Source organism: Novosphingobium sp. FKTRR1 (assembly GCF_020404405.1).
Classification (GTDB): Bacteria; Pseudomonadota; Alphaproteobacteria; order Sphingomonadales; family Sphingomonadaceae; genus Novosphingobium.
In genome coordinates, this window is sequence record NZ_JAIZDA010000019.1 from 1 (window position 1) to 57,079 (window position 57,079).

Here is a 57,079-nt window from a genome sequence, read left to right on the forward strand (position 1 = left end):
CCTCGCCAAAGACTGGGAACGCTCCATCGAGAGCTCGACCGCGTGGGCGAATATCGCTTCTATCCGGATGCTAACCCGCAGAATTGCGCGACTTTCAGCCGCATGACAGACTTTTGAATCGGGCTCTAAGTGGCAGGTGATAACGTGACGATCAAACCAATAGCGCCCGAGGAATCGGAGTCTTCGAGGTCGGCTTTCGTTCACATGCTAATCCTAAATCAGTTGGGGCAAGAGGTCGGAGACGGAGATTCGCGTGACGACCGAGGCAACAATGCGATCCCAAGGAAGATCCTCCAATACTGGCACGACCCGTCCGATCTGCCCGATGACGTGCGCGAATGCATGGCGAGCTGGGAAAAGCTAGCAGCCGAAGGGTTCGAGGTCTTCCTCCATGATGACGCCAGTGCCGCTGAATACATAGCAGAAAGGTATGGTCAGAGGGAGCAAACCGCGTTCGCCCGCTGTGCACATCCCGCAATGAGAAGCGATTATTTGCGACTGTGTTTCATCGTTGCAGAAGGAGGTCTCTACGTCGACGCCGACGACGTTTTGGTCGGCGAGGATTGGCCCAGCCTATTCAACGGAGACCGACTGAAACTGCAGCCCCTGTGCTACGACATCACCGCAGGCGGGATGATGCGTGCTTCAGACATCTGGAACCCGGACATGGCCAGCGAAGGCCACAACTTCTACGTGAACAACGATCCTCTTATCGCTCCGGCCCGGCACCCGGTGCTCATACAGGCACTGGCTCGCGCCACCGAAAAGTTACTCGATGACGATCCCTTTCCCGAGATCCAGGCGACTACCGGACCGGGAAACCTAACCATCGCGCTCGTCGCTCACACTAAGCAACTGCAGTCGCGCGGCCTGCCATTAGACTTCGAGTTCCTCAAGGATTGGGGCTCTATCGCCGAGATGCGATGGCACCTCTCTTATAGGGGAGACGAACGGAACTGGCGGAACGTCTACGGATGCTGAACACGTCGTACTCGCAGGAGGCTCCGTGAACCTGCAGGGCACATTTGACTGGCTTCGAGCTGGTGTCTTCCGAGTTTTGAATGCGGCCTCGAGCCACATTCCCGGTGGAAGCATCAAGGCCTTCGGCCCCAATCCGGGACAGATCGGGGCGATCATGGTCATAAACCTAGAACGACAGCCCTCTAGGTTGCGTCGAACGCTGCGCGAATTGAACCGGTTCAGGACGGCATCAGGAGCACCACTGACCTCGATCACGACTAGGCTGGCCGCGGTCGATGCGCGAGACGGACGCGGCGTCGCTTCGACTGCGGACGTCGATCCCGCGTATGTCCTCGGCGATCAGCTCTACGTCCAGCCCGATGAACGTCTGGAGCAGTGCTTCGGCGTCCATCAGCCCATAGCAATGACACGACAGGAGGTAGCAGTAGCTAGGTCTCATATAGAGGCTTGGAAGGCGGTCGCGGCCGGAAACGAGGAATACACTCTAATCCTCGAAGACGATATATGGTTCAGGCCGGGTGCGCGCTCAGCGATCGACCGGGGCTGGATGGCCGCAAGGAACAGGTTTCCGGGTGCCGAGGGGCCAGATCTTCTGTATCTATCCTATCTGGATGCCGAGGGAACAGCCGACCGCAGAGCTGTCTGTCGAGACCTCTTCCGACCGGCGCGCGGTCTTTGGTTCCTTTCGGGATACGTCCTTTCGCAAAGCGCGGCGCGTAAGCTCCTCCTGGCGATGCCGGTGAAGGGGCCAGTCGACATGTGGATGAACCGACGCTTCGGTGAACTCCGGACCTTGGCATTGTCCACGCCCGCCATCTTGCAACGACGCGACGGCGGATCAGACAACAGCTACTCCGTTTTGCCGTATCTCGCACGAGCCGGCGTGATCGACGCAGATGCGGTCGCCCCGCCATCCAAGGTCGCAGTCGGCCCGCTGTTCGTTTGGTGTGATGAAGTCGCGAAGGAAAGCGTGGCGATGGCACTCTCGATGCTGGGGCTGCGCGTCAGGGTATTCGATACGTATGAATCGATGATCGGTGCCGAAAATATTCCGACTTTACTCTCGGACTTCGACGCACTCGTCGAGCCCCAGATCGAGGCGAATGTCCTGGTGAAGCTCGCCACTGATACAAAACTCAAATTTCTGCTCGACAGGAGCGAACGATGTCCGCTCGATCTCAGCAGCGTACCCCAAACGACCGTCGCCACCTTCTCTAGTTGTAATACGGATCCTGAGCGTTGGGCCGTCCTGTGCGATTTTCTCGGCCTCGCCAAGCCAGTCGACCCTTATCCGGTTGGGACACCGTCGGAATGGAGACTTTTCCGCGACGATCGCAAGAACGCGAACCGTTCGCGAGAAGGAGCGGGACCGCTCGTACCACGCTCGGATGATTCCGCGTGGGCCTTGACACCAGCATCCGGATGGCCAGCTGAACCCGATCCCGAATCGAGCGCCCTGACCGAGACCGGTATCCTGCTCTTTTCCCCCCCTGGGCATGATCCGGCGGACTTCGAACCTTTGGAGGAAACTTTCCCCGGAAACCTCGCCTCGTTCGAGCGCCAGAGCATCGTACATGACCGGGAGGCATCCACCCTAATCCTACGAGTCGCACCCGAACCGAAGCTCGCCAGGCCCTACCGTTCCGGTGCGCTCGCGAGCTGCGCCAGTTATCAACACGGCCGTTTCGAAGCGGACATCAAGGCAGCGTCGGGGGGCGGGCTCGTGACCGGATTCTTTCTGCACCGAGCCGATCCCAGACAGGAAATTGACTTCGAGATCACGGGGGACGACCCCATGAGTATCCTACTTAATGTCTACTTCAATCCTGGTGATACGGGAACCAGCGCGGCTTACGGCTACCGGGGTTCGCCTTGCCGCATCCCTCTGGGATTCGACGCTTCCAGCGATTTTCACCGATATTCGATCGAGTGGAGGCCCGACAGCATCACGTGGGCGGTGGATGGACGCGTGATACACAGGCGCGGCAGTTGGGACCCGACTCCAATTCCCCACCTTCCAATGAAGCTTCACTTCAATCTGTGGGCGCCTCGCTCTCGGGAACTCGCGGGACAAGTTGAACCGGCGCGTCTACCCGCCACGGCGACGTTCAGGAACGTCCGGATAACCTGAAGTCAAACCTACCTTCGCTCCAATCTCGTCCCAAAGGGTCTGTTCCGGATTGTCCGAAACCCCGAGTATTGGAGAGATAGGGACGCCTCCGGTAGCGGCCGCCTTGCGAGGAATGGTCTGAGCGTCGACTATCAGTCGTATGGCCGGCCATACTCACAGTGAGATAGTGTCGCTAAGTCGGATGGAGGTGGTCGAGACCGGCCGCCGCCGGCGGTGGAGCGACGAGGAGAAGCTTCGCATTGTCCAGGAGGCGAGCGTTCCTGGCGCTCAGAGATAGCTAACTCGGCTCCACTTATGACGGGTTTCGGCGTAGCCGGACCTTACTGCAAGCGACGGTGCCCGGCCGCTTTGTCCCACGAGGCGGCGTGTCGCTAAAGGTAGAAGGCGACCAACATATGTCGTTCCGATAGGGCAGCAGGAATGTCGCTTTACGTCGGAGCCGGCACTCGAAGAGGCGGAGTCCTGACTAAGCTCACATTGTCGGTGGGCTTGAATCTGTACTCGCTTGGCCGATCAGGCGCTTCTAAGTTACATTCTTTGGAGGCTGATCTTGCGGACTACTCCAGCGGGGCTGGCGATGGGGAGATTGAAGCAGGATGAAACCTTCTGATCAGCTTGAACTTGGGGGCGAGCAGATTCGCGTGACGACGGTCGCCGGCGCGGTCTTGTCTACCTTCTTCGACGAACTCGCGAAGGTCGAAGATTTCAGCGAGTGTGCGGAGCAGCTCAGAATGCTCGTGCTGGTCGATGGCGTGTTCGCCGAGCCGGCTGTGCGAAACGCCCTCTTCCCGGACTCGCAATGATCCGCATCCAGCAGATCTCAATCCGCGAGTTCCGCGGTATCCGCGACCTGACGCTGACGCTCAACGGCGACAACTTCGCCGCCTGCGGGCCGAATGGGACAGGCAAGAGCGGGATCGTCGATGCGATAGAGTTCGGACTCACCGGGAATATTTCCCGTCTATCGGGTCGTGGCACCGGCAATCTCTCGGTCAAGCAGCACGGTCCGCACGTCGATTCGCAGAACAAGCCCGACCTCGCGACGGTCACGATCGACGTCACCATCCCTTCGCTCAACGGCAAGAAGGCATCGATCCACCGATCGGTGAAGGGCCTCAATGCACCGACGATCACGCCGGCTGATCCGGACGTGCTCGCGGTCTTCGAGCAGGTGAGAACGCATCCCGAGTTCGTGCTGTCGAGGCGCGAACTCATACGGTTCGTGCTATCCGAGCCGGGCGACCGCGCCAAGGAGGTCCAGGCCCTTCTCCAGCTCGGCGACGTCGAGAAGCTGCGCGTGGTGCTGCAGAAGATCGCGAATGCCTATGAAAGGGAGCTGAAGCCGCTCGAACGGTCGGAGGCTGAGGCGACCCGGCTTCTCAGAACCGCGCTCGGGCTGACCCAGGTCGGTAAGGCCGCGATACTCGATGCGGTCAACCCCAGGCGGGCGATACTGGGGCTCGGTCCGCTCAACGACCTGCTCGCCACCATGTCGCTCGTCGACGGGCTCGCGACCACCGGGTCGGTTGGCGTGCGGTCGCGCGTAATCAAGGCCCACGCCGTCGAGAACATTGCCGCGCTGCAGGCGGCGCTCGCGGCCCTGACCGCCTCGACAGTTGCCGCGGAGTGCGCGGCGATCGCGGCATCGCTGACGGAGTTGGCCGCCAATCCGTCCTCGGTGAGCGGCGTGAAAGAGGAGGGTCTGCTCACGACGGCGCTCGACCTCTATGACGGCGAGCACTGCCCGGTGTGCGACAAGGCGTTTGACGAGGAGGGCTTCGTCGCCCACCTTCGGGGCAAGCTGTCCCATCTCGCGGACATCTCCGCGCGGAAGCGCGCGATCCAAGAGCGCATGACGCCCATCCTGGACCTGATCCGGGAGGCCGGGACGGCGATCGCCGCCACGATCACGGACTCACAGGGGCTCACGCCGCCATTGGACGTGAAGGCGCTGGGCGACTGCAAGCAGGTGCTACTGGGTCGCTACCGGCAGTTGGAGGCGTTCCTCCCGATCGAGGACACAGTGGCGGTGCTGGCCGTCGCAGGCACCATGCCTGATCTGGAAGCGGTGATCGGGACGGTGTCCGCGGCGGTGGCGGCCCTGCCGGAACCGAGCGTGCAGGATGCGGCGCGCGACTTCCTTACGGTCGGGCAGGAGCGGCTCGATCAGTTCCGCAGGGCCCGTCAGGCGCTCGCAGTCGGCAGGGCGAGGGCGGAGCGCTCCGCCAAGGCGTTCGAGATTTTCGGCGACACGACTACGAAGGCGCTGGAGAGAATCTACGAGGAGGTTCAGGAAGAGTTCGCAGAGTGCTACCGCGTCATCAACAGAGACGACGAGTCCGGGTTCACCGCCGCCCTGCTCCCCTCCATCGGTAAGTTGGCGTTCGACGTCGACTTCTACGGACGGGGCAAGTTCCCGCCCGGCGCCTACCATAGCGAGGGTCATCAGGATGGGATGGGGCTGTGCCTGTACTTGTCGTTGATGAAGCACCTGCTGGGTACCGGATTCACGTTCGCGGTGCTCGACGATGTGCTCATGTCGGTCGACAAGGGCCACCGGCGAGAGGTCTGCACGCTGCTTAAGGACCGGTTCCCGGACACACAGTTCATCTTCACGACGCACGACGACGTGTGGCTGCGCCACATGCGGGCCGAAGGCATCATCAAGTCGAGGGGGCTGGCACACTTCCGGACCTGGACAGTCGAGACTGGACCCACGGAATGGACGAACGCGTCGGTATGGGAGGAGATCGACGCCCATCTCACCCTGAACGAGGTCAGCAAGGCCGCTGGTATGTTGCGGCGTTTCCTAGAATACTACGCGGCGGAGGTCTGCCATCGGCTGCGCGCGCCGGTTGAGTTCAGGGGTGACGCCCAGTTCATGCTCGGCGACACGATGCCCGCGGCGATCGGCGAGTTCGGGAAGCTGCTCAGGAAGGCAAAGGACGTCGCAAACTCGTGGGGGCAAAGCGACGTCGTCGCGGCCATCGTCGCGCGCGAGGCAGATTTCACGGCGGCCAAGCAGGCGACGAACGTCGGTCAGTGGCAGGTGAATGCCGGCGTGCATTACAACGCCTGGGCGGACCTTGGGAAAGGCGACTTCGCTCCGGTCGTCACGTCCTTCCGTGCGCTCGTCTCCTCCTTCGAGTGCCCAACTTGCGAGCAGATGTATTCGGTCACGCCCGAGCGAGGTCCCAGAGGAGGCGTCCGGTGCCAGTGCGGGGCGCTCAACCTAAATCTGATCGCGAAGTGATTTGTGCGGGTTCGAAGCGGAGCCTCGCTCGTCTAACGAAGCCGATGCGGCCAGACGGTAAATGTCGGCTCTTGGCGGAAGCCGACATTCGGCGACGCCGAGGGGAACTACTGCATCGTCCCAGAGCACGAACCCGCTGCGCGGGAGAGTCGCTTGGGGTAATGTAGCGTAGTATTGTTCAGGCTTTGCGAGCGGCGATGTGGCCTGGCGAGCGTGGAGTTCCTTCAACGGAAAGGGACTCACCATGGATACTATCACGACCGCAATCCCAACTCATTCGCTGCGAGAGCGGATGTTGCAGGACATGACGATGCGTGGCTTCGGGGCGCACACGCAGAATGACTATATCCGACATGTCCGTAACTTCGCCGCGTTTCTCGGCCGCCCCCCGGACACGGCTACGGTGGAAGACCTCCGGCGTTATCAGGTCGACCAGCACGAGCGCGCCGTGGGGCCGGCCACGATCAATGGGGCCGTGTCGGCACTGCGGTTCCTCTTCGGGATAACCCTCAGGCGGCCGGAGATGGCGCTAGGGCTGGTCGTCGTTCGCTTCACACCCAAGCTGCGGGTGGTTTTGAGCGTCGAGGAGACAGCGCGGCTGCTCGAGGCAGCGCCAGGCATAAAGTACAAGGCAGCCCTCAGCGTTGCCTATGGCGCGGGCCTGCGGGTCTCGGAGGTCGCCCACCTCAAGGTCGATGACATCGACAGCGCACGGATGTTGATCCGCGTCGAGCAGGGCAAGGGGCGCAAGGATCGTAACGCCATGCTCTCAACGCACCTGCTGGACTTGCTTCGACAGTGGTGGCGCGAAGGCAAGCGGCGCGGGGTTATGTTGCCGCATGGTTGGTTATTCCCTGGCCGTAGCGGCACGGATCCAGTCTCGGCTCGCCAGTTGCACCGGGTCGTGCAGGAATCGGCCGAGCGCGCAGAGATCCACAAGCGGGTAAGCCCGCACACATTGCGCCACTCGTTCGCTACTCACCTGCTCGAGCAGGGTGTCGATATCCGCGTAATCCAAGTCTTGCTCGGACACGTGAACATCAACACGACTGGGATCTATACTCAGGTTTCCAGCAAGACCATGCGGGCGGTGGCCAGCCCGCTCGACCAGATCGTTGCCGTGATGGAAGGCAGGGCACCTCCCGGTTGAACCGTGCGCGCCTCACTCGAGGTCGCCGACATCTTCCACAGCGCCGGGCCCGCCTATCGTGCAGCCCATGCCGGGCATCTCAGCCTCGGCCAGCTCAAGGTCATGACGGCGATCGAGAACTGCCGCACCGCCGCACTGGGCGGTCACGTTGAAGCCTGCGATGATTGCGGGCACTGGCGGATCGCCTACAACTCCTGCCGCAACCGGCATTGTCCCAAGTGCCAGGGCGCTGCCGCGCGCACCTGGCTGGCCGCGCGTGAGGCCGATCTGTTGCCGGTCGGCTACTTCCACGTCGTCTTCACGGTGCCTGCCGAGATCGCCGAGATCGCCTGGCAGAACAAGGCGGTGGTCTATGACCTGCTGTTCCGCGCCGCTGCGGACACGATGCTGACCATCGCGGCCGATCCCAAGCACCTCGGCGCGCGGGTTGGGATCACTGCTGTCTTGCACACGTGGGGATCGGCGCTGACCCACCACCCGCATGTGCACATGATCGTACCTGGCGGCGGCATCGCGCTCGACGGCACGCGGTGGATCTCGTCACGCCCCGCCTTCCTGTTACCGGTGCGCGTGCTGGGCGCGTTATTCCGCCGCCTGTTCCTCACTCGCCTGTTGGCATTGTTCGATGCCGGCAAGCTCGTCTTCTTCAGCACCTTGGCGGGCCTAGCGATACGCAAGGCCTTCCTGCGGCATCTGTCCCCGATCCGGAAGAAGCGCTGGGTGGTCTATGCCAAGCCGCCCTTCGCCGGGCCGCAGGCGGTGCTGGCCTATCTCTCGCGCTACACCCACCGCGTCGCCATCTCGAACCGGCGGCTCATCGGCTTCGACGAGACCGGCGTGACGTTCCGCTACAAGGACTATCGCCGCGATGGCGCCGAGCGCCAGCAGGTCATGACGCTGGCGACCGACGAGTTCATCCGTCGCTTCCTGATCCACGTCCTGCCGCGCGGCTTCCACCGCATCCGGCATTATGGCCTGCTTGCCAGTTCAGCGCACAAGGACACCATGGCGCTTGCACGCAGGCTGCTGGGCGTCGCTGCACCTGCCGAGGAGCCCGAACCCGGCGAGCAGCCCGATCATCGCCCGCCATGCCCATGTTGCGGCGGGCACATGACCATTATCGAAACCTTCGCTCGCTGGTGCCAACCACGCGCACCACCAACGGCAGCATTCCCAGCCCAGAGACACGCGCCATGATCTGGCATGGCCCATCCTGCATGACGGTCACGCTCATGGCGCATTGGCCGATGACCCAGCGCGTACCCATCCCGGAATTACGTCGGGCCCAGGGCACAGCGAACTTCATAACAGCCGTCGCTCGCGGTCTGACGCTGCACGAAATCACGCTGATCCGGCCGGCGGGTGCACTTCCGCAGCGGCAGCGCTTACCCTCCAGAACCATCCCAATGCAGCTTTACCCATAGACCAGCGCGTGGGGCCCGCGGGTTCCTGCACTGGAGGCTTTCGTACGCAAGCGCCCGAAACCCTTCACAGACTACGCCATTCCGGTTTGCTGTGAACAAAGTGATTTGACTACCGGTTGGGACGCTCCGATTTGGTGCCGTGAAAGATGGCCTTGTTCGCGGATTAGGACTCCAGTTGGTTGGGGCTTCGAGCCGTGCCTTTAGATAACGGTACTAGTCTGTCGTCACCTGACCTGAGGGCTGTTTGTACAGCAAACGGACGCAGTCTTCGTGTCGCTTGAATATGCTGTCTATCCAGAAATTTTGATGGAAAATTTTGGCTATCAGCTCGAGTTTGTTTATGTTATGTTCCGATTGGGAAGGCGATAGGTGCATCGTGGCTGAAGTATATGATCCGAAAAAGTCTACGCAGCCAAGCCAGGATTGGGCTGGCCTACGAGAGCTTGACGAGGCGCTGGCCGAAAACCGGTTGACCGAGTACCGGATCAAGAAGGCTTGGGCTGATCCGATCAATCGGATTGTGACCATTGCGGTTTGCCTGATCCTGGCTGTCTACGTCGGGTACGTGATGCTTGCAGACTTCATTCTTTGAAGGCCTTATTCGGGCCATTCCTTCACGTGCTTGGCTCGGTCCGCACTTACTCCTGTAGCATCTTTGGTCAGGGCTTGGAGCGAACTGCGTTGAGTCGCAATTGTGCGTCGACCCCGCATCTGCGCCTGTTCCACGCTCGAATGGATCCCCTCGACATTTGGTAGACGCGATTGCTTGCCGCTGACCTTGCTCGCCGAGACCTGACGGACGCCAAGTGTGTCCGGCTGTGCCAGTGGCGAAGCTGAAGGGAGGGCTAGGTCGCCGGATATATCGTCGCGCAGCTTATCGGCATAGTTCTCGATGAACTTCGACTGCAATGCCTGCCCCGCTGGGCTGAGCTGAAAGGCCGTGTCGTCGAAGCGGGCATTGCCATAAAAGTCGCGATTGCGATCCAGCTCTGCAATGCCCCACTCGCGATATGCCTGGCTCAGGTTCAGACTGCCCGCGGCACTATGGCCGGCGAAGTACGAAGCCTGGCGCTCTAGCCGGTGCGCTGTCTCTTCTGCCCGCCGAGCCTCTCGGGAGTTGGCACGGCTTTCCGTGATACTGGAATTCAGTCCACTGGCACTCGAAGAGACCGACGAGTTTCCGGATGTGCTGATAGTGCGGAGGAAGCCATCGCGGGTGCTAGACCAGTTCTTGCTGTCGGACATCTGCTTGAGGCTACCGAGGATGCGAGAGCGATCTTCGGATGCAATCGCGGTGTCGCTGGTCGTCCAGGACTGATTTCGGCCACCCCGCGCTCCGACCCCTACTTTCGCGGTTCCGAAGTTACCGCCGAGGCCAGCAGATGCTTCGCCGTTCAAAAACCAGGCAATCGACATGTCATCAGCCGCCCGCCGCGACAGCCCGAACTGCCGCTGCAGACTGGCTGAGGCCTGATCCACCTCGCTGTAGGCGGTCTGAATGCTGTCCGATGTCGTGTTGCCCTGCGCGGTCTCGCTGCCACGAGACGAGTTGAACTGGCTGCGCAGCTCCCTGAACCGACTGATGGCATTGGAGGTCGACTGACTTGCGACATTGGCAAGGGTCTCGCTGCGGCTCTTAGCTTCGGATGCCATCGTCGCAAGGCGCGAGGAGAACTCGGCACCCAATGTCGGTGTGAAAGGGTAGCTCGAACTGGGCACCTGGTCGTAGGCCGCGTCGGGGAACGAAGATGTGACCGTACCGCTGTCACTGATCGTGCGGGTTTGCGGGGCGCCATAGGCAAAGCTCGGCGCCACGGTCCCTTGCGCGAACTGGCGCGTGAACACGTTCGAGTTGTCGATACTGGAGTTGCCGAGCGACACATTGCCGGTGCTGGCCTCGCGTGCGGCTTCCTCCGCGGCGTTCTGGCTGGGGTTGAGGTAGGATGTCGCCTGCGATGAGATTGCCATCGCGCCTTTGGCGACACCGCCAGCCAGAAACGGCACCGAGGCGATCAGATAGCCTGCCAGCAAGCTGATATCGGCATTGACGTCGGCCATGCCGGTGAGTGTCGCGAGGCTGAGCCCGGACCCATTCGCGACAGCGGCCATATCGGAAGCGCCCTTGGTCATCAGGATCATATGGAGGATGACGAAGAGCGGACCCCAAGCTGCGAGATAGAAGAAGCCGGTCAGATAGCCTTTGAGTGCCGTGGGGCCGGTGCGGGGCAGCAGAAACAGCGGAAAAAGCACCGGGAACAGCGCGTAGAACAGCACGGTCAGGACGATATTGAGGAGCGGCACCCACTTCATCGCGTTGCTCGCAATCGAGCCGTAGGTGCGCTCGGTCTGGATATCGGCGCGGGTCTGGGCATAGACATCGATGCTCGCAGCCCCGCTGCTGCCTGCAAAGCCGTGCATCGCCTGCGCCATGGCGTTGATTGTCAGCGTCTGCTTGAAGATCTGCGAGGCATTGGCCGAGACGCCCGACAAGTACTGGAAGGCGACCGGAAGATCAGCCAGCAGCTTGGCCCTGGCGAGCGCAGCGGTCTGGTTCGGATAGAGCTGCCGCCCAAACGCCGTCGTCATGGCTGTGAAAAGGCCGGCCCACTGACCGTTCAGCGCGGTGTAGGCCTCGCGGCAGGTGAGAATGGTCGCTGTGACTTTGCCGCTGGCTGCGTCGCGGGTGAGGAACCGCTGCGCGCGCGCCGGGCTGCCGGGGCCGATCGTGGTCCAGATGTCGGTGCTGTTCGCGAGGGTCTGCATCGATACCCGGCCCAGCAGCACATCGTAGAACACGCATTGCCGAAAATGCTCGTCGAGATTGGCAGCGAATTCGGGATCGGAGATGCGCAGGCCCCGCGTCGCCTCAAACAGGCGCGCGCCGTAGACCATGCCGTTCTTCGAATAGTTGAGCTGCGGCGGCAGCGCGAAAACCACCTCAGCCGAGCCAGTCAGATAGTCGCCCACCTGGCTCGTGAAACTCGCCATGAGCGCAAGGCCGAGCGGCACATTGCTCACATTGGCGGGCGCAAGGCTGGGATTGATGCGGTCGGTGACGTGGACGTCGAGCCGGGGCACCATAAGGCACGAGTACATGAGCGTCGCGCCAAGGAACCAGTTGATCCACGCACGCCAGTCCTGGCCGAACGCCAGCGTCAGCGCCGAGAGCCCGAGACCCATGACCATCACGACCTGCAGCAAACCCTTGTAGCCGCCGTTGCCGGTCCAGGCAGCGACCGCCCGGAACACCGCGACGAGGTAATCACCGCCACCAATCGTGAAGACTTCGACCATCTCGCTGGTCCCTTGCTGGCTTTATGAACTGACGTGTCAGTGGGTGAGTGCGCGGGTTTCGACGGCACGCGACCAGTCGAGTGCGGCCGCCATGCCGGGCGACATCTGGCTGGCGAGCAGGTTCTCGATGAAGGCGGTCTTCTCGATGATCTGCATGATCGCCCCGACTTTGGCCTGGGTATTGGCCTGCCGGTCGGCGAGCGCCTGACGGACCACGTTCACCTGGCCCTGCCACAGCGCGATCTTGGCCTCGTCGGCACCGATGAAGCTTGCCATCGAGCGGCTGGATTCGCTGACGATTCGGTCGAGCACCGCAAAGAGCAGGTCGACGCTGGCAATCTCGGCGAGGGTCTGGCGGTCATCGGTTGGCATGCCGCGTCCATAAGCGGCCTGGACGGTCAGGATCTTGTAGAGCGGGATCGAAGAAACCTGCAGCAGTTCCTTCTGCGCCGCCGTGATCGCGGTGTCGTCGCGGATCGCCTGGACCATGCCGTCGATCAGCGCAGCGATCCGCGGGCGCAGCGCCTTGGACGTTGGCACCGAGAGCGCTGCGAGGCCGGGGTTGAGGCACTGGTCGGGTTCGTCGCAGTGGAAGATCTTGACCGACCCGCCCGAACTGCCGTCGAGGAGTGCTGAGACTAGGGTCGACGAGGCATCACCAGCTACGGGAACAAACTTGCCCGGCGTGTCGTCCTTGGGCGGCTGGTAGATCACGGTGCCGACCAGGGTCATCGCGTACTCGGCGAGTTCCTGGTCGAACGTGCCGCCGGGCGAGAAGAAGGCGGACTTCTTGAGCACGGTCCAGGTGTAGTTGCGAGGGATCCCCGGATTGACGTCCTTGAAGCTCGCATCTGCACTCGCCGTCGTGCTGGCCCGTTCGCCGCGGGTGCCGCAGCCGTGCTTGGCGGCGGCGTAGTCGGTGAAGATGCCTTGGCTGTTACCAATAGCCTCGCAGACCGCCTTGTCGGCCAGGTCGCCCTTGGGCCAGACACCGCCGACGAGACCCTGCGCCATCTCGCAAGAATTGATGCTCAAGTTGTTCATGAGCTGCGCCTTCTGCGCAAACTCCTGCATGATTTTCGAGCATTCAGGGCAGACGGTGTCGATGGCGAGGCTAAAGGCAAAGCCGACCGCGTTGTTGGCGACGGCTTTGAGCATCGCGACGATCTCGCTGGCATTGATGAAGCTGAACGAGCCCGCAAACAGGTCGATCCCGCCGCAGCCGGCGCGGGCCTTGGGCAATTGCAGGTTGGCGATCGTGGTCGTCTTCTGCGGGAAGCGCGTCCAGACATTGCCGAGGCTGTAGTAGCCCGCCGACTGGCCCTGAAACGCGGTCGGGCCGTTGACGTTGGCCGCGCCGCCCACATCGTTAAGGAACGCATCCATCGAGCTGCCGACATTGGCGCCGGCTGGCGCCGGGATCGAGACGAGGGGGAGGGCGAGCGCCATGATCGCGGCGGTCAGGCGCTGGGAGCTAGTAGTCATGGCCGGCTTCCTTGGAGGTGAGGAGGTAGATGCGGTCCTGGAGCTCGTCGGCCGACATCACGCCGTAGCCGATCGGGATCGCGCGGTGCGCGGCGGCATCCCAGAGGACGACGGCGGGCGTGATCCCGGGTTCGAGGCCCATGCGGGCGCGCTGGTTGGTCTCGGCGGTGTAGCGCGGGAAATCGGGCGAGGGCCCGCCGTCGGTGGAGATCGCGCGTACCTCGATCGCCCAGGTTGCCGCGACTGAGCGCACGATTGGCGACATCACCGAACAGGCACTGCAGCTTTGCGCGAAGAAGTAGAAGAGACCGTAGCGCTCGGAGAGGTGCGCCATGACAGAATCGCGCTCCGCCTTGCGCGCGTCCTGCCATTGCCGTTTTCCGAGCGTCGAGACGGGGCGCTGCAGCGTGTAGTCGAGGTCCGGATCTTGCCAGATCGAACGCTGCCAGACATCGCTGAAGAGCGAAGCGCGGTCGAGCTGCGCGCGCTGAAAGCGGATATAGGCGGTCACATTGGCAGGGGTGGGCTCTAGGATCGCGCGGGCCTTCAGCTCGCGCAGCTCGGCGGTGATCGTATCGAGTTGCTGGGTTGCGGATGCCGCGGGTGCAGGGATGGCCTGGGCCAGTTCTGCTGGCTTCGGCTTCGTGCAGTAGAACCAGTATCCGAGCTGGCGTTCGGTGCAGTAGAAGGGATCATCGGCCGCCTGCGCTGTAGCCGGCGGCTGATCAGCGGCGCAGACCGGGGCGGCAAGTTCGGCCAGCAGGGTGGCGGCGAGCACGGCGGCGCGGGCCGCGCGGTCAATGCGAAGCTTGGGCATAGTAGGCCTCGATTTTCTGCTGGAGGTCGCTCGCGGCCTGGAGTTCGTCGGGCAGGCGCGCAGCGTTGGTGAAGTCGGCGTAGACTTCGCTGAAATCCATCTTCGAGAGGTCGAGCTTCGCGAACTCCTCGACGGTGAACCCCGAGCAGCTTTCTTCCTTGGGCGGGGCCCAAGGCTTGTTCAGCTGCACCCGGCCTTGCTCCTGAAGCACGCGCGAGAGCTTCGATTCAAAGCAGCAGTAGACCTTGCGCTTGGTGAAGCAGACGCCGAGGAAACTCGAAGCGCAGTAGGTCCCGACATAGCTGCACAGGCCCTTGGCGTCGCGCTCGTGGAGGAGCCGTTCCTCGCGGCTGCAGCCAAGCGCTACAAGAAGCTGGATGCCCGGGATCAGCGGGAAACCCTTGCCCTTGCAGCAGTTCAATATGCCGAAGACTTTGGACGCGCAGCTCGCGCGCTCGCCTTCGAAGAGCTTGAGGTTGGCTTGATCGAACTCGCGGCGCGCCTGGTTCATGGCGCCAAGCGCGACGGCGGCATCCTTGAACTCGGTGTTGGGCTGACGGTCGATGGTCTCGCAGGAGCCGTCGATGCAGTAGACATCGCCGTCGCAGATGAACTGGTCGGGATCGGTTGGCTCATCCGGAACGGGGCAATCGTAGACCCGCTCCCAGGTCCGGCAGGGCTCATCGGTCAGGCAATCGGCGCGGACAAAATGGCAGCCGGGATTGGCGTCCAGTGCCGAGCAGTCCTGCTTCGCCGCGTATGCTGCACAAGTATAACTGCGCTCCCAGCCCCAGCAGGGCCGGGTTATGGACAAGCCGCCGACCGTGCGGGTGACGGGATCGCTGTCGGTGCAGGTCTCGCTGTCCTGCGTGCAGTCGCTGTCAGCGGCAAGGCCTGCGCAGGCGCTCTCGTCGCGCACGGTGTCAACCGTTGTACCCGGCCTGACAGCCACTGGAGTGAAACCCGCCACCTGCTCGGTGCAGGTGAACTCATCGACCGGATCACCGGGCTCGGTGCAGCCCCCGCCGGCAAATGTCTTGTCACGTTGCAGACACGGGCCGGGATGCGTGCCGGTCTTGCGGCATTTTGGGCCGATGAAAGCCGAGCAGTCACCACCGGTCGAGCAGAAGTAGAGGTAGGTGGATGCATCGCGCAGCTGCGGGGTCAGGCGAACCGTGCAGCTGCGGTTCTCGGCAGTGGCCGTGAAACCGGTGTTGCAGGTCGCGTTGTAGCGTGCCGCCGCGCTGGTGGATGGGGGGAGCGGGACGCAGCGCCCGGCAGTGCCGTTTCCGCCCATGCCGCTCGCATACGTCATCGGATCGCCGCTGATCGTGCGGCTGCGGGCGATTGTGGCATCGAGATCCACCGGCGTGAACCTTGCGCGGTGTTGCAGGGAATCGCGCACTGTCCGGTAACCCGCATGATTATTGCTCTGCCTTGCAGCTTCGTGCGCCATGCGATCGGGATCGGCAAAGTAGCCCGATTGCGCAGGCGTCCCGTTGTACCCCGGAATGCGTGTCGCATCGGGCGCAGTGGTCGCAGCGGTCTTGGCAGCAGCGGCCTTGGCGGCGCCGAAGGCCTTGCCATCGGCGCGAGCCGCGTCGGGGCTGCTCTGGGCCAGTACCGGCAGTGCGGTCATGAGCAGCAGGAGGGTGGATAGGCGGCGGATCATCGCGCTCGCTCCTCGAGCCGCGCGCGATATTGGGCCGCGAGTTTTGCGCCGGGACCACCACCACCCGCTATCGTGTCGAGCGCATAGGCCGCGGTGACATTGCCGCTGATCTGGTCGAACGGCGGGACATTGGTCGTGCAATCGAAGCCGTCGCAGAGATCGAAGTCGCTGCTGGCGACCACATAGGTCGGCACCGTCTCGATCCCGAAGGCGCGGAACAGGCGCGGATCGATCCCGACCCCGTCACGGCGCTCGCCGGGCGCAAGCACGCGCGACAGCGCGGCAGTCATGGCCTGGGCGCTGCCGCGCGTCAGCCCGCGAAACACCACCACGCCGCCCGCGCGCGGGACATCGACCATCATCGCCTTGAGCGCGGCCGGCGGCATTGAGGTACTGGCAAAGGCAATAAAGCGCGGCGCCTCGCCGAGATCCGCCTTTGCCATGGTTCCCGCATCGGCGACCATGCCGTCGAAATCGAACACATCGCCGGTCTTGCCGGTCTGAAGTCGCGGACTTGCCGCCAAACGCGCACCATTGGCCTGGCCTTGCTCCGCAGTGCCGGTGGCCGAGGCGCTGACCGCTTTGGCGCGGGCCCGCGCGGTCGTAGCGAGAGCCTCGGCTTCGCTAGCCTGTTCGCCTGCACGCGCGCGAATAGCCGCGACATCGATATCCGCCGGTACGCTCTGCGCGAGCGCGCCGCCGAGGGCGGATGTCATGACAAGACCCGTGAGCGCCCAGGTGCGAAGGGAGAGGGAGGGCCGGCGGCTCATAGGGCGCAGCAATTGCGTTTGCGCCAGACGAGGTAGCCCATGTCCTCGCCGATCGCGGGATAGACCTGTCCTGCCGACATGAAGGTCGTCGAGGCGCCAATCGGCGCGCAGGCATAGCGGCCGCTGGTCTGGGGATTGGGGTTGGTCGCCTGGAAGCGATACTGCTGCTTGCGCATGACCGGCATGAGGTATTTGCCGCAGAGACCCTTGCCGCCCATCGTGCCCCAGGCGACGAGCTCGCGGTGGAGCTTGTAGGCAAAGCGCGCGAGCGTGAGGCGCGAGGCCTGGACATGGCCGATCGTCGCCGAGACGTTGCCGTTCAGCGGGTACATCGTCCCCTGGCAGCCCGCGCACCAGAACAGGTCGTCGCTGGGAAGTTTGGTGGTGGCCGCAACGCAATCGGCTGCGCAGGCAGCAAGCGCGAGCGGATTGGCGAAGAGCACTGCCTCGGGGTTGATGATCGCTGTGAGCTCGCTGTCTTGCCACAGCGGATCGAGCTCGGTGATGTAGAGAATGTCGACCGAGCCCTGCTCAAGGCAGAGGAAGTCGGCCACCAGTTCCATCCAGTAGATCAGCGGGTAGGCGTACCAGTGGATATGCCACTGCGAGGCATACTGGGCCGCGCCGCCTACCGCCGAAGGTCCGGCCATGGTCTTGAAGCCGATGTCGAAGCCCGGATCGAGCTTGAGCCCGCCCAGGTTGACGAAGCACCATGGCTTCATGCTGACGTCGGCGAGCCGCACCGGTTCCCAGAAGCCCATGGCGATGCCGGGGCGCAGGCCGCAGAGACACACCGGGAGCGCAGGGTTGCTGGTGTCAGGCCGGCCCGATGGCCAGATCTTGAGCCCGCCGATCGAAATCGGAAACAGGCAGGACCAGCAGATATCGGTGATCGGGTTCACGAAATGCCCGGTGCAGCGCCCCGGACCCGATGCGGCTGCTGCGGGCGAAGGCGCGGCGGTGACGGCAAGCGCTAGGCCTGCGGCGGCCGCGAACGCGTGACGGACAAGCGAGCCGAGCCGCGTCATGACGCCCTCCCTGGCGCTGGCTTGAGCGCCTGTTCGGTGATCTGAAGGACGCGGCCTTTCTGCTCGACGACAGCAGGCACCGCGCGGATCCCGAAATGCCGGACCAGCGTGCCGCCTTGGTCGAAGTAGAAGCGCATCTGCCGCGCTTTCATGAGCGCCAGCGGCGCACCGGAGACGAGGATCACCTTGGGCCGGCGCTTGCCGAAAGTAGTGGCCGCCCAGTCGAGCGCGGCCGGGTCGTCGCCATCGAGGAATACGAGAGGGCTGCGCAGCGGAACGGTGTCGAGTGGATTGACCCGGGTGCCGCGCGCGATGATCACCTGGCCCTTCGCGTCCCGGATATCGGCGCTCACCGTGATGGTGGGATCGAAAGTCCAGCTCCGCGTGGTTGCGGCAGGGGCAAGTCCGGGGACCGGATCGGGGCGTTCGACTTTGGCGACGGTTCGGCGTTGAAGTGCGGCATTGAGCCGCGCGGTCTCCCCGCTCGCTTCAAGATGGGTCAGGCGGGCATGGATCTGTTCGAGGAGATCGGGCTCGGCGATCGCCCAGACTGTGCCGTGCTGACCGTAGTCGCGGGCAGCGGTCGGGACGGTGCTTGCGCACAGCGCGAATGCCAGCACCGGGGCAAGGCGGTGGATAGGGTGCTGCCTCACAGGATTGCCCTCCCGGTCCCGAGGATACGCGGACGGCAGATCCACCCGATCGCGGCATAGCGGCTGTCGAAACCGTCCTTGTGCGGGCTGCCTACAAAGTAGCAGCCCTTTGGGATCGTGCCGGTGGGGCCGAGTGCGAGCGGCTCGCCGGTGCGCGTCATCGGCTTGGCGAGCGCGACGGGCACGCCGTCGACGAAGAACTGCCGCCCCTCGCGTGTAACGTGCTGCCCGGGTATCCCCAGCACCCGCTTGCCGAAGAGCCCCGGTTCCTTGCCGAAATGCCGCTGGAGCAGGTCCGAGCGCGGGGGCACGAAGAGCACGAGGTCGCCTTTGCCGGGCTCGGCCCCGCGCGTCAGCCAGATTGCCCAGCATGGAAGCGAGGGACTGGCGTTGACGAGCAAGGCGTGGGCGCGCGCAAAGTCGCTCAGCCCGGCAGCACCGAGGAGTGCGAGGGTGGCACCGCCGGTCAGCAGCAGGTTGCGCCAGTGCCCGCTCTTGAGGTGGAGCAAGTCAGCGCGCAGCACGGGCCAGGTCCCCCATACGCCGCGCGACATCGGCGCGGACCGTGTCGGTCATGTCGGGCACACCGCCAGCGACGACGGCTTCGGCGACGAGCACCGTGCGGCCGTCGCGGCCGAGCCGCTCGACCGAGGCTTGCACAGCCTGCAGATAGGCCTCGACCTCGCCGCGGGTCTGTTCGGGCGGCCGGCCCGAGCGGGCCTCGGCTTCGACAAAGTCGCCCATGATCCGCGAGAGCTGGACCGTGACGACCTGGCGCTTCTCAAGCGCCAGCAGGCTGCGGGTCGCCCAAATACCCCAGAGCGTGGAGAGCGTGAGGCTCACCCCGAGTGCTGCCGTGCCGAGCGTCCTGCGCCAGGACAGGGATGGCGCCGACAATGTTGCCATAATGTTCCTCACTTTTCACTCTCCGAAAGGCCTGCCTGCACGGCATCGAGGAAGGAGGGCAGCCGCCAGATCGCAATCAGGGTGGCGAGGCCGAAGAGCCCGAGCGCAGTGCCCTGGTCGAACGCGGCGCGCGCGTTGTGGTCAGCGGCGAGATAGTGCGCGGCGAGGTTGTCGAGGTGGAGGAACAGCCGCTCGGGATCGCCGCCCGCCAGCATCAGGAAGGCGAGCAAAGGCAGCCCGAGCACCATCAGATAGATCGCGCCGAGAAAGGCACCGGCCTTGACGAGGATGTACCAGAGGTCGGCCAAGTACCGCCGCGCGGGCGGCGGGTTATCGCCCGCCGAAGTTGCGGGAACCGGAAGGCCAGGCGGCGCCATGTCAGCGGCTACCGGGGTTGCGAGATGGTCGAAGGGCGTGACGAGGTAGAGAGGCATGGGTGTGTCCTTGCTTTGGGAAGTGATGGGATGCGGCCGGCCTAGGGCTGGTCCGGAAAGGCAATGCGCGCGATGGCGTCCGCGAGTTGGTGACCCCGCGCGATCTCGGCATCGATATCGGCCACGGTCTGGGGCGAACTCGAGAACAGTGTCGCGGAGTAGGGATCGAGCACGAGCCGGCCGATCGCCTCGACTTCGGGGCCCTTGATGAAGACCTCGGAATAGGCCGAGCCCTCGCGCTTGAGGCTGCGGATCAGCGTCTCGGTGCGGTCGTCCATGTCGAGCCGCTTGGAATTGCGGAAATCGGCAATCGTCTCGGGCTTTTGCTGGAGGATCAGCATCCAGTCGCTGTTTTCGAGCGCAGCGGTCGCACCGTCCGACTTGTAGTAGTCGTTAAGCGACTGGGTCGCGGTCGCCAGCGCGCCGCCATACTTGCGACAGGTGCGGGCATACGTCTCGACGAAGGTGCCCATCGAGCCGCCCTTGAGCAGCGCCCAGGCCTCGTCGATCAGCAGCAGCTTCCTCACCGAGCGCGGGCTCCGCGTCATGGCCTGGCTGGTCATGAACATGATGGCGCTGAGGACCACACTCCTGAGGTCTTCGCGGGCGGCGAGGTCCGACATCTCGAACACCGTGAAATCGCTCGACAGGTCGAGCGTCGCCGCACCCTCGAAGAAAGCGCCGTAGGTCCCGCCCGCCATGTAGGGCGCGAGCGCCGTCGCAAGATCGCGGGCCAGCGGGTGGTCGAGCCCCTCAAGCGCGGCGCCGACCTGTGTCACGCTGGCGGCGGAGCCCTGCGCGGTCCAGACCTCGTTGACCGCGCGGTCGATGAGCCCGCGCTCGGTATCGCTGAGCGCCGTGCTATGCCGCGCCATCTGGCCGATGATCGCCTTGACCATGCCGAAGCAATCGAGGCGGTAGTCCTCGTCTTCGGCGGCGCGCGCTGCATCGATCATCGAGAAGGGATTGAGGCAAAAGCCTGAGGCGAGCGTGAACTCGACGAAGCGCCCGCCCTGGAGGCGCGCGGAGTGCTCGAAGCTGCGGCCGTCGTCGATCACGACAACTTGCGCGCCGGCCCCGCGCAGCGCCGCGCACATCTCCTGGAGCAGCACCGACTTGCCCGAGCCCGACTTGCCGCAGATCGCGACATTGTGGTTGCCCGCGCCGTTTTCGAAGGGGGACCAGTAGAAGGGCTGGCCGCGCCGCCCGACAAACAGGAGGTGCGGGACCGGCCCGCCGAGAAACTCGCCCTGGACCGGTGCAATATTGGCGGCGGTGGTCGAGAGCAGCGTCCGGAAACGGCGCAGCCGCTCCATGTCGGTGGCAAGCCCATCAGCGAGGGTGAGCGGCATGGCCGCGAGCAGACCCTGAATCTGGAGATAGCGCTCGTCGGCGAGGTCCCAGCCTGCTGCCTTGTAGATCGACTTGACCGCTCGCTCGTGGGTGTCGCCAAGCCCGAGCGGCGAATAGGTCGTGACCCCGTAGAAGACGCGCACGAGGCGGCGACCTTCCTGAAGTTCGGCCTGAACCCGCGCCCATTCTGCCGATTGCTCACCGATGCGCGGCAGGAACCGCGCGCTGCGGGTGTCCGCAAGGCTCGTCGTGCGCATGAACTTGTAGCCCGCACGCGCGGCGGCTGCTTCCTGATCAGGGTAGACGAGGCAGAGCATCGTCGCCGCCGGACACGGAAAGCGCAGCTTGTCGGTGAAGAGATCGCCGATCAGCCGCGCGCATTCGTGCGGTGCCCAGCGCGGCGGATAGGCGCGCACGGCAAAGTGGCGGAGGTCGAAGCGGTCGGGATAGACTTCGCCGATGACCGGCGAGCCGTCCGCCATCTCGCCGGTCGGGCGAAAGCGCTCGGTGGCGAGCACCAGGCGGTCCTCGCGCACGACAAGCTCGATGTCGCGGCGGATGGCCTGCGCTGCAATCGGGTCTTCGGGATTGTAGGGAACGGCGTCTTCCTGCGGCGCGGTGGTCGGCGAGGTGAGGTCGTCGATGAGCGCAATCAGACCCTCGGGCTCCACTTCGATAACACCGAGGCCGAGCGACTTCAGCATGGCGACGAGCCCTTCGCGGACCTGGACCAGTTCCTGCGCAGAGACAGACTTGTGCTCGGGCACACCGACCGAAACGAAGACCTGATGGTGCCGGGCGTGGAAGGGCGCTTCGTCCGAGCCTGAGCGCCAGACCATCTTGTAGAGCTGGCGGGCGCGGTGCCGGGCGATGGCCTCGTAGATCCCGCCCTGGAGGTAGCGCGGCGCAAACCATGGGCCGACGATCCGGCTGATGCGCGGCGAGGCGAGGTGGAGGATCTGCAGGCAGGCACCGCCGGGCAGCCCTTCGGAAAAGAACGCCCCGAGGATCTCGGCGGTGCGCTCGTCGGCCCCGATCAGCGGCGTGACGCCCAGCACGAAGCCCTTTGAGCGGGCATTGAGATAGAGCCGGTGACGCGGATCCCAGACGCGGTAGGGCAGCCAGTCCGAGAGCATGTCGAGCATAAGGCGGGGGCGGGCGGCTTCGGTCTGCTCGGCATCGCCGGTGAGAACGCCGAGCATGGCGTCACGAAGTGTGCGAAAAGAGAGGCTCACGGGCGCAGCTCCTTTGGCGAGGCGGTCTTGGCTGCGGCAGCGCGGTGCGCGGCGTCGATCGCGGCGGCCGAGGGGTAGTGCGGCCGATCGAAGGAAGGCCGAGAGGTCCGATCATGCGGGGTGGCGGGCATGTCGGACCCCTCGGCCACCGGCGGGGGGACGCCGGGTATTGCCTCGCCTACCGTGGAGGGGAGGGCCGAAGGCGAGGCAAGCTCGAAGGGTGGTGTGTCGTTGGGGTTCGTTGCGATGCCGATATCCGCAGTGACGGGAGCGGCCTCAGCATCGGGGGCAGACTTGGCGGCAGCCTGCGCTGCCTTGAGTTGCCGGCCGATCTGGCGAGCGAGCGGTGCGGTCGAGGGCTGGCTGTTGGCCCCAAGCTCAGCGGCCCAGTGCGGTGCCTCGATCACGGTCCAGGCGACTGCCTCGTCGTGCAGTATCCCGCTCTCGTCGACATGCGCGGGGAAGACGACGCGCAGGCGGCGTTCCGCCGTGCGGGCGCGATCGTCGCTGCCCACTGGCGTCGCGATCCCAGCGCGCTGGCGCGCCGCGCTGAAGCCGCTGTCCGGATCGGGCGAGGCAATCTCCTTCGTCGCGCGCTCGTCGATCGTGCGCGAGGGCGCGCAGGTCCCGCTCGGTGCGCGGCAGGAGAACTGGCCTTTGACGTTGGTGCCGAGGCCGACGCAGCCGGCGAGCGACAGGCAAAGCGGGGTGAGGGCGGCGGCGAGGCGCAGGTGGTGCGACATCAGATTCACCTTTTGTTCGATGCAGGAGGTTGCGAAGTGGACGCTGTCAGGAAAGCGCGCAGCGCGGCGGCCGGGCGGTAGCCTTCGAGCACCGCGCCATCGGAGGGCCGCACGATCACAGGCGTTCCGGAGAAGCCATGCGCCTTGGCAAAAGCCTCGTTGGCGTCCAGCCCGCGCGTGTCGCAGGGCCTGGGATTGGCGAGCGCTGTCCCAGAGTAAGCGGCATGGAGCGAGGTCTCGGGGAAGGGCGAGCAAAGCACGCGCTCTGCGTCCTTGCGGGATTCGGGGCCGAAGATCGAAATCGGCCGCTCCTCGACGCGTGCGCCGATGGCTTTGAGCTCGCCCGAGAGCTTCCTGCAGTAGCCGCAGTGGAAGTCGGAGAAGACCACGACTTTGGGACCATCTAACGGACCCCAGCGGATCGCGCCGTTCTCGGGAAGGCCCGCAAGCGTGACCTTCTGCGGCGCGGGTGTCGCTCGAGATCGGCCAGGTGTTTGATCGTCCGCATCGTCGCGGTGCGCGGCGCCGGCGGCGAGCAGATCGGGATTGAGCTGGAGCAGCCGCGCCGCAGTCAGATCCTGGCGCGCTTCCATGTCGTAGACGCGGCCGATCACAAGGTACTTGGCCTGCGCGTCGACATAGAACAGCGTTGTCTTCGAGGCGACCTCGCAAAGACCGCCGAGGCCCTTGCAGTCGATCGCATCGATCGGCGTTTTGGGCAGGCGCAATTGGAGCGCGGCGCGTACTTTGGCGGTGTCGGCTGCGGCATGGGCCGGCGAGGCCATGTAGGCCGCAGCCCATCCGGTCGCAGCCGAGAGCGCGATGAGGCTGGCAAGGCCTGCCGCCCGGGTAAACGGACGGGGGCGCGGTGATGGGATCGGGGTCATTGGCTGTTCCTCACGAAGACGCCGTCGAGAAACACGATCTCGACATCGATGCCGGTCGGCATCTCGACGACGGGCTGGTACTGTTCGGCGCGTTCGATCAGGTATTTGCTGACCGTGTCGGCCGCCTCGCCTGCGCCTTGCCCGAGCCCGCCGCCGAGAATGTCGCCAGCGGAGAGCTTGGCCGGGGTGCCGTTCGCGGTGGTGCGCTGGTTCGCGAACACGCTGTTGGCGTTGGCCGAGAACCCGCGCCCGAACCCGCCGATGATCCCGGCAAGCAGCGCCTGCGTGACGAGGTTGCCCTCGCGGCTGACAACGCGGCCGCGCACGCCGGACTTGCCAGCAAAGCTGATGAAGCCTTTGACCTCGCTTACCGCGACGCGCCCACCAGGCTGGTCGCACGTCATGCGGGCGAGCTTCACGTAGACTTTCTCCGAGGAGAGATCGCCGCGCGCTGCGCCGTTGACCACGCAGCCTTCGATCCGCGTCGTCAGGACTTTGCCGTTCTGCAGGACCGAGCGGGCAGGGCCGGTGATGCGCAGGACAACCGGGAGCGGATCGGTCTGGCTCGCAACGCCTGCCGAGGCATCGACCCCGACGATCACGCGCGCCGGCGCATAGGAGTTGGGTGGCAGATACTCAGGCGAGTCCTCGACCACGAGCGGCGGCGTCTCGGCGCGCGCAACCTTGAGGCCCGCACTGCCCTTGTCGCCGGTGAAGCTCATCAGCTTGACTTCGGCGCTGGGGGCGGCGGGGCCTTCGCCCGGCGCGCCGCCCAGACCGTCGGCATTGCTGCCTGGAGCGGGAAGCCCCCGTGCATCGTAACTGCCACCGCGCGGGCCGTAGGCCGGGACCGGCGGCACAGCGGCAGGAACCTGCGGACTGGCCAACTGGCTCTTCAGCTGCGCATTCTCAGCGGACACCGCATCGATCGCGGCCTGGCCATTGGTGCGCATGGCCTCGTTCTCGGCCTTGAGCGCCGCCATCTGCTCGCCGACTTCGCTGCGCGGGACGGCGGCGTCTTTCAGCTCCTTCTGCGCGCGGGCCATGGCGTCAAGCCGGTTGCCGAACATGGCAACGAACTCGCGCTCGGAGAGGTCGCGGTTGACGAGGCCGGAGGTGTCGACGCTGGTCTTGTCGGTCTCGGTCTTGCCAGCACCATCAGTTCCGAGAAGGAACCACGCCGCACCGGCGAGGAGCACTGCGGCGACACCGCCAAGCAACAGGTTCTGCCGCCGCCGGGTGCTGGCGTTCAGCGTCGACAGAAGTTCGGCGCTACCGTCCTCGTCCTTCGCCTTCTGGCGCTGAGGCGGCTGCTCATCGCGCTTGTTCTCAGTCATGGCCATTGTCCCCGTTAGGCCCAACGATCCAGGCGGTGGTGGAAGCACCTGGCGCGAGCACCGGGCTGGCAATCGCGACCGCAATCGTGCCGAGCGGCGCGAGATCGCGGGTGGCGAGCGTGGCGGGCGTGTTGCCCTGGTTCGCTAGGCGGACGACTTTGCCGGCAAGGCTGGCGCCGCGGTATTCGGCGATCAGCTGGACCTCGATGTCCCCGGCGCGAGCGGGAAGGCTGCTGGGTTGCCGCACCGCGAAACCCGGCACTTGCGTCTCGGCGGCCATGGCCTGGACGAGGCGCACGGCGCTCGTCTCGATCGGCGTCGCCTTCTCCCAATTGCTCGCATCGTCCTTGGCGATCGCCGGGTTGGTCACGAAGACCTGCTGCGCTTCGACCGGGCGGATCGGACAGGCGAACTTGTAGACGTAGCCCTTCTTGGTCGTGGCGAAGAAGCTGATCCGCGAACCCGCATAGACTTCGGGCACCGACACATAGATGTCGCCGCGCACCGGCTCGTTCGAGACGGCAAAGTCGTTGTAGGGCGTGCCGGTCCCGATCTTCGAGACACTAGCGAAGGCGTCGCCAACAAGGGCAAAGCGGGTGAGCTCGTGCGCCGAAACCTCGCATCCGATCGTGCCGCCATCGGCGGTCTGCTTGAACTGGTCGGCAAGGGCCGGGTCGGCGAGGCCAGTTGCCGCGAGCGCCGCGAGAATGGCGAGGCGCCTTGGCCTCGCGGGAAGATATCCGCGCATCAGTGGGACTCCGTTGAAGATGGGGTGGGGGCGTCAGCCGGATGGGCCGGGGGAACCACCGCGAAGCCGGACAGCGCGAGGCGCAGACCGCGGTAGGTCCAGTCGAAGCGGAAGCGGCGCTCCTCGCTCGAGATCACCTGTTCGCCCACGAACGTCTTGAGCGTGCCGCTGACCTCCGAGGTCAGCGCACGGGGATCGACCTCGAGCTTGCTGATCACGAAAGCCTGGGTGACTTCGGATCCGCGCTGCTCCTCGACAATGCGCACGAGCTCGGCCTTAAGCCGGCCGCGCTGCGCTGGATCGGCAAGCGCCAGGATCTGCCCCATCCAATAGTCGAGCCCTTCGGGGCTGCGGTTGAGCAGGACGAGCGCAACATCGCGGGTCACGAACTCGAGGTACTCGGCAGAAACCCCCGCGCTCGAAATCACCAGCGGCGTGCGGGTAGTCGGGACCAGCAAAACTTCACGCTCGCGGGTGGCAACGAGGCTGGCAGCCCCTGCGAAGAGGACCGCGAGAGCGGCGCTGGTCATCGCAAACATGTTGCGTTGGCGCAGCAGCTTCTGCGTGCGCTCGTGGGCGACATCGGAAAGCATGGGATGCGCTCCTCAGCCTGCCAGCACGCGGCAATGGGAGGGCGGCGTTGCCTTGAGACCGGTCAGTCCCGGCGGCAGATACCAGTAAGCGGCATGGCGAACCCAAGAGGCGGAGCGCCCGGCCTTGGCTTTTCGCAGAGCGAACCAGGCTCCGACTGCAAGCCCGATGCCGATCAGGATATGCTGCGCGAGGATCCCCCAGGTGAAGGGGACGATGATTCCGGCAAACTCGTCGATGGTCCAGAAGCCGATCAGTTCGGGATCGTCGAGGTGGCGGGGGATCGCATGGCGGTCGGTCATGGTAACGTGCCCTCCCAAGGCTTCACGGATCGGTGATCAGATGACGGCGGTGATCACCGAGGTGACGATCGGAACGCCCGTGCCGACACCGACGCCGACGCCGACCGGCACGGCGATCTGGCCGAGCGTGAAGCGGCCCGAGGCAAGGCTGATAAGGCCGGCAGCGAGGCTGAGGACGGTGATGATCTTGCCGCCCGAACCCTGCAGAAAGCCTGTGAATTTGGTCAGCGCGGTGGTGAAGGTGGCGTCGGTGCCGGCGTATGCCGTGCCGGCGGCGAGCGCGAGGACCGCGACGGGCAATGCAAGAGCGGCGGACTTGGCAAGACTGGCCTTGAGGCGGCCGGAGAAGGGGAGTGCAAGGGCATTCATGGAGGGTCTCCGAGCTGGGTGAGTGCAGCGACCGATCGCCGCTGCCTCATCGTCATGAACGGAAGAATGCTTCTAGGAAAAGTTCGATCAGATCGAGGATGCAGTCGCGGACGATCTTGGACTAATCGTCGCGAGACCTGGGCGTCGTTCTGGCCGCTCATCACGCAAAATGTCGACAAAACGGCCGAAAATCTGCGCTTTGTTGCGCCAGATTCCGAGACGGCACCCCGAATCGGTTCATTCTAGGATAAACGATATGTTCTAACTATGTTCTTTTTTGTTCCTAGGAGCGCGATCTCGCGCTAGATATCCGAGTCGAACCAGTGAGGACCGGAACCCGCCATGACCAGCACCGATCAGATATCCGCAATCAATGCGCGGCTTGCACGCCTGCTGACCGCAGCTGCCGATCGTTCGGGCAAGTCGCGTCGGGAAATCGCGCGCAGCGCGGACATGAACAAGGACACGTTCCTCAGGATCCTGCGCGGCGAGAAGGCGATTTCGCTCGATGACGCGATGCGTGTTCTCGAAGCGACCGGGATGGCGTCGAGCAGCGCATTGCTTCTTGCGATCCTCGGGCACGAGGACCTCGCAGTGGAATGGCTGGGTGAGGACGTGGGCGCGTTCCTCGATCAGTTCCTCACCGCTCTGCCGGTGACCATGAACGAAACGCTGGGTCACCGGATTGCTGATCTGCGCCCGCGCTGGGCCGTCGGCACCTCACGCCTGGTTGCGAGGCTGCTGGCCAAACACATCGACGACTTTGCCGAGCGCGACATGTCGCTCGTGCTCGGGAGGTGAGGGGGCTTGGGGTGGCATGACGAAGCAAGGAGACAATGAGATGGCTAATCCCAATATGGTGACCGTCGATCACGCCAACATGGAAGCAATCGATCAACAGGCTATGACGCCGCCCCAAATGCGCTTGATGCGCTTGCCGGAAGTCATTGCGCGAGTTGGGATCAAACGTTCGACGATCTATCAACGCATGTCTGAAGGTCGCTTTCCGAGGGCACGCTCGCTAGGGCCCAAGTCCACTGTCTGGGTTGAGTCCGAAATCGACGCTTGGATAAACTCGGTCATCGGCTCTGATGGGTAATCTGCTAGGCGTCGCGTGGTACCGACTAGGGGTGATGATCACTCGGCCACCACCACTATCGCAAGGCCTCTACGCTACTCCACGTAATGCGCGGTGGTCTTCGCGCGCACGTCCTCGGCGCTCACGCCCGGCGCCAGTTCGACGAGCCGGAACGGCGAGGCATGATCGGCCCGCGCGAAGACGGCAAGATCGGTGATCACCATGTCGACCACGCCCTTGCCCGTCAGCGGCAGGGTGCAGGCCGGGATGAACTTGGGGCTGCCGTCCTTGGCGCAGTGCTCCATGACGACGATGATCTTCTTGACGCCAGCGACGAGGTCCATCGCACCGCCCATGCCCTTGATCATCTTGCCGGGCACCATCCAGTTGGCGATGTCGCCGTTTTCGGCGACTGTCCCCCGTCAGCGCCCATGGCACAGATTTGAGGTTGTGAATTAAGGAGGGTTGGGGCTTCGTCGTAGTGACGAAGGAACGAAGATGAAGCCCCAACCCTCCTTGAAAAAATCGCCAGCCAAGGCCCCTGCTGAGCGGGTGGTGAAGGAGATCCGGCGACAGACGCGGCGGCATTTCTCGGCCGAAGACAAGATCCGCATTGTGCTGGATGGCCTGCGCGGCGAGGACAGCATTGCCGAGCTGTGCCGCAAGGAAGGCATCGCTCAGAGCCTGTATTACACCTGGTCGAAGGAGTTCATGGAAGCCGGCAAGCGCCGCCTGGCCGGCGACACCGCCCGCGCTGCGACCACCGGCGAAGTGCAGGACCTGCGCCGCGAAACACGTGCTCTGAAGGAATGCGTGGCCGACCTGACGCTCGAGAACCGTTTGCTGAAAAAAAGCATCGTCGCGGATGGGGGCGACGACGAATGAGGTATACCGCATCCGAGAAGCTCGAGATCATCAGGATCGTCGAGCAGTCGCACCTGCCCGCCAAGCGAACGCTGGACCAGCTCGGCATCGCCCGCCGGACCTTCTACCGCTGGTACGACCGCTTCCTCGAAGGCGGCCCAGAGGCGCTGGAGGATCGGCCATCGACACCGAGCCGGGTGTGGAATCGCATTGCGCCCGAGGTGCAGGACCAGATCGTCGAAATGGCGCTTGAACAGTCCGAGCTATCACCGCGCGAACTGGCTGTGCGATTTACCGATGAACGCCAGTACTTTGTGTCGGAAGCCACGGTTTACCGCCTGCTGAAGGCCCACGACCTGATCACCAGCCCGGCCTACGTCGTGATCAAGGCCGCCGATGTGTTCCACACCAAGACCACCCGGCCGAACGAGATGTGGCAAACCGACTTCACCTACTTCAAGATCATCGGGTGGGGCTGGATGTACCTGTCGACCGTGCTCGACGACTTCTCGCGCTACATCATCGCCTGGAAGCTGTGTACCAAAATGCGGGCCGATGACGTGACAGACACGCTGGACCTCGCCCTTGTTGCCTCGGGCTGCGACAGCACTACGGTGCTGCACAAACCTCGGCTGCTCAGCGACAACGGCCCCAGCTACATTGCCGACGAACTGGCAGAATACATCGAGGCCAGGAAGATGAGCCACGTGCGCGGAGCCCCGATGCACCCGCAAACCCAGGGCAAGATCGAGCGCTGGCACCAGACCCTGAAGAACCGCATCCTGCTGGAGAACTACTTCCTGCCCGGCGACCTTGAGGCCCAGATCTAGGCCTTCGTCGAGCACTACAATCACCAGCGGTACCACGAGAGCCTGAACAACGTGACGCCCGCCGACGCCTACTTCGGCAGGGCGGAAGCCATCATCAAGCAGCGCGAAAGGATCAAGCGACAGACCATCGAACATCGGCGCTTGCAACACCGCAAGCTCGCCGCTTAACATCAACCCACAGACGAGGCCCGCACTCCGCTAATCTACGCCGCGACCTGCGCCAAATGTTCTGACGACGGACAGTTACCATATCCTCGGCTCGAAGCGGATATTCGTCTTCCGGCCGATCGGGGTCGAAAAAACGCTCGTCGTCGCGATGACGAGTTCTGTAGGCGACGTCGATACACATCTTTGCCTCAGGGTCTATCCAGTAGCATAGGGAAGATCGACTTTTACTACCGCCAATCCCTCAGGAATGTTCTCGGGTCCGATAACAGCATCGATATGCTGTTCGTGGTTGTAGATGAACTGCTCTGACCAGCAGAGCGGGATGGAATCGATACCGCCGTGAGCAAGGGCCTTGTGCATACCCGAGAGCGCATCAAGATCTTCGCCGATGAAGCTCCGGAAGAAGGTCAGGGTATCCTGATCCAGTTTCTCATTGTCTGGTCCGCTGCCCGTCTTGACGAACGAAACCTCTACCCGGCATCGGCCGGGATCGATCGGCCATACCATCACAATTGGAAACAGATACTCTGCGATCGGAAAAGTCGCGTTGGGGAAGATATTATAGCTGCGCTGGCCACTCCGGGAAATCTCCGCGAGCTTGCTCGCCTGCTGCTCGGCGGTGTCGTGGTCCGATTTGAAGAATGCGGCGCCCATTCCGCTCGTCAGAGTTTCACGCGATTTGATGACGATGGCGTTATGCCCCCCTCGAATCATTTGTAACGCTGACGTCTTCGAATCGATGACTTTGTCGATCGTGTTTTCATGCACATATTTAGCATGATAATTTTCAGCGAAATTGTCTTGCAGACATTTCCAGTTACAGTCGACCTCGAAATTGAATCGTTTGAACAACCGCAGATCGTTCAACGGGATGTCGGACCACAACGCCGGTATGTCGGTCAAATATTCCAACAGCGGCACCGCCTCATTGTCGAAGTTCACAAAGACCAAGCTCCCGAATTGCTCGCAGCGAATCGGCTTGAGGCTCCGTTCAGCCTTGTTGAGGCCGGAAAAATAATGCTCGTCCGGTACGAAGATCAATTTACCTTCGAGATCGTACGTCCAGCAATGGTAGAGGCAGCGCATGTTTCGCGAGACGCCAGCCTCGTCTTTCATCAGCAGTGAGCCGCGATGCTGACACACATTGTGAAACGCTCTCAGTTCGTTGTCTCGGCCACGAATGACGACAACGGGCGTGTCGTTGAGCGTGTAGGTTCGATAGCTTCCCGGCCCATCGAACTCGTGCGCCAATCCTACGAACAGCCAAGTCTTGGACCAGAGATGCCGCTTCTCCAACTCATAAAAGACCTCGCTGGTGTAGCGGGCCGCCGGCATATCCGGAAGCGCCGGAAAACCGTCAGGGTGACGGCGCTCGCGCATTTGCGTACTCGCCGCTTCCCACATCGATTGAATACGCTCGGGGGTTTCCAGGGTCATTGCGGGCTTCCTCGTCCTATCTCCACCGTCGTTCTAACTTTTCGAAGATAATCGCTCTATCCCCTTGGCGGGGGACCGGGGAGGCCGGTCAACATCGTCCCGCCCAGCAGGGACTGCGACGCGAGCCAGCGGGCGTTAGGCAAGACTTATTGGGACGGCAGGCTGGGAGCATCGATGCCCCGGCCAACAGACCGTACCTCAGAGCAAGGACTTGCTGTTGCCTAGGATCGTTGAAAGCGCTCAAGCTGCCCTTGATGGCGTCTTGTCGGATGGAATGACCATCGTTGCCGGAGGATTTGGTCTTTGCGGCATCCCGGAGAAGCTCATTCTGGGGGTCCGTGATTCGGGGGTCAGCCGCTTGACGGTTATCTCCAACAACGCTGGCGTCGACGATTTCGGCCTTGGGCTGCTCCTGCAATCCCGTCAGATCAGGAAGATGATCAGTTCTTATGTGGGTGAGAACAAGGAGTTCGCGCGGCAATATCTCTCTGGTGAGCTTGAGCTTGAATTCAACCCTCAGGGCACGTTGGCAGAGCGCATTCGAGCAGGTGGAGCGGGGATACCGGCCTTTTTCACCAAGACCGGTGTCGGAACCATCGTTGCGGACGGTAAGGAAGAGCGAATTTTCGCCGGGGAGCGATATATCATGGAGACGAGCCTCTTTGCCGATGTCGCACTCGTCAAGGCGTGGAAGGCCGATACGAAGGGCAATCTCGTATTCCGAAAGACTGCCCGTAACTTCAATCCGATCGCCGCGACAGCAGCAAAGATGACCTTGGTCGAAGTGGAGGAGTTAGTACCCGTCGGCGCCATCGATCCGGACCACGTCCATACGCCGGGGATCTATGTCGATCGGATTCTGGTCGGCGCGGACTATGTGAAGCCGATCGAGCAGCGCACAGTTCGAGCGGAGGCGGTCTGATGTCCTGGACTCGAAACGAAATCGCCGCGCGCGCCTCGCGCGAACTCAAGGACGGGGACTATGTAAATTTGGGGATCGGCGTCCCGACGCTCGTTCCGAACTTCCTCTCCGAAGGCATAGACGTGACCTTTCAATCTGAGAACGGCATGCTGGGGGTGGGCCCGTTTCCGCTCGAAAGTGAGGTTGACGCAGATCTTATCAACGCAGGCAAGCAGACGGTCACAGCACTTCCAGGCGCATCCTTCGTCAACTCAGCCGAGAGCTTCGCTATGATCCGCGGCGGCCATGTCGATCTTTCGATTTTAGGCGCGCTTGAGGTCGCCGAGAATGGCGATCTCGCCAATTGGACCATTCCAGGGAAAATGGTGAAAGGAATGGGTGGGGCCATGGATCTCGTGGCTGGCGTCGCCCGCATCGTTGTCCTGATGGACCATGTGTCCAAAGGGGGAGAACCCAAGTTCCGCAAGAGTTGTAGCCTGCCACTCACGGGAGCGAACGTGGTTGACATGATCATCACCGATCTGGCCGTATTCGAGCGCAAGGAACGGGGATCATCACCCTTCAAACTGATCGAGCTTGCTCCGGGTATCATGCTTGAAGAACTCAGGGCGAAGACGGAGGCGGCATTCACGATCGATTGAGTCAAAAGTATGCTTAACCGCCGAATTCTGGGCGGTTCATCATCGCGCGCGACACCTTTAGACGGAGGTCGCTCGCTCAATCCGTTGGGTCGTGTGTGGCGTGGGACAAGGACGGCAACCGGCATGTCATTCCGCCGTCGACCGTAATGGATTGACCTGTTACATAACCGCCGCCATCAGACGCCAGATATAGAGCAGCTGCGGCTATGTCCTCGGGATTGCTGTAACGGCCCAGTACGGAAGCGACGTCGAGATAGGCTCGACCTTCGGAGGACTGCACTGGGGAGAACCAGTCACGTGTGATGCCGGTGACGGTGTTCGCTGGATTAATGCAGTTCGCGGTGATGCCATATTGCCCGAGTTCGATTGCAAAACCTTTCATCAAGCCCGAAACGGCATGCTTTGATGCGACATAGGCACCTTGGAGCCGAAGCCCGTACTCGGCGCAAACAGACGCAGTCGTTATGATGCGGCCGCATTTGCTCGATTGTAGCAACGGAATGCACGCGCGGGTGAGACGAAAAACGGCATCGACGTTAACAGCGAATACTCGATGCCAATTTGCGTCGGTGGTCTCCTGAAGCAACGCCAACTCGCCTGGGATGCCGGCATTGTTCACGAGAATATCAAGGCCGCACAGAAATTCGTCCAATTTGGCAGTGAGAGCCTCTGCTGCATCTGCTGCGGTGATGTCCTGAACAATGGGAATTATCGCGGCATCGCGTGCGAAGGCTTCATTCAGCTTGTCGCCCGACACATCGATGGCCAGCACTTGTGCTCCCTCGCGCGCAAACGCTTCGGTGATAGCTTTGCCAATTCCGTCAGCGGCACCCGTGACGAGCGCGCGGCGTCCTTCAAGCTGACCCATACCCAATCCTTTGCGGTCTAACGCCTGACCGTTAGTTGAAAAACATCCCGCCATCGACGTTCAGCGTCTGACCCGTCACGAAGGCGCTCTGCTCAGTGCAGAGATAAAGAATTGCATGCGCACAGTCTTCCGGACGGCAGAGGCGCCCGAGAGGTGTTACGCTAAGCATGGTCGCTTCGATCGTTGGTCCGTTGCCAGTCTCGACCTCTTCATAAGCACTTTTGACCGTGTCCCACATGGGTGTTTCGACAGCGCCAGGCGCAATCGCATTCACGCGTATTTCGTGTGTAGCCAGCTCCTGGGCCATCCCCTGCGTCAAACTGATGACGCCCGCCTTGCTCACCGCATAGACCATAGAGCCGATCGAAGGTTTGCGTGCGGCTGCCGAAGCGATATTGACGATTGCTCCGCCTCGACCCGCCTTGACCATGTAGCGTGCGGTGATCTGACTGACAAAGAAAAGACCTTTCAGGTTAATTGACAGGACACGGTCATATTCTTCCTCGGTAACATCCATCATCCGCTGCATCGAATAAACGCCAGCGCAGTTTACCAATATGTCGAAAGCGCCGTGCTCCTGCCAGACCGCGTCGAGTGCCGCTCGAACGCTCGAAAGCTTTGTGACATCGCAGGGCAGGCAAGACATCCTGTCAGGGATTTCTGCGCAGGTTTCCAGGCAACCGCTACTCGCTCTGTCGACGGCGAAGACCATCGCCCCGGCCTCGGCCAAATCCCTTGCCGTCTGACGGCCGATCCCACTGCCAGCTCCCGTCACGAACGCAATCTTGCCGCCCAAGTCAATGCGGGGTCCGGTTGTCCGGGTTTGCGTTCTCTGCACCATTATCGCGGTCCCATACGGATTGCGCCGTCGAGGCGGATCACCTCCCCGTTTAGCATAGGGTTGACGATGATCGATCGGACGAGATCGGCATATTCTTCAGGCTGCCCCAGCCGGCTCGGATGCGGAACCTGCTGCCCAAGGCTGTCCTGGGCGGCCTGTGAAAAGCCCAGCATCATCGGGGTCAGGAAGATGCCCGGAGCGATCGTCATTACCCGTATCTTCTCCCGCGCAAGGTCACGCGCGACTGGTAGTGTTAGCCCAACAATCCCGCTCTTTGACGCTGCATAGGCTGCCTGACCGATTTGCCCATCGAAGGCGGCGATCGAGGCGGTGTTGACGATGATCCCGCGCTCCTCGCCGAGAGGCTCTGCCGTGATCAGCCGTGCGGCAAACTGGCTGAGGACGTTGAACGTGCCCACGAGGTTGATCTCGATCGCGCGGCGGAAATCAGGAAGTTTATGCGGGCTCCCGTCGCGGCCAACGGTCTTGATCGACGGGGCGACGCCTGCGCAATTGACAAGTATCCGGGCGATCCCGAAGGCAGATTCGGCTTGGACGAGGGCCTTCGCGACAGCCTCTTCGTCCGTGACGTCAGTGGTGACACATCGACCGCCGATCGTACGGGCGTGGGCGTCGCCCGCCTCATGATCCCGGTCAAGGATTATTACCTTGGCACCTTCAGCCGAAAGCATCGAGGCGGCCGCGGCACCAAGGCCCGAGGCTCCGCCAGTCACAATTGCTGTCAAGCCCTCAATTTGCACACTCATTCTCCCCTAGCGACATCAATTACCGATCGGCCCATCCGCCGGTTCGTCAGGCATCGCAGCGACGCGAAATTTTGGTTGTCGCCTTTCGAGGAACGCCGATACGCCTTCGAGGCCTTCCATCCCTGTCGCTTGAGCGCGAACGCTGCGCGATTCCAGCTCCATCTGAGCGTGCGGTGACGCGCAATCCGAAGAAAGCAAAAGACGCCGTGTTGCAGCAAACGCGCCCAGAGGACCGCGAGCAAGTTGTTCGGCCATCTCGCGCGCCTCGCAGCGAAGATCCGCATCCAGAACCGACCGCGTCACAAGACCGAGCGTTGCTGCCTCGACGCTCGTGAGACGCCGGTTAGTGTAGGCGAGTTCCTGGGTTCTGCGCAGTCCAATCAGGCGCGGTAACAGCCATGTCGCCGCACCGTCGGGCGAGAACCCTATTCCCGCATAGGCCATGGAGAAGTGGGCAGTATCGGACGCCAGGACGATGTCGCCGGCCGCGGCCAGTCCAAGCCCTCCGCCCGCCACGGGACCGTTGACCGCTACCACCAGCGGCTTGTCCATATACAGCAGCATCTCGATCGCCGAATGCAGCGGAGCGGTGATCCGATCCAGCAGCGCGCCGACGTCTTCGCCGGCGACGCCAATGCTCCTGACATCCCCCCCGACGCAGAAGAAGCGCCCCTCGGCAGTCAGCAAGACGGATCGGATCGCGCTATCGTTTGCCGCGTCATCCACCCTCCGGAGAAGCGCTTCGGCCATGCCGACACTTAGCGCATTTCCCTTTTCAGGATCGGAGAGGGTTATCACCGCGATCCCGTTTCCCCTCTCGATGCGCACCAGGGGATTGCTACCGTCGCCGCTATCCATCTAACCGACCGCCCGTTGTGCTGCGATCGTTCTCTCCGCAATGATGTCGGCCGCTTTCTCGCCGATCATGATGGCAGTGGCATTGGTATTGGTGCTCGGCAGCGTCGGCATGATGGATGCATCCGCGACGCGTAAACCTTCAACGCCTCGGACTCGCAACTGCGGATCGACGACCGATTGAGCATCGCTCCCCATGCGGCAGGTGCCAACGGCATGATATCCCAGCGCCACCTTGGCCCGGATGAACGCCGCCCACTCCTCATTACTGGCGGGGATTGGATTCGGATTGCGATCGGCGGTTACAAGCCGCTGCATGGAAGGCATCTGATAGAGCTGGTTGATCAGCTTGCAGCCTTCGATCATCGTCGCGAGATCGCGCTCGTCGTCAAACAGCCGATGGACGATACGAGGACGGCGATCAGCGCCTAGCAGAACGCGACCGCGGCTCTTGGGATGACAGACCGATGCGTAGAGCGTGATTATCTGTTCCTTCGGAAGACCCTTTGAATCCCAGGAGGTGGCATTGGGGTCCATGTCGTAGCCGAGCGGCATGAAATGGATCTGCACGTTGGGTTCATCGAGATCTTCACGGGTTCTCACCAGCCCCATCGCGGGCACGGCCGGTGCGGCGAGCGGCCCGCTGCGGTTCCAGGCATAACGAATCATGTAGCCAATAATGTCTATGGGCCGCATCCGGCTGTTCATCGTTGGCTGGTTCACATATTTATTCTGTCCAACGCCCGGATGTTCCTGAAGATTGGCGCCGACCTGAACCGCGTCATGGCGAACAGCGATACCATGCTCTTGCAGGATGTCGGCCGGTCCGATGCCGGAGCGCATTAACACAGCGGGCGTCGCCATGCTGCCGGCCGAGAGAATGACCTCCGCCTGGGCCGTGGCCGTGCGCTCTACGCCATGGTGCCGAAAAGTGACGCCCGTCGCGCGCGCGCCATCGAAATTCACATGCTCCACTTCGGCATCGACGATGATTTCAAGATTGGGCCGAGAGGTCGCCGGGCGCAGATAGGCCTTTTCCGTGCTGCATCGCCAGCCGTCACGTTGCGAGCCATGAGTCAGAAACACGCCTTCCATTTGACCGTCCTGATATTCGGCAAGCGTCGGGATTCCGAGTTCGTTGCACGCCTTCAGGAAGCTGTGCGTCAGCGGATGGAATCCGGGGCGCATGGGCGCGACGGCCATCGGCCCATGGGATCCATGGGCCTGGCTCGGCTCGCCCGACCAGCTCTCCGACTTGAGGAAATAGGGGAAGACGTCCTTGAACCCCCAGCCTGTAGCGCCCGCCTCCGCCCAGCGATCATAATCCCGCCGCGTGCCACGAACATAGACCATGCCGTTGATGGAACTACCCCCACCCAGTGCCTTGCCGCCGGACCAGGCGAATGCCCGGTTGTCGATCGTGGGGTCGGGATCCTGCGGGTAGACCCAGTCATATTTGGTGTTGCCGATCAACTGGACCACGCCGGCCGGCACCTCCACCATCAACGACCGGCCGCTCCCTCCTGCTTCGAGAAGAAGTACTTTGGACCGCCCGTCTTCGCTGAGCCGGTTGGCGAGGACCGCACCAGCGCTTCCACCGCCTACGATGATGTAATCAGCGACTATGAAGTCGTCTTTCATATGCTTTCTCTCCGGCGCGCCCAGGTCATTCCAATTATCGGCAGACAGCCTTCAGCCTACCGCGGACCGCTGGTTTGTTTTCGTTTCCTGCACAGCAGCGATGCGCTCCTCGCGAAGTTGCTGTCGCCGAACCTTGCCCGCGTCGTCGCGCAGCATCTTGGTCACGAACTCAAAGCTTCGAGGCAGCTTGTAGGCCACCAGCCTTTCGCGCAGGAAGGCGAGGAGCTCGTCGGCGGTCAGGGACCCCTGCGCCTCTACAATCGGCTGAACGATGGCGTGGGTGGTGGCGCCGAAGTCATCATCCGGTAGCCCGATGACCACGGCTCCTTCCACTTCAGGATGCGCCATCAGGGCGCCCTCGACCTCGGCCGGGAAGATGTTGGCGCCTCCCGACACGATCATGTCGGTGCGACGATCGGCGATGTAGAGATAGCCGTCTGCGTCCATCCAGCCGAAGTCGCCAAGGGTCTCGAAGCCATCTTCCGTCGTCCGCGCGTCAGCACCGATGTAACTGTATGTCGAACCCCGGCCCCCGGCCGGAAGTGCGAAGATCTCTCCCACTTCACCGCGCGGCAATTCTCTACCGGCTTCATCGACGACCTTGATCTTGTCGAGATGGGGACGTCCGACCGAGCCGCGATGCGCTAGCCATTCAACCCCGTTCAGGATGGTGGTGACGATTCCTTCCGTCCCGCCGTAGAGTTCCCAGATCTTTTCCGGCCCAAGCCAGTCGATCCATTCCTGCTTAAGTTCTGGCGGCATGGGCGCGGCCCAATGCCAGACCGTCTCCAGTGACGAGACGTCATATTTGCCGCGTACTTCCTTCGGAAGCCGCGAAATCCGCATCATCATCGTTGGGACGAAACTCGTCCATTTGATGCCGAACGTGTCGATGAGGCGTAGCGCCTCTTCCGGATCGAATTTCGTCATCCCGACGACGGCATGGCCTTCCGACAACGCCTGGATATTCGTCGTCACGGGCATGTTATGGTAGACCGGGCCGGTGGCGAGGATAGGACCATCATCCGGAAACCGAAGGGGCGGCCTGCGGTCGGTATCGAAGGTATTGGGCCCGGGGGCCACGATGATCTTTGGGCGTCCTGTAGAGCCACCGGAAGACATAGCCTTCCATCGAGGGGCGATAACAGCTTCCAATGGGGTGGTTTCGGCGTGATTCCGACCGAAATTGGCCGGTTTGGCGCCGAAAGCATCCTGCAACACAGCATCGGATGCGATCACCATCTTCGGGGCGGCCACGGCCACGATCGCCTGAAGCTCCGCCAGCGGCAGTCGATAGGAAACGACGTGCGGCGTGGCCCCGATCGTCCATAGCGCGAACATCAGTTCGTAAAATGCCGATCCGTTCGGCAACGCCAGTGTAACGAGGTCGCCCTGTTTAACGCCGGCAGCGCGTAGCGCATGGGCTCGCCGCGTTGCGCGATCAGCCAAGTCCCCCCAGCTTATCACATCATCGCCGTGCCGGATCGCCCACGCATCATGCCCGTGAAGAGCCGCACCGCGTGCCGGTATCTCAGCCAGTGGAAAGACGGCCATCGACAAAATCCTCCAAAATCCGTGGCCCGCTCATTCCGATGCGGGCTTGCCCTTCCAGGCCGCTTTGCCCTTCAAGCTTGCCGGCAGTCCCGTCGGATCGATCGGCAAGCCAAAAACCTGCTCATTGTGCGAATGGCTCAGTTGATGCAGCGCGAAACTCGTGCCCATCGCATTCACGCGTCCTTGCGCATCTTGCGCGGCGTTGACCGCTTCCTTGAGCAGCTTCAGCGTGAAGGATGGCTTTCTGGCAATCTTTTGCGCCATCGCCTCGGTAAAGCTCTGCAGTTCCTCGTTGGGAACCACATGGTTTACCATTCCCAGACGATGGGCCTCATGCGCACCGATGAAATCGCTGGTAAACAGCATCTCCTTGGCTTTGCGGACTCCAAGTTCCCAGGGGTGATTGAAAAACTCAGCCCCTGCGACACCGATTTCGCCAGTATTGTCGGCGAACTCCGCATCTTCGGCCGCAATGATAATATCGCAGGGCCAGATCAGCATCAGTCCACCGGAAATAGCTTTTCCCTGCACCTGGGCGATCGTGACCTTGGGAATGTTGCGCCAGCGCTCTGAGAGCCCCAGGAACATTTCCTTCTCGATCCCCATGCGCCCTTCTGCTCCCGCGCAGCTGAAGCCGCACCAAGTTCCGACCGGATCCCAAGGGGCCATTTCCGCGACGAAATCCGGGACGCGAAGATCATGTCCTGAGGAGAAGTGCTTTCCTTGTGCGGAAAGTATGATCACCTTGACCGCGTCGTCTCGGGCTGCCTCATTGAAAGCCGTATTGAGCTCATAAAGCATGGCCGCATTCTGGGCGTTGCGGCTATCCGGCCGATTGAGCGCGATCCGTACGACCTCGGGCGACACTTTGTCGACGAGTATCGTTTCAAACACTTTTGCTCGGCTATCGCTCATCGAAGCAGCCCTCTTCCGCATCATTTTCTTTTTGGAGGTTCAGTGCCCGAGGCGCTTGCCCCCCTTTCTCAAGCGCCTCTGACATCAGTCAGGCGGCGTCGCGCTTGCGTCCGGCGCCCGCGTCCGCCTGGTCTTTGGGATAGAGGCGCTGGAGCTTGGAGTAGGTTTCCTGACCCTCATTGCTCTTGTCCCAGACCATCCATCCGCGATCCATGTGCGACAGGGCCTGCAATGCCATGCCGTAGCCGACGCCAACCTGATCGTTGAACAGTTGCTTCCAGCGGTCCACGAAACACTGCCGCGTGTAGCGGAGAGTGAGATCATCATAGGTCGCCATCTGGTGGGCAAGCTCCAGGGCGCGGGGCATAAGATCTTCCGGGTTCAGAACCTCGTTGACCACGCCAAGACGCAGCGCTTCATGGGCATCGATATGTTGGCCTGTCAGTAGGAAATATTTACCACGATTGGTCCCGAGGAGTTCCTGCCACAGGATATGGACACCATCGCCCGGAACCTCGCCAGCGGTGAAATGACCCTCGTCGGCATAGACGGCGGTCGTCGATGCGAGATTGATGTCACCCAATACCATCAGTTCGCCGTGGATCAGCGCCGGGCCGTTGCAGGCGCAAATCACGGGCGCTTCGATTTCGAACAGCCGGCGGAACATCATCTTCTCGCCCCAAGCGGGCACGTCGAAATTGCTGGGAGTCTTGATGGGCACGCCCCACTCGCCATGGCGGTCGATAAAGACGTCGCCCGTGCCGGTGAATACGACGACGCGGTTGCCGCGATCCCCACCGATGTCGGTGAAAGCCGGAGCCCATTCGGAGTGATGTTCCGCGCCGTAGAGCACCGGTCCATCATTGCTATGCCACCGTACGACAAGAACACCATCGTCAGACCGATCGAACTTGAGAGTCTTGTACTTGTCGAAATATTCGGGACGCTTGCTCATCACATCTTCTCCATAAAATTGAAATTTCTGATCGAATTTTTCAGGCGATAACCATTCCGCCATCGACTGAAAGTGTCGCTCCAGTCAGGTAAGAGGCTGCTTCGGAACATGCCCATATGACGGCCGATGCGATTTCGTCAGGACGGCCTGGCCTGTTCATCGGCACAGACGACTGGACATATTGATCGATACTGAAGAAGCCCTCGGCGGCTTTCTTTGCGAGCATCGGTGTTTCTATGACACCGGGACATATGATGTTCACCCGGATGTTTTGCCTGGCATATTCGAGTGCCGTAACCTTGGTCAGGCCGATCAAGGCATGCTTACTTGCCACATATGCAGGCAGTTGCGGCGCTGCGCGAAGCGATGACACGGAACCCGTGTTCATGATCGCGCCACCGCCGGTTTTGAGCATGGCTTCGATTTCATGCTTCATGCAAAGCCACACGCCGGTCACGTTCACAGCGAATATCTGATCCCAAAGCTCTCGCGAGCAGTCCGCGGTAGCCCCGGTGTCCGGCGATATTCCGGCGTTGTTGTAAGCCGCGTCCAAGCGACCGAACCGGCCGACAGTTTCGGCCACCGAAGCAGCAACCGAATCCTCGCTGGTAACGTCGGTTGGCAAGAAGATCGCCTCGCCGCCAGCTCTGACAATGGCCTCCAGGGTTTCGCTCCCGGCACCCTCATCACGGTCGAGGATAGCCACCTTCGCTCCCAGCGCCGCAAATTCCTGTGCGGTAGACCGACCAATCCCGCTGCCGGCTCCGGTAATGAGGGCAACCCGGCCGATCCAATTTATAACATTCACGTGTGTGCTCCTCATCACCGACGCCAGAGACGCCTCACTTGCGCATGTGCGCGGGCAGGCGATCGTCAGGGATGGGCGGCCGATAGTCTTCCGCCACACCGTCGGTGATGCAAACACGCTGGAGGGTACGGGTTTTGCCCGGGATCAGCCCACCGCGAGCATGATGATAGGCCTGATTCGCCCAGATCACGATGTCTCCGTTGCGCCAGCGATGCTCGTAGATGTTCGAGTCCGCGTAGAGGTGCGCATGCAGTTCGGCGAGCAAGTCTTCGCTCTCGGCTTCGCTCAGACCGAGGACGAGGGCCGTGTTCTGCTGGGTCGCGTAGAGCACCTCCTGGCCCGTGATCGGATCAAGATGAATGAGGGGGTGTTCGGCTCGGGGAGCATTTTCGGGATAGCCCTCAATACGCTGACGGCCGGTCAACCCTTCTTCGCTGGCCGAAAAGAGGTTAAGGCCCTTGAGACCGCGCAGGCGTTCTCTGGTCGCCGGCGAAAGCGCCTCGAGCGCCAGTCGGCCGCTTGCAAATCGCGTCCAGGTTTCCTCATACGGCACTTCGATGCCGTGGAGGGAAATGCCCAGAAGCGGTACCGGCGTGTACAGGAAATCCAGGTGGAACGACACTTCGGAGTCACCCAGAAGACCATCCTTGCGCGTGTTCGAGACATAGCCGACGGTGGTAAAATCTTCCAAGACGGGTCCCAGCTTGGACATAACCCGTTTCTGCTGTTCCTGCGTCAGCTCCTGCTCGCGGAAGACGAGATAGCCATATTCCTTAAACAGGCGAGCGACCTCGTCGTCGTTCTTCTCGTCCCGAAGGTCGAGATCCACCTCGACGCCGAACGGTTGAATCTTTGTAATCCTTGTTGTCGATTGAACAGACATCACAACCTCCAAATACTAAAGCATCCGCCGGCGGACTTGATCGTCCGCCTCCTCGTTACAGTTCAGTACACATCCCGCTGGTACCGACCCTCACTCTGCAATGTTCCAAGGAATGTCTCGGCCGCTGACCCGGTAAGCCCCATGCCGGTTTGTATGACGGAGAGCAGGGCACGATGAACGTCCGGCGCCATGTTCGCGGCATCGCCGCAGACAAAGATGTGAGCCCCTTCGGCGATCCACCGGCAGAGTTCGCCGGTTTGCTCCAGCAGCCGGTGCTGAACGTAGACCTTGTTCGTCTCGTCGCGGGAGAAAGCCGTATCGAGCCGCGTCAGGACGCCCGATCGAAGAAACGCATTCAGCTCTTCCTCGTACAGGAAATCCGTGGAGCGATTGCGCTCGCCAAAGAAAAGCCAGGCCCGGCCACCGTCACCCTGCGCGGCGCGTTCCTGTAGAAAGCCAAGATAGGGGGCGACACCGGTGCCAGCTCCGATCATGATGATGGGAACGCCCGCCGCCGGCAGCCGGAAATGCGCGTTGGAATGCACATAGACCTGAAGCCGAGAGCCGATCGGGGTCCGTTCGCAAAGCTGCCCGGTTGCGACGCCACGGCGCTGCTCACCCCAAAGGGAATAGGATACAGGCGCTATCGTCAAATGCACTTGCCGAGGCGACGCCTTGAGGCTGGACGCAATCGAATAGAGCCGGGGCTGCAAAGGCCGAAGCATTTCGACAAAGATCTGAGCGTCGAGAGGAGCGGCAGGATATCTCCGCATGATATCGACAATATGATGGTTGCGCATTAGCGCGGTTCGTTCGCCCGCGTCGGGAGCGAGCGCGACGCCGGCGAGCATGTCATTGTGCGATGCTGCGCCCCAGGCCTCCAGAAAGCGGGGTGTCACTGCGGCGATGTCCAGATAGAGGCGAAGCGCTTCATCAAGTGGAAGGGACTCCCCCTTGAGCGTAACGATTGCTTTGGCATCGAGCCCGCCCGCTTCAAGGACCGCATCGACCAGCGCCGGATCGTTCTCGACGATGACGCCAAGGGCATCGCCGGGTTCATAAGCCGCGTCCGCCAGCTCAGGCAGCTCCAGAGCCAGGTGCCGCGTCGCCTTGCTGGAGCCTGGACCCGTCAGAACGCGGCTGTCGACCACGACGCCTTCGATCAGCCGATATTTTTCGCGTCGCGCTGCCGCCGGCCCGCTGGGGCCGAGAGCATCCTGCAACGCCACAGGCTTCTGCAAGATCGCTTGGAGAATCGCCGCGCGCCACTCGGCAGCCGGTTCCTCATAGTCGATGTCGCAATCTATCCGGTCCAAAATCCGTTTTGCGCCCAGCGCCGCGAGGGAAGTGTCCAGACGACGCCCCGCTGCGCAGAAGTGCTCATAAGTCGAATCGCCGAGAGCCAGCACGGCATAGCGCAGATGTCCGAGTGATCCGGCTTCAGCGGCGCCGAGCGCAGCAAAGAAACTTTCCGCGGCGTAAGGCGCATCACCATCACCTGTCGTGCTGGCGACGAACAGGGCGATTTCCGTCTCCCCCAGCTCGGAGATGTCCGCGTCGGCCATATCCATGACGCGCGACGTCAGCCCGTTCTGGTCGATGGCCTTGCCGAGAGCATTCGCGACCTCCTCGCTGGCCCCGGTCTCAGTCGCGAACAATATCGTCACATGGCCCGAGGGCACATTGCCAACGCTGCTCTGCCCGCCATTGGCATACGCAACATGGGACTCCCCAAGAGTGTCGCCTTGACCTCGCTGCGGCTCGAAAGTGCTTTCGCTGAGCGTCACCTCGGGTGCCCTCCTACTGAAAGGTCGCCCCTGCGGATCACGCGGACGCCGCCTCGACATCGTCGAACGTCACATAAATCGTGTCGTTCTCGACCTCGACGTCATAGACCTTGACGGGGATCCATGCCGGCACGCCGGTCACCTCGCCCGTCAGGAAGCTGAAACGGGAACTGTGCGCGGGACACTCGACGCTGTCTCCGCAGATCCAGCCCTCGCTCAGAGACTCATCCTCATGCGTGCATCGATCATCGATCGCCCGGAATCCGTGATTCTCGATGTGCGCGACGCAGAGCGTGCGATGGCCGACTTCAACCTTGCGCATCTCGCCGGACGGAAGGTCACTGACTTTGAGGATTTCCACCTTGTTCATGCGCGCGCGCTCCAGTTGTCGAGAATGACGGGGAAGGAGATGTACGTGGGGATCTGGTCCCTTGGGTCGTCGGAGGCCTTGAGCGGCAAGGTCTGTGCCTGAAGCTTGGGATCGCGCCTGATCCCTGCACGGAACAAACCCTGGACGAGCTTCAGATGGCTGCCGCTCTTGCCGTCGTTGCCGAGCACTGCACGCAAGCCGAGGCATTGATGGGCGCCGGTTGCAAAGGCGAGGCCATACCTGCTGATACCTTCGGGGATCTCGCGCCGCGGATTGAATTCATTGGCATCCTCGCCAAAGATAGCGCGATCTCGGCCGGCTCGCGCTACCCATGCTTGGACTTCGTCACCAGCCTTCAGCTGGACATCACCGGCATCGAGGTCGTCGACCGCCAAGCGGGTGAGGAACGGAACGAAAGGGGCACGCAGGCGCAAGGCCTCCTGTAGCGCGTTGCTGACGAATTCCATGTCTTCGATGCAGGCCCGATCGGCCGGATATTTTTCGAACCAGTCGAGCAGATACTCGACGGTAGAGAGCACCGCCTGAACACTGGTCCCAGTTGTTGCGACGAAGAAGAGGATAGCCTCCTTGATGCCGACATCCTCATCAGCGTAGGTTTCATGGGCCTGTGTCGCGATCATCTGCAGAAGATTGAGCGGCACGTCGTCTTCTGTCAGTTCGCCCGCCGCCAGTCTTTGCAGCTGTCGACGCGTGTGCTCCAGTGACGGTCGATAAAACTCCTCGACGAAGACCTTCTTGGCTTCGATCCCGGCGGTCGTGACAGCTTCACGATCTTCGAAATGCGCCGCGCTAAGGCCGCCGAAAATCGGCAGGGCGCACCCGCGAAGGCGGGCCATCCCTTCTTCAGACTCGACCCCTTCTATGCCGATGATCTTTGCCGCGAACTCCAGGAAAATGAGCTCGACCACCCCAGCCAGGTCGCACCCGAACGCTCCTTCCTCGTTGCGCTTGACCGCGCGACCCATCCACCGATCGACCGACGGAAGAATTATATCCTCGCGAAAGCGCACGAGTTGTTCGGGCCGTACCAACGAATTGAGCAGGCGCCTTCTTTGACGATGGACGTCGCCATTGCTCATGGCGAGGTTGCCTTGCTGAAATTCGCGGACGTTGATTTCGGCAAGGGCGCTCGGGCAAATATAATTGTCGGCCGACACGTCGGCATTTTCCTCGACCGCCTTGGAGCGAAGGACTGTCTGCATGGTATCAAGCGTGTCGATCGTCACACGCGAAACCGGACACTTGGACTGCGGTGCCTGTGGCGCGGTGTCCATTTTCATACTCTCCCATTGGGCAAGCGCGGGGCTCTTGGCCGACGCATCCACCGCTTGAAACTTTCATGGAGGAAACTAGGGCGAGCGCGCCGCCGTGTATGTCACCGATGCTGGGGACTAATCGGAGACGGCATCCGATCCCGCTATAGTGCGGACCAGCCACCATCGATCGGGAGGCACACTCCGGTCACAAATTCTGCTTCGTTGGAACTCAAGAACATCACGGCCTGCGCGATTTCGCGGGGCTGGCCGAGCCGCTTCATGGGATGCATCTCGGCAATGGCATGCCGCGCGGCGTCCGCCTGTTCACGTTCGAGGCCCGACAAGCTCTGTGCCATCATACCTGTGGGAATGCCGCCAGGTGCGACCGCGTTGATCCGAATGCCAGCGGTCGCGTACTCGATCGCGGCATTCTTCGTGAGGCCCACGACAGCAGCCTTGCTTGCAGCATAGGCGGTCTGCATCGGCATACTGTGATGGCTGAGGAACGACGCCGTGTTCGTGATCGTTCCTCCGCCTTGAGCCTGCATGAGTTTGATTTCGGCACGCATGCAAAGCCAGACGCCGGTGACGTTGATTCGCATCACCCGGTCCCATTCCTCAAGTGTGAGATCGGCCGCGAGCGTCGACGATTGGGTAATGCCCGCATTATTGAAGGCACAATCGATCCGACCGGTGACGATCTTTGCCGTCTCGATGGCAGCCGACACCGAGTCCTCGTTTGCAACGTCGGCCTCTATTGCCTCGAAACGAGCGCCGATGGCGCGGAGAATGTCCGCGGTTCGGGCCAAGCCATCTGGCGAGCGATCGATGCCGACCACTACGGCCCCAGCCTCGGCAAACGCCAGAGCGCTCTCCTGACCGATGCCGCTTCCCGCGCCCGTAATGAGCACCGTCTTGCCATCAAACCGCGCCGTCATCTCGTCTCTCCTGAATCTTGTTATGTTGAGGGGCAAAATCGGGCGGTCAGCGCACGCGCTCGAGCACGCTGGCGTAATTGGCAACCGCCGCCCCGCCCATGTTGAAGACTCCCGCGAGCTCAGCACCAGGAACCTGCATCTCTCCGGGGGCTTCGCCGCACAATTGCATCGCGCATAGGGCATGCATGGACACGCCAGTGGCCCCAATCGGGTGCCCCTTGGCCTTAAGGCCTCCCGAGGCGTTGACCGGCAAACGTCCGCCGATCTCCGTCCAGCCTTCCAAAGCGGCCCGCGCGCCTTCGCCGCTGGGAACCAGGCCCATGGCCTCATATTCGATTAGCTCGGCGATGGTGAAACAATCATGGGTCTCGACAAGCGAGAGATCATGGAGCGCGATGTTCGCCTCCGCAAAGGCCCGCTGCCAGGCTTGCGTGCAACCTTCGAAACGGGTGATGTCGCGGCGCGACATAGGCAGGAAATCCTGCACATGCCCCCGGCCACGAAAGCGGACGGCCCTCTGTGCCTCGGCAACTATATCCGGTGCGGCCAAGACGATTGCAGCAGCACCATCTGAGACAAGGGAACAGTCGGTTCGCTTAAGTGGTCCGGCGACGAAGGGATTGCGTTCGCTCTCGGTACGACAGAATTCATAGCCAAGATCCTTGCGCATCTGCGCCCAGGGATTACTCACACCATTTCTGTGGTTCTTCGCCGCAATCCTCGCCAAGGCGTCGCTCTGGTCGCCATATTTCTGAAAATAAGATTGCGCGATCTTGCCGAAGATACCGGCGAACCCACCTTCGGTTTCGCCTTCCTCGGCAAGGTAGGATGCGCGAAGCAAATTCTCGGCGATCTGGGGAGATGCGGAGTCGGTCATTTTTTCGACGCCAACCACGAGCACTATGCTGGCACGCCGGGCTTCGATGGCATTGACGCCTTGGAAAACTGCGGCCGACCCGGAGGCACACGCATTCTCCGTTCGCACGGCCGGCTTGAATCGTAGCTGCGGATTGGCCTGGAGCACCAGCGCGGAAGTTAGATTTTGCTTTGAGAATCCGGCGTTGAAATGGCCAAGAACGATTGAATCCACATCTTCGGCGCTGACGCCGGCATGGGCCAACGCTTCGTTTGCCGCCGCAACGACCAACGTTTCGACGGTTTCTTCAGGTTGCTTCCCGAACGGGGTATGGCCCCAGCCTATGATCGACGCAGTCACATTGGCACTCCAAATGAAATTGACAAAATTCGCACGTATCAGCGCCCCAGAAGCTTTCGCTCGGCGAGCCAATCTTCGGTGATTGAAGTTGCGCGCTCTAGATGTTCGGGCTGCCCGACGTAATAATGAGTCGCTCCGTCGATCACGACATGCTGCTTGTCGCTCGTGGCGGCGGCCTCGTAGACTGACCTGCAATGATATTGGGGTACGGCGTCATCAGCGGTGTTCTCGATAAAGAGAAGGGGCGCGGAAATCCGGGCAGCGGTTGCGGCACCTTCCGCGTTGGTGTCATCGATCGACCATTGAGACAGCCAGGCACGCAAGGTAGAGAAGCGCGCTAGGCCCACCGGGCCGCTGTTCACAGTCTCTGGGACCCCAAGATAGCACCGGCCGATCGGGCGATCATTTGGATCGAGGGCCGCATCGAGGAAACGGGGATCAGCAAGCGTGCGATGCGTTACGAATCCTCGCTCCTTTTCCGCGCCGCCCACTGCCCGCAGCCGTTCGAGCGTGTCCTTCACCCAGCTCGTAATTCGGCGCACGCGCGCCAATTGTGCAGCACGATAGTGATCGATGAATGCCGTAGAATAGGGCGGCTGCGCGGGCCCCGCATAGATATCAAGCGCCAGGTCCCGCACATCAGGATCGCGCTCGTCGATGACCGACGGATCGATGATGTCGAGCAGGAGTTTGGCCCGCGAGCTGTGCGCAGCCTGAAATACGACCGCGTCAGCGGGAATAAGGCCAGCTCTTGTCAGATCGAGGGGGTCGCCGGCGGGTGTGTGGGTGATCGTTGGCCCCTCGGCCTGCGACTGGTAGAACAGCGACAGCGATCCTCCGCCGCTCCAGCCCACCAGAACCACATGCTTATAACCCCACACGGATTTGGCGTGGCGAATATAGGCGCCCAGATCGAGGAGGACGTTCTCCAGGATGCAGGCGGTGTCGTTGCGCGCGTAGCGGCTGCCGGCGCATAGGACGTGCGCGCCGCGACGGGCGGCCTCCCGTGGCACGGGCAGAAGCTGCAGGGTCGAAGCCGGGTGCATGTAGATTTGAAGGGTTTCGCTTGGAACCCTGGCGGGGCGGATGAGGACGCCCTCAAGGTTTACGGCGCCTTGGTTGCCCGCGAAACCATAGGTCTCCGTGAAGCTCTGCGTCTCATCGTAATGAATGTGAACCCATTCAAACGTTATGTCATCCGACATGCAAAAACCGTGCCTCCCCGCTTTGGCGACCCTTCGCCCTTGTGATTCCGTGCGTCGATTGCTAGACTGTAGCAGGATGCCACGCGCGCTCGTGTCCCTGTTGCGCGGGACGAATTGGCAAAAATCGGCTTGGCTCCATGGAGAGACCATGCCTTTTTGGACCGCCTTGCCGGAATCGGCGCTTCACAAGCTCGCTGCCAATTTTCCAGCGCTGATCATGTCGATCGGACAGAAGCAGTTCGGCGTGCGGTTGCTGACGCTGCTCAATGATACGTGCGGGGCCGAGCATGCCACGGTTTTCCACCTGACGGCCGACAACCTCATCGAAGTGACGGCGGCAAGCATGGACGGTTCGGATACCGCCCATCGTCAGGTCGGCGTCTATCTCAAGGAAGGCCTCTGGCGCCGGGATCCTACGCTTACGGAAGCCAAGCTCCGGCTGACCTCCGAGGATGAGGCATTCGTCCGTACCGACATCGCGCACCTCACCGACGACGTGTTGCGCGACATCGTGTATGGTCAGTCGGATATCAGCGATCGGCTCCTGATTTGCTCCCGCTGGGGCGATGATATCGTGGGGCTGAGTGTGTTGCGGTCCTCGCATGCAGGGCCGTTCACCACCTCCGACATCAACGGTGTCCAGTCGATCGCGGGAACGATCTTCGCCCTTCTGGCCAAGCACATCAGTATCACATGGGACGGCCCCAATGTTTCAGTGGCCCTCACGTCGCTCGAGGAAATCGAGTCGTGCATAGCAGCGTGTGCTTCGTCACTGCCGCGGCGGGAGGCAGAGGTCTGCAGCAGGATCATTTATGGGATGTCTTCCGTCGGAATTTCGCTCGAGCTCAGTATCAGCGAAGAAACAGTGATGACCTACCGGAAACGCACCTATCATCGGCTCGATATCGCCACACAGCGCGAATTGCTGCTCTGGTATCTGGACCTTTGGAGCCATTGGCAGGATCGCGCCACCCGCGAGCCCGCCCAACTGCCTTGGAAGCCGGAGAAGATAACATCTGCTCGATAGCAAAATGCCGGCGCCCTATGGTGGGGCGCCGGCATAACTGCGGCTTGTGGGGTGTGAGCGTCGAAATCAGCGCTTGTGACGACGGGCGGCGATAAGTTCCGTCATCGCTTCGCTGACGTCGCGTCCCGTCGCGACAGCACGCTTCTTGCCTTCGTTCCACATCGTCAGATCGGCATGGCCCTTGGCCGAATGACGATTCCACTCAGGATCGGTCGGGTAGGTGATCTCCAGACGGATGCCGTTGGGATCGCGGAAATAGATGCTGTAGATCAATCCGCCGTGGTCAGTAGGGCCGACGACGTCTATCCCCTTGTCCGTGAGCCATTGATGCCACTGATCGACCTCATCCCGCGTCTCCGCCTGCAGGGCAATATGATCGAATATGTCATAGGCGGGGTGAGATACGTCAGGACGCGGCGGAAGACCGGGCGCCTCGAAGAAGGCGATCGTCGATCCATCCTTCATCCGGAAGAAAATGTGAAAATACGGGAAAGGATCGCCGGTCGAGGGAATCGTGTCGTCAATTACGGTGCTGGCCAGTTCCATGCCCATCACGTTCATGTAGAAGTTGGCCGTTGCCTCGACATCATGGGTCACCCAGGCTGCATGGTTAAGCATGAGCGGAGTGAGCCGTACCATCGAGTCCGCAACCACCGTATCGGCAGTCATAACCATGCGAAATCCTCTCTGAATGGGAATAGCCCCTTAGTACCAAACTGCTCCGCTAGCCGCTGTCCCCAATTTGCGGGACTAACACGCGAGCCCCCCGTTGAGAACGATCGCAGGTATCGACTCGCCTGAGCTGTTCCGCAGCCTCCACTCTTCAATCTGATCCCAGTGGTGCAGCGTTTCGCCTATCTCATCTCTCCCCTTCAGAAGCGCCGCCTTACGGCCTTCGTCGATATCGAAGGTGAAAGCATGGCCCAACGCGCACTCTATCCGCTGGCGAACCAGGTCGATCTTTACGAAGGCGGTGGTGGAGCTACCGACCAAAACCTGAAGGAATTCATGGTCCTCGGGATCAAGGACGATCGGCAGGATACCGTTCTTGAAGCAGTTATTGTAAAAGATGTCCGCAAAGCTTTTTGCGATGATCGCGCTGATGCCGAAATCGATTAGTGCCCAAGGCGCATGCTCTCGACTTGAGCCGCAGCCGAAATTGCTACCTGCAACCAAAATGCCGGCCTTTCGCCAAGGATCCTGATTGAGAATAAATGCCGGATTTTCAGCACCATCGCCACGATACCGCATCCGCGCGAACAGTGCGCCTCCAAGGCCGGCTCGGCTGACCGTCTTGAGAAATTCGCCCGGCAGAATCTTGTCGGTATCGATGTTGTCCAGCGGCAGGGGCGCGGCGATTGCCTCGAGATCAGTGAATTTCCGCATCACGAATAGGTCCTGACATCGACAATCGCGCCGGCGACCGCCGCCGCTGCCGCCATAGCCGGCGACATAAGGTGAGTCCTACCGCCAGGCCCCTGACGTCCCTCGAAATTGCGATTGGAAGTCGAGGCGCAGCGTTGTCCGGGCGACAAGCGATCCGGGTTCATGCCCAGGCACATCGAACAGCCCGCTTCCCGCCATTCAAATCCGGCATTGCGGAATATGTCGGCAAGACCTTCCTCTTCTGCTTGACGCTTCACACTGCCTGAACCGGGCACAACGAGCGCACGTACACCGTTAGCAACATGACGACCCGCAGCAATCGCTGCGGCACTACGTAAGTCCTCGATCCGGCCATTCGTGCAGCTGCCGATGAAGACGACATCAATCGGCACACCCATGATCGCTTGCCCCTGCCGCAGGCCCATATAATCCAGCATGGCGCGCGCCTGATCCTGACGCTGAGAAGGCAAGGCCTCCACCAGGGGTATCGTCTCGTCGACGCGGATCACCGCTTCCGGACTGGTTCCCCATGTCACCATCGGAACGACCTCCCTGGCATCCACGACGATCTCGCGGTCAAATTTCGCCCCAGGATCAGAACATAGGCAGCGCCAGCGATCGATCGCCCGCTCGTAAGCCGCCCCCGTCGGACCACCGGGCCTGTCTTTCAGATAAGCAAAAGTCTTGCTGTCTGGGGCAATCAGACCCGCACGCGCGCCGGCCTCGATCGACATGTTGCAGACCGTCATCCTTCCCGCCATGTCGAGATCCGTGATCGCCTCGCCGGCATATTCGATGACATGACCGTTTCCACCGGCGGTCCCCAGCTTCCCGATGATATGAAGGATCAGATCCTTCGCTGTTACACCGGTCGGAAGAGTCTTCTCGACCTGCACGCGTAGCGTGCGTGCCGGCTTTTGCCGCAAGGTCTGGGTTGCAAGGACATGCTCTACCTCCGACGTCCCGATGCCGAAGGCCAAGGCGCCAAAGGCGCCATGGGTTGAGGTGTGACTATCCCCGCAGACGATCGTCATTCCGGGAAGCGTCAGGCCGAGTTCCGGGCCAATGACATGCACGATGCCCTGCGCCTCGCTGCGCAGAGGAACATAGGGAACCCCGAATTCAGCCACGTTGCGTTCGAGGGTCTCGACCTGGATTCTGCTGTCGGCATCGCTGATCGGCCGATCACGATCTTCCGTCGGAACATTATGATCTGCGACCGCGATCGTCAGCTCGGGGTGCGGTAGCCGTCTGCGCGCAATGCGCAACCCTTCGAACGCCTGCGGACTGGTGACCTCATTCACCAGATGACGGTCGATCTGAAGAAGCCATGACCCATCATCGAGTTCGAGGATCGCGTGAGCATCCCAAATCTTCTCGAACAGCGTGCGTGGCTTGCCCGTCATGCCGTCTCCTCCCGCCGCGCTTGCGCGGTCAACGCATCTCGAACCCGCCCTCCCACACACGCGCCAGGCAGCGTTGCGGCGCTGCCTGCTGCCTCCAGCAGCCGGGAAAGATCGATCCCTGTAGAGATGCCCATCTTGCCGAAGGTCCAGACCAAATCCTCGGTCGCGACATTTCCCGTAGCGCCCGGGGCGAACGGACAACCGCCAAGGCCGCCAAAGGATGAGTCGATCACAGCCACACCGGCATTAAAGGCGGCGAGCGCGTTTGCGACGCCGAGGCCATAGGTATCATGACCATGAAAAGCCCATTGACGGATTTGTGGGAAGTGTTGCCTTGCCACCTGAAACAGATCGCCGACCTTGTCGGGGGTGATGCGACCGGTAGTATCGCACAGGCAGAATTCGGCCCCGGCTGACACCGCAGCGAGAGCCTCGATAAGATCCAGGGTCGCTACCGGATTGACGGGACCGTCGAATGGGCAATCGAACGATGTCGCGAGGTTCAGACGAATTCGCGTGCCTTCAGGAAGCAGTGCCACGATGGCGCGAAAATCCTCTACCGACTCTCGCGGCGTCCTTAGCACGTTGCTTCGATTATGCTTGGGGGAGACAGAAAGAACAAAGGCAAGATGCCGTGCGTCCGCCGCAAGCGCGCGTTCGGCCTGGCGCTGACTTGGTACGAGGACTTGTACGTCCAGCCCAGGCTTGGTCGCACAATAGGCCAGCAATTCAGGCGCATCCGCCATTTGTGGGACCGCCCGTGGGCTGACAAACGCCGTCGCTTCCATTCGCCGAATCCCGGCATCGTAAAGCAGGTCGATCAAGCCCGCCTTCTGCTCGGTCGGAATGAACTGGTTGATCGGCTGGAAGCCATCCCTGGGTCCGACCTCTACGATCGATACAGACGCGGCGCTCATTTCAACACTCCAGCACGCTCGAGTTCGAGAAGGCGGGACTCATCATAGCCGAGCAATTCCCTTGCAATGGAACGGCTATCGGCGCCGATGTCGGGCCCGGTGTTGCGCACCTGGCCGGCACCGTCCGGGAAATGGGGCACGATACCCGGATGAAGGACGGTGCCGAGCAGGGGATCGTTGACTTCGCGTACCATACCGCGTGCACGATATTGAGGGTCGCGCGCAATATCCTCGGCCGTGTATACTTTCGAAGCGGGGATATCCGCATCGGCAAGCATCTTCGAGAGAGCCTCCGCGGGATGACAACGGCTCCAATGCTCTATCAACGCATCAAGCTCGCGCGCGTATTGAACGCGCTGGGCGTTCCCTTGGAAGCGCGGATCGTCAAGCAGGTCAGTTCGGGCCATGAGACCGAGCAATTTGACGAAAAGCGGCTCAGAGTTGGCGGCTATAAGAATCCACTGCCCATCGGAGGTCGGATAGGCATTTGACGGGGCGGCAGTGGCAATTGCTCCTCCCGTCGGCTGCTTGACTTTGCCCAACGCACCGAACTCGGGAAGCATGCCTTCCATCAGGCTGAGCACACTCTCTGTCAGAGCGACGTCGACAGTCTGGAAGCGCAGATTGGAGCCAAATCTCTCCCTGCGCCAAAGGGCCGAGACGATGCCGAAGGCGGCGTACAATCCCGCCAACGAATCTCCGACACTGACGCCTACGCGGACAGGAGGAAGATCGTAGGTCCCCGGCGGATGGTTGGTCAGGTGCCGGATGCCTCCAATCGCCTCACCGATCACACCAAAGGCGGCCTGATTACGTCCCGGTCCACTTTGGCCATAGCCCGAGATATGGGCGACGATCAGGTTCGGCTGTCGCTGTCGCAGCACTTCTGGCGCCAGTCCCATCTTGGCGAGCTGGCCCGGACGAAAATTCTCCACCACGACGTCGCAATGCTCGACGAGGTCGAGCAGGACATCCCGGCCCGCCGGCGCTTTGAGGTCGAGCGCGACGCTGCGTTTGTTGCGTCCGTGAACCGACCACCATAAGGAACGTCCGTCCACCTGGGCGCCCCATTGCCGCACGGGATCACCTTGAGGCGGCTCGATCTTGATGATTTCGGCGCCCAGATCCCCAAGCAAGCGCGTACAGAAAGGCGCGGCTACGAAATGGCCGATTTCCAGCACTCGGATGCCCGACAGCACGCCACCCGCGCCCTCCTGCTCATAACTCATGCGTCCACCACGTCTTTCGCGGCGCCGCTCAACTGCTTGTAGTTGCTCACCCGCGCCGGATCGACGTTGAGGGGCCGCCGATAAGAGGGGTCGAGTTCGTTGCGGCTAGGCTGCGGGGCAGTTTCAGCCACCTTGAACTCGAACGGTTGCAGGCAGTCGTAATTCGGACCGCCCTCAGCCGTTTTCGAGCCTTCGATCGTGTTGATAGAGGGCGCAACCCAGTCAACGATATATTCGCGGGCAACGATGCCCCATTTGCCATCCCGTTTTTCCATGCGATCAATGTAACGACCGCCAATGGCGCTGAACGGGGCGCCAGTCTTGTTCATTCCGGAATAGGACAGGTAGGTCTCGCAATGAGCGACGTCGCCGTCGATCCAGGCGAGGTGATTACCGATCATATGCTGGGTCGCACTATGGTTTTCCGAGTGCATCTTGCTAACCCAGGTCCAGAACTCATCCGGCGATCCCACAAACATACTGTGATCGTCGATCGCATCCTCATGATAGGCCGACAGCACCATCTCCTTATCGAGGCGGTCGACGCCTCGGCAGTAGCGGTTCACGACATCCAGGATCTCCTGCCGATCCATAAGATAGGTCAGCTTCTCCTGCATCTCTTCAAGCGTCATCATTGGCTGCTTCTCCGGTTCCAGTCTGCCGCACGTTCGATGCGATCGAGCAGACGGTGTGTTTGGACGGCGTCGGCAAAGGTGGGAGCGGTCGAGGAG

General features: G+C 62.0%; 54 protein-coding genes and 3 pseudogenes (1 of these 57 cut by a window edge). 14 read left to right on the forward strand and 43 right to left on the reverse strand.

The window, feature by feature from the left end; all coding sequences use genetic code 11:
- From LDN95_RS16440 to LDN95_RS16475, 8 genes and pseudogenes are all read left to right on the forward strand, one after another.
- Positions 1–106, forward strand: a pseudogene (locus LDN95_RS16440) (IS5/IS1182 family transposase); the annotation flags it as partial.
- Between the two features lie 38 nt (positions 107–144).
- Positions 145–981, forward strand: coding sequence for a glycosyltransferase (locus LDN95_RS16445; RefSeq protein WP_226018676.1), 837 nt, complete (start codon positions 145–147; stop codon positions 979–981).
- A 25-nt stretch (positions 982–1,006) separates the two neighbouring features.
- Positions 1,007–3,112, forward strand: coding sequence for a family 16 glycosylhydrolase (locus tag LDN95_RS16450; RefSeq protein ID WP_226018677.1), 2,106 nt, complete (start codon positions 1,007–1,009; stop codon positions 3,110–3,112).
- A gap of 596 nt (positions 3,113–3,708) precedes the next feature.
- Entirely contained in the window at positions 3,709–3,915 is a 207-nt protein-coding gene (locus LDN95_RS16455; protein WP_226018678.1) for a hypothetical protein, read from the forward strand.
- Positions 3,912–6,365 carry an AAA family ATPase gene (locus LDN95_RS16460; RefSeq protein WP_226018679.1) on the forward strand — a complete coding sequence of 818 codons (2,454 nt, stop codon included), beginning with the start codon at positions 3,912–3,914 and terminating at the stop codon, positions 6,363–6,365. Before LDN95_RS16455 ends, LDN95_RS16460 begins: the two co-directional genes overlap by 4 nt.
- Before the next feature lie 244 nt (positions 6,366–6,609).
- A complete protein-coding gene (locus LDN95_RS16465) occupies positions 6,610–7,515 on the forward strand; it encodes a tyrosine-type recombinase/integrase (protein WP_226018680.1) in 906 nt (301 codons plus the stop codon).
- A gap of 3 nt (positions 7,516–7,518) precedes the next feature.
- Complete coding sequence (locus LDN95_RS16470; RefSeq protein WP_226018681.1) at positions 7,519–8,712, forward strand: IS91 family transposase; 1,194 nt, start codon at positions 7,519–7,521, stop codon at positions 8,710–8,712.
- Positions 8,713–9,315: 603 nt separating this feature from the next.
- Positions 9,316–9,531 (forward strand): hypothetical protein, encoded by a 216-nt coding sequence (locus LDN95_RS16475; RefSeq protein ID WP_226018682.1) that lies wholly within the window; start codon positions 9,316–9,318, stop codon positions 9,529–9,531.
- 5 nt (positions 9,532–9,536) lie between these two features.
- On the opposite strand, the gene LDN95_RS16480 is transcribed toward LDN95_RS16475, so the two are convergent.
- From LDN95_RS16480 to LDN95_RS16565, 18 genes are read right to left on the reverse strand one after another with little or no spacing between them, the layout of a single operon-like run.
- The gene (locus LDN95_RS16480) at positions 9,537–12,233 is read right to left on the reverse strand and encodes a conjugal transfer protein TraG N-terminal domain-containing protein (protein ID WP_226018683.1); all 2,697 of its coding nucleotides are present in this window, start codon (positions 12,231–12,233) and stop codon (positions 9,537–9,539) included.
- A gap of 36 nt (positions 12,234–12,269) precedes the next feature.
- Positions 12,270–13,682: a conjugal transfer protein TraH gene (locus LDN95_RS16485; RefSeq protein WP_226018684.1), complete on the reverse strand. Its 1,413-nt coding sequence runs from the start codon at positions 13,680–13,682 to the stop codon at positions 12,270–12,272.
- A gap of 25 nt (positions 13,683–13,707) precedes the next feature.
- A complete protein-coding gene (locus LDN95_RS16490; RefSeq protein ID WP_226018685.1) occupies positions 13,708–14,535 on the reverse strand; it encodes a conjugal transfer protein TraF in 828 nt (275 codons plus the stop codon).
- Positions 14,516–16,207, reverse strand: a complete 1,692-nt coding sequence (locus LDN95_RS16495) for a conjugal transfer protein TraN (RefSeq protein WP_226018686.1) — start codon at positions 16,205–16,207, stop codon at positions 14,516–14,518. Before LDN95_RS16495 ends, LDN95_RS16490 begins: the two co-directional genes overlap by 20 nt.
- Positions 16,204–16,977, reverse strand: a complete 774-nt coding sequence (trbC, locus tag LDN95_RS16500) for a type-F conjugative transfer system pilin assembly protein TrbC (RefSeq protein ID WP_226018687.1) — start codon at positions 16,975–16,977, stop codon at positions 16,204–16,206. The genes LDN95_RS16495 and trbC overlap by 4 nt, the downstream gene beginning before the upstream one ends.
- The gene (gene traU / locus LDN95_RS16505) at positions 16,974–18,005 is read right to left on the reverse strand and encodes a conjugal transfer pilus assembly protein TraU (RefSeq protein ID WP_226018688.1); all 1,032 of its coding nucleotides are present in this window, start codon (positions 18,003–18,005) and stop codon (positions 16,974–16,976) included. The genes trbC and traU overlap by 4 nt, the downstream gene beginning before the upstream one ends.
- The gene (gene traW, locus LDN95_RS16510; protein ID WP_370631705.1) at positions 18,002–18,658 is read right to left on the reverse strand and encodes a type-F conjugative transfer system protein TraW; all 657 of its coding nucleotides are present in this window, start codon (positions 18,656–18,658) and stop codon (positions 18,002–18,004) included. The genes traU and traW overlap by 4 nt, the downstream gene beginning before the upstream one ends.
- Positions 18,655–19,182: a S26 family signal peptidase gene (locus LDN95_RS16515; protein WP_226018689.1), complete on the reverse strand. Its 528-nt coding sequence runs from the start codon at positions 19,180–19,182 to the stop codon at positions 18,655–18,657. Before LDN95_RS16515 ends, traW begins: the two co-directional genes overlap by 4 nt.
- Positions 19,169–19,564: a TrbI F-type domain-containing protein gene (locus LDN95_RS16520; RefSeq protein WP_226018690.1), complete on the reverse strand. Its 396-nt coding sequence runs from the start codon at positions 19,562–19,564 to the stop codon at positions 19,169–19,171. Before LDN95_RS16520 ends, LDN95_RS16515 begins: the two co-directional genes overlap by 14 nt.
- A gap of 8 nt (positions 19,565–19,572) precedes the next feature.
- The gene (locus tag LDN95_RS16525; protein WP_226018691.1) at positions 19,573–19,998 is read right to left on the reverse strand and encodes a hypothetical protein; all 426 of its coding nucleotides are present in this window, start codon (positions 19,996–19,998) and stop codon (positions 19,573–19,575) included.
- 41 nt (positions 19,999–20,039) lie between these two features.
- On the reverse strand, positions 20,040–22,586 hold the full coding sequence (traC, locus tag LDN95_RS16530; RefSeq protein WP_226018692.1) for a type IV secretion system protein TraC: 2,547 nt from the start codon (positions 22,584–22,586) through the stop codon (positions 20,040–20,042).
- On the reverse strand, positions 22,583–23,329 hold the full coding sequence (locus tag LDN95_RS16535) for a conjugal transfer protein TraV (RefSeq protein ID WP_226018693.1): 747 nt from the start codon (positions 23,327–23,329) through the stop codon (positions 22,583–22,585). Before LDN95_RS16535 ends, traC begins: the two co-directional genes overlap by 4 nt.
- Positions 23,330–23,334: 5 nt before the next feature.
- Entirely contained in the window at positions 23,335–24,216 is an 882-nt protein-coding gene (locus tag LDN95_RS16540; protein WP_226018694.1) for a DsbC family protein, read from the reverse strand.
- On the reverse strand, positions 24,213–25,559 hold the full coding sequence (locus LDN95_RS16545) for a TraB/VirB10 family protein (RefSeq protein ID WP_226018695.1): 1,347 nt from the start codon (positions 25,557–25,559) through the stop codon (positions 24,213–24,215). The genes LDN95_RS16540 and LDN95_RS16545 overlap by 4 nt, the downstream gene beginning before the upstream one ends.
- Entirely contained in the window at positions 25,546–26,301 is a 756-nt protein-coding gene (locus LDN95_RS16550; protein WP_226018696.1) for a type-F conjugative transfer system secretin TraK, read from the reverse strand. Before LDN95_RS16550 ends, LDN95_RS16545 begins: the two co-directional genes overlap by 14 nt.
- The gene (locus tag LDN95_RS16555) at positions 26,301–26,894 is read right to left on the reverse strand and encodes a type IV conjugative transfer system protein TraE (RefSeq protein ID WP_226018697.1); all 594 of its coding nucleotides are present in this window, start codon (positions 26,892–26,894) and stop codon (positions 26,301–26,303) included. Before LDN95_RS16555 ends, LDN95_RS16550 begins: the two co-directional genes overlap by 1 nt.
- A 12-nt stretch (positions 26,895–26,906) precedes the next feature.
- Positions 26,907–27,194 (reverse strand): type IV conjugative transfer system protein TraL, encoded by a 288-nt coding sequence (traL, locus tag LDN95_RS16560; RefSeq protein ID WP_072383655.1) that lies wholly within the window; start codon positions 27,192–27,194, stop codon positions 26,907–26,909.
- Between the two features lie 36 nt (positions 27,195–27,230).
- A complete protein-coding gene (locus tag LDN95_RS16565) occupies positions 27,231–27,563 on the reverse strand; it encodes a TrbC/VirB2 family protein (protein ID WP_226018698.1) in 333 nt (110 codons plus the stop codon).
- 342 nt (positions 27,564–27,905) lie between these two features.
- Between LDN95_RS16565 and LDN95_RS16570 the strand changes: the two genes are divergently transcribed.
- Together LDN95_RS16570 and LDN95_RS16575 are read left to right on the forward strand one after the other, a co-directional pair.
- Positions 27,906–28,364 (forward strand): transcriptional regulator, encoded by a 459-nt coding sequence (locus LDN95_RS16570; protein WP_226018699.1) that lies wholly within the window; start codon positions 27,906–27,908, stop codon positions 28,362–28,364.
- Positions 28,365–28,419: 55 nt separating this feature from the next.
- Positions 28,420–28,662 (forward strand): helix-turn-helix transcriptional regulator, encoded by a 243-nt coding sequence (locus LDN95_RS16575; RefSeq protein WP_370631707.1) that lies wholly within the window; start codon positions 28,420–28,422, stop codon positions 28,660–28,662.
- A gap of 74 nt (positions 28,663–28,736) precedes the next feature.
- On the opposite strand, the pseudogene LDN95_RS16580 reads toward LDN95_RS16575, so the two are convergent.
- Positions 28,737–29,054 (reverse strand): annotated as a pseudogene (locus LDN95_RS16580) (CoA-transferase); the annotation flags it as partial.
- Positions 29,055–29,139: 85 nt separating this feature from the next.
- Here LDN95_RS16580 and LDN95_RS16585 point away from each other — a divergent pair.
- Positions 29,140–30,503: pseudogene (locus LDN95_RS16585) on the forward strand (IS3 family transposase).
- Positions 30,504–30,698: 195 nt separating this feature from the next.
- Here the strand turns inward: LDN95_RS16585 and LDN95_RS16590 are convergent.
- Entirely contained in the window at positions 30,699–31,940 is a 1,242-nt protein-coding gene (locus tag LDN95_RS16590; RefSeq protein ID WP_226018700.1) for an SRPBCC family protein, read from the reverse strand.
- Positions 31,941–32,157: 217 nt separating this feature from the next.
- On the opposite strand from LDN95_RS16590, the gene LDN95_RS16595 reads away from it, so the two are divergent.
- On the forward strand, positions 32,158–32,862 hold the full coding sequence (locus tag LDN95_RS16595) for a CoA transferase subunit A (RefSeq protein WP_370631706.1): 705 nt from the start codon (positions 32,158–32,160) through the stop codon (positions 32,860–32,862).
- Positions 32,862–33,503 (forward strand): CoA transferase subunit B, encoded by a 642-nt coding sequence (locus LDN95_RS16600; RefSeq protein ID WP_226018701.1) that lies wholly within the window; start codon positions 32,862–32,864, stop codon positions 33,501–33,503. Before LDN95_RS16595 ends, LDN95_RS16600 begins: the two co-directional genes overlap by 1 nt.
- A 76-nt stretch (positions 33,504–33,579) precedes the next feature.
- On the opposite strand, the gene LDN95_RS16605 is transcribed toward LDN95_RS16600, so the two are convergent.
- The 16 genes from LDN95_RS16605 to LDN95_RS16680 all read right to left on the reverse strand — a co-directional run bounded on the left by LDN95_RS16605 (position 33,580) and on the right by LDN95_RS16680 (position 50,383).
- Entirely contained in the window at positions 33,580–34,371 is a 792-nt protein-coding gene (locus LDN95_RS16605; protein WP_226018702.1) for an SDR family NAD(P)-dependent oxidoreductase, read from the reverse strand.
- A 31-nt stretch (positions 34,372–34,402) separates the two neighbouring features.
- Positions 34,403–35,167 carry an SDR family NAD(P)-dependent oxidoreductase gene (locus LDN95_RS16610; protein WP_226018703.1) on the reverse strand — a complete coding sequence of 255 codons (765 nt, stop codon included), beginning with the start codon at positions 35,165–35,167 and terminating at the stop codon, positions 34,403–34,405.
- A 44-nt stretch (positions 35,168–35,211) separates the two neighbouring features.
- Positions 35,212–35,973, reverse strand: a complete 762-nt coding sequence (locus LDN95_RS16615; protein WP_226018734.1) for an SDR family NAD(P)-dependent oxidoreductase — start codon at positions 35,971–35,973, stop codon at positions 35,212–35,214.
- A 21-nt stretch (positions 35,974–35,994) separates the two neighbouring features.
- The gene (locus tag LDN95_RS16620) at positions 35,995–36,837 is read right to left on the reverse strand and encodes an enoyl-CoA hydratase/isomerase family protein (protein ID WP_124810800.1); all 843 of its coding nucleotides are present in this window, start codon (positions 36,835–36,837) and stop codon (positions 35,995–35,997) included.
- Positions 36,838–38,475, reverse strand: coding sequence for a GMC family oxidoreductase (locus LDN95_RS16625; protein ID WP_124810799.1), 1,638 nt, complete (start codon positions 38,473–38,475; stop codon positions 36,838–36,840). It abuts the gene before it with no gap.
- Positions 38,476–38,526: 51 nt separating this feature from the next.
- Positions 38,527–40,029 (reverse strand): AMP-binding protein, encoded by a 1,503-nt coding sequence (locus LDN95_RS16630; protein ID WP_124810798.1) that lies wholly within the window; start codon positions 40,027–40,029, stop codon positions 38,527–38,529.
- 30 nt (positions 40,030–40,059) lie between these two features.
- A complete protein-coding gene (locus LDN95_RS16635; protein WP_226018704.1) occupies positions 40,060–40,944 on the reverse strand; it encodes an enoyl-CoA hydratase in 885 nt (294 codons plus the stop codon).
- 88 nt (positions 40,945–41,032) lie between these two features.
- The gene (locus tag LDN95_RS16640) at positions 41,033–41,899 is read right to left on the reverse strand and encodes an enoyl-CoA hydratase/isomerase family protein (protein ID WP_124810796.1); all 867 of its coding nucleotides are present in this window, start codon (positions 41,897–41,899) and stop codon (positions 41,033–41,035) included.
- A 40-nt stretch (positions 41,900–41,939) separates the two neighbouring features.
- Positions 41,940–42,707 (reverse strand): glucose 1-dehydrogenase, encoded by a 768-nt coding sequence (locus LDN95_RS16645; RefSeq protein ID WP_226018705.1) that lies wholly within the window; start codon positions 42,705–42,707, stop codon positions 41,940–41,942.
- Positions 42,708–42,741: 34 nt separating this feature from the next.
- Positions 42,742–43,590 (reverse strand): TauD/TfdA family dioxygenase, encoded by an 849-nt coding sequence (locus LDN95_RS16650; protein WP_226018706.1) that lies wholly within the window; start codon positions 43,588–43,590, stop codon positions 42,742–42,744.
- A gap of 62 nt (positions 43,591–43,652) precedes the next feature.
- Positions 43,653–45,377 (reverse strand): flavodoxin domain-containing protein, encoded by a 1,725-nt coding sequence (locus LDN95_RS16655; RefSeq protein WP_226018707.1) that lies wholly within the window; start codon positions 45,375–45,377, stop codon positions 43,653–43,655.
- Positions 45,378–45,414: 37 nt separating this feature from the next.
- Complete coding sequence (locus LDN95_RS16660; RefSeq protein ID WP_190287359.1) at positions 45,415–45,747, reverse strand: non-heme iron oxygenase ferredoxin subunit; 333 nt, start codon at positions 45,745–45,747, stop codon at positions 45,415–45,417.
- Positions 45,744–47,048 (reverse strand): cytochrome P450, encoded by a 1,305-nt coding sequence (locus tag LDN95_RS16665; protein WP_124810792.1) that lies wholly within the window; start codon positions 47,046–47,048, stop codon positions 45,744–45,746. Before LDN95_RS16665 ends, LDN95_RS16660 begins: the two co-directional genes overlap by 4 nt.
- A 137-nt stretch (positions 47,049–47,185) precedes the next feature.
- Positions 47,186–47,962, reverse strand: a complete 777-nt coding sequence (locus LDN95_RS16670) for an SDR family NAD(P)-dependent oxidoreductase (protein WP_124810791.1) — start codon at positions 47,960–47,962, stop codon at positions 47,186–47,188.
- Positions 47,963–48,008: 46 nt separating this feature from the next.
- Positions 48,009–49,178, reverse strand: coding sequence for an acetyl-CoA acetyltransferase (locus LDN95_RS16675; RefSeq protein WP_226018708.1), 1,170 nt, complete (start codon positions 49,176–49,178; stop codon positions 48,009–48,011).
- Between the two features lie 38 nt (positions 49,179–49,216).
- Entirely contained in the window at positions 49,217–50,383 is a 1,167-nt protein-coding gene (locus LDN95_RS16680) for an alpha/beta hydrolase (RefSeq protein ID WP_226018709.1), read from the reverse strand.
- A gap of 76 nt (positions 50,384–50,459) precedes the next feature.
- Between LDN95_RS16680 and LDN95_RS16685 the strand changes: the two genes are divergently transcribed.
- Entirely contained in the window at positions 50,460–51,410 is a 951-nt protein-coding gene (locus LDN95_RS16685) for a helix-turn-helix transcriptional regulator (protein ID WP_226018710.1), read from the forward strand.
- 66 nt (positions 51,411–51,476) lie between these two features.
- Here the strand turns inward: LDN95_RS16685 and LDN95_RS16690 are convergent, their stop codons facing one another.
- The 7 genes from LDN95_RS16690 to LDN95_RS16720 all read right to left on the reverse strand — a co-directional run.
- Positions 51,477–52,085 carry a VOC family protein gene (locus tag LDN95_RS16690; RefSeq protein WP_226018711.1) on the reverse strand — a complete coding sequence of 203 codons (609 nt, stop codon included), beginning with the start codon at positions 52,083–52,085 and terminating at the stop codon, positions 51,477–51,479.
- A 75-nt stretch (positions 52,086–52,160) separates the two neighbouring features.
- The gene (leuD, locus tag LDN95_RS16695) at positions 52,161–52,796 is read right to left on the reverse strand and encodes a 3-isopropylmalate dehydratase small subunit (protein ID WP_226018712.1); all 636 of its coding nucleotides are present in this window, start codon (positions 52,794–52,796) and stop codon (positions 52,161–52,163) included.
- Positions 52,796–54,202, reverse strand: coding sequence for a 3-isopropylmalate dehydratase large subunit (gene leuC / locus LDN95_RS16700; RefSeq protein WP_124810786.1), 1,407 nt, complete (start codon positions 54,200–54,202; stop codon positions 52,796–52,798). Before leuC ends, leuD begins: the two co-directional genes overlap by 1 nt.
- Complete coding sequence (locus LDN95_RS16705) at positions 54,199–55,119, reverse strand: hydroxymethylglutaryl-CoA lyase (protein ID WP_124810785.1); 921 nt, start codon at positions 55,117–55,119, stop codon at positions 54,199–54,201. The genes leuC and LDN95_RS16705 overlap by 4 nt, the downstream gene beginning before the upstream one ends.
- The gene (locus LDN95_RS16710) at positions 55,116–56,348 is read right to left on the reverse strand and encodes a CaiB/BaiF CoA-transferase family protein (RefSeq protein WP_124810784.1); all 1,233 of its coding nucleotides are present in this window, start codon (positions 56,346–56,348) and stop codon (positions 55,116–55,118) included. The genes LDN95_RS16705 and LDN95_RS16710 overlap by 4 nt, the downstream gene beginning before the upstream one ends.
- Positions 56,345–56,983 (reverse strand): nuclear transport factor 2 family protein, encoded by a 639-nt coding sequence (locus LDN95_RS16715; RefSeq protein WP_226018713.1) that lies wholly within the window; start codon positions 56,981–56,983, stop codon positions 56,345–56,347. Before LDN95_RS16715 ends, LDN95_RS16710 begins: the two co-directional genes overlap by 4 nt.
- Positions 56,980–57,079, reverse strand: the 3' portion of a protein-coding gene (locus LDN95_RS16720; protein WP_226018714.1) for a Gfo/Idh/MocA family protein. 1,010 nt of this gene lie beyond the right edge of the window; 100 of the gene's 1,110 nt are visible here — the last part of the coding sequence; its start codon lies beyond the right edge, outside the window; the stop codon is at positions 56,980–56,982. Before LDN95_RS16720 ends, LDN95_RS16715 begins: the two co-directional genes overlap by 4 nt.

Bases quoted from the DNA above. Each gene is read 5' to 3' on its own strand.
- LDN95_RS16455 (WP_226018678.1), top strand. From the start codon at position 3,709: ATGAAACCTTCTGATCAGCTTGAACTTGGGGGCGAGCAGATTCGCGTG.
- LDN95_RS16460 (WP_226018679.1), top strand. From the start codon at position 3,912: ATGATCCGCATCCAGCAGATCTCAATCCGCGAGTTCCGCGGTATCCGC.
- LDN95_RS16465 (WP_226018680.1), top strand. From the start codon at position 6,610: ATGGATACTATCACGACCGCAATCCCAACTCATTCGCTGCGAGAGCGG.
- LDN95_RS16480 (WP_226018683.1), bottom strand. From the start codon at position 12,233: ATGGTCGAAGTCTTCACGATTGGTGGCGGTGATTACCTCGTCGCGGTG.
- LDN95_RS16485 (WP_226018684.1), bottom strand. From the start codon at position 13,682: ATGGCGCTCGCCCTCCCCCTCGTCTCGATCCCGGCGCCAGCCGGCGCC.
- LDN95_RS16490 (WP_226018685.1), bottom strand. From the start codon at position 14,535: ATGCCCAAGCTTCGCATTGACCGCGCGGCCCGCGCCGCCGTGCTCGCC.
- LDN95_RS16495 (WP_226018686.1), bottom strand. From the start codon at position 16,207: ATGATCCGCCGCCTATCCACCCTCCTGCTGCTCATGACCGCACTGCCG.
- trbC (WP_226018687.1), bottom strand. From the start codon at position 16,977: ATGAGCCGCCGGCCCTCCCTCTCCCTTCGCACCTGGGCGCTCACGGGT.
- traU (WP_226018688.1), bottom strand. From the start codon at position 18,005: ATGACGCGGCTCGGCTCGCTTGTCCGTCACGCGTTCGCGGCCGCCGCA.
- LDN95_RS16520 (WP_226018690.1), bottom strand. From the start codon at position 19,564: ATGGCAACATTGTCGGCGCCATCCCTGTCCTGGCGCAGGACGCTCGGC.
- LDN95_RS16525 (WP_226018691.1), bottom strand. From the start codon at position 19,998: ATGCCTCTCTACCTCGTCACGCCCTTCGACCATCTCGCAACCCCGGTA.
- LDN95_RS16535 (WP_226018693.1), bottom strand. From the start codon at position 23,329: ATGTCGCACCACCTGCGCCTCGCCGCCGCCCTCACCCCGCTTTGCCTG.
- LDN95_RS16540 (WP_226018694.1), bottom strand. From the start codon at position 24,216: ATGACCCCGATCCCATCACCGCGCCCCCGTCCGTTTACCCGGGCGGCA.
- LDN95_RS16545 (WP_226018695.1), bottom strand. From the start codon at position 25,559: ATGGCCATGACTGAGAACAAGCGCGATGAGCAGCCGCCTCAGCGCCAG.
- LDN95_RS16550 (WP_226018696.1), bottom strand. From the start codon at position 26,301: ATGCGCGGATATCTTCCCGCGAGGCCAAGGCGCCTCGCCATTCTCGCG.
- LDN95_RS16555 (WP_226018697.1), bottom strand. From the start codon at position 26,894: ATGCTTTCCGATGTCGCCCACGAGCGCACGCAGAAGCTGCTGCGCCAA.
- traL (WP_072383655.1), bottom strand. From the start codon at position 27,194: ATGACCGACCGCCATGCGATCCCCCGCCACCTCGACGATCCCGAACTG.
- LDN95_RS16565 (WP_226018698.1), bottom strand. From the start codon at position 27,563: ATGAATGCCCTTGCACTCCCCTTCTCCGGCCGCCTCAAGGCCAGTCTT.
- LDN95_RS16570 (WP_226018699.1), top strand. From the start codon at position 27,906: ATGACCAGCACCGATCAGATATCCGCAATCAATGCGCGGCTTGCACGC.
- LDN95_RS16575 (WP_370631707.1), top strand. From the start codon at position 28,420: ATGGTGACCGTCGATCACGCCAACATGGAAGCAATCGATCAACAGGCT.
- LDN95_RS16590 (WP_226018700.1), bottom strand. From the start codon at position 31,940: ATGACCCTGGAAACCCCCGAGCGTATTCAATCGATGTGGGAAGCGGCG.
- LDN95_RS16600 (WP_226018701.1), top strand. From the start codon at position 32,862: ATGTCCTGGACTCGAAACGAAATCGCCGCGCGCGCCTCGCGCGAACTC.
- LDN95_RS16605 (WP_226018702.1), bottom strand. From the start codon at position 34,371: ATGGGTCAGCTTGAAGGACGCCGCGCGCTCGTCACGGGTGCCGCTGAC.
- LDN95_RS16620 (WP_124810800.1), bottom strand. From the start codon at position 36,837: ATGGATAGCGGCGACGGTAGCAATCCCCTGGTGCGCATCGAGAGGGGA.
- LDN95_RS16625 (WP_124810799.1), bottom strand. From the start codon at position 38,475: ATGAAAGACGACTTCATAGTCGCTGATTACATCATCGTAGGCGGTGGA.
- LDN95_RS16630 (WP_124810798.1), bottom strand. From the start codon at position 40,029: ATGGCCGTCTTTCCACTGGCTGAGATACCGGCACGCGGTGCGGCTCTT.
- LDN95_RS16635 (WP_226018704.1), bottom strand. From the start codon at position 40,944: ATGAGCGATAGCCGAGCAAAAGTGTTTGAAACGATACTCGTCGACAAA.
- LDN95_RS16640 (WP_124810796.1), bottom strand. From the start codon at position 41,899: ATGAGCAAGCGTCCCGAATATTTCGACAAGTACAAGACTCTCAAGTTC.
- LDN95_RS16650 (WP_226018706.1), bottom strand. From the start codon at position 43,590: ATGTCTGTTCAATCGACAACAAGGATTACAAAGATTCAACCGTTCGGC.
- LDN95_RS16660 (WP_190287359.1), bottom strand. From the start codon at position 45,747: ATGAACAAGGTGGAAATCCTCAAAGTCAGTGACCTTCCGTCCGGCGAG.
- LDN95_RS16665 (WP_124810792.1), bottom strand. From the start codon at position 47,048: ATGAAAATGGACACCGCGCCACAGGCACCGCAGTCCAAGTGTCCGGTT.
- LDN95_RS16670 (WP_124810791.1), bottom strand. From the start codon at position 47,962: ATGACGGCGCGGTTTGATGGCAAGACGGTGCTCATTACGGGCGCGGGA.
- LDN95_RS16680 (WP_226018709.1), bottom strand. From the start codon at position 50,383: ATGTCGGATGACATAACGTTTGAATGGGTTCACATTCATTACGATGAG.
- LDN95_RS16685 (WP_226018710.1), top strand. From the start codon at position 50,460: ATGCCACGCGCGCTCGTGTCCCTGTTGCGCGGGACGAATTGGCAAAAA.
- LDN95_RS16690 (WP_226018711.1), bottom strand. From the start codon at position 52,085: ATGGTTATGACTGCCGATACGGTGGTTGCGGACTCGATGGTACGGCTC.
- leuD (WP_226018712.1), bottom strand. From the start codon at position 52,796: ATGCGGAAATTCACTGATCTCGAGGCAATCGCCGCGCCCCTGCCGCTG.
- leuC (WP_124810786.1), bottom strand. From the start codon at position 54,202: ATGACGGGCAAGCCACGCACGCTGTTCGAGAAGATTTGGGATGCTCAC.
- LDN95_RS16705 (WP_124810785.1), bottom strand. From the start codon at position 55,119: ATGAGCGCCGCGTCTGTATCGATCGTAGAGGTCGGACCCAGGGATGGC.
- LDN95_RS16710 (WP_124810784.1), bottom strand. From the start codon at position 56,348: ATGAGTTATGAGCAGGAGGGCGCGGGTGGCGTGCTGTCGGGCATCCGA.
- LDN95_RS16715 (WP_226018713.1), bottom strand. From the start codon at position 56,983: ATGATGACGCTTGAAGAGATGCAGGAGAAGCTGACCTATCTTATGGAT.